Annotated in this window: 46 protein-coding genes (1 of these 46 running past the window's edge); 22 read left to right on the top strand and 24 right to left on the bottom strand. The window is 63.5% G+C overall.

Going from position 1 to position 57,671, the window contains the following annotated elements:
• Window positions 1-2,027: the 3' portion of an HET-C-related protein gene (locus ABE528_RS23550; RefSeq protein ID WP_346654199.1), read on the top strand. 70 nt of this gene lie to the left of the window's left edge; only the last 2,027 of its 2,097 coding nucleotides appear in the window; its start codon lies off the left edge, out of view; its stop codon occupies window positions 2,025-2,027.
• Between the two features lie 13 nt (window positions 2,028-2,040).
• Here ABE528_RS23550 and ABE528_RS23545 read toward each other — a convergent pair whose 3' ends face one another.
• Window positions 2,041-2,352, bottom strand: coding sequence for an NGG1p interacting factor NIF3 (locus ABE528_RS23545; RefSeq protein WP_346654198.1), 312 nt, complete (start codon window positions 2,350-2,352; stop codon window positions 2,041-2,043).
• Between the two features lie 3 nt (window positions 2,353-2,355).
• A complete protein-coding gene (gene purL / locus ABE528_RS23540; protein WP_152958338.1) occupies window positions 2,356-6,252 on the bottom strand; it encodes a phosphoribosylformylglycinamidine synthase in 3,897 nt (1,298 codons plus the stop codon).
• Window positions 6,253-6,541: 289 nt separating this feature from the next.
• Here purL and mltF point away from each other — a divergent pair, with 289 nt between their 5' ends.
• A complete protein-coding gene (gene mltF, locus ABE528_RS23535) occupies window positions 6,542-7,999 on the top strand; it encodes a membrane-bound lytic murein transglycosylase MltF (protein ID WP_152958340.1) in 1,458 nt (485 codons plus the stop codon).
• A 6-nt stretch (window positions 8,000-8,005) separates the two neighbouring features.
• On the opposite strand, the gene tadA is transcribed toward mltF, so the two are convergent.
• The 6 genes from tadA to ABE528_RS23505 all read right to left on the bottom strand — a co-directional run bounded on the left by tadA (window position 8,006) and on the right by ABE528_RS23505 (window position 14,602).
• A complete protein-coding gene (tadA, locus tag ABE528_RS23530) occupies window positions 8,006-8,485 on the bottom strand; it encodes a tRNA adenosine(34) deaminase TadA (protein ID WP_346654197.1) in 480 nt (159 codons plus the stop codon).
• Window positions 8,485-9,867 carry a multicopper oxidase family protein gene (locus ABE528_RS23525; RefSeq protein WP_346654196.1) on the bottom strand — a complete coding sequence of 461 codons (1,383 nt, stop codon included), beginning with the start codon at window positions 9,865-9,867 and terminating at the stop codon, window positions 8,485-8,487. Before ABE528_RS23525 ends, tadA begins: the two co-directional genes overlap by 1 nt.
• A gap of 164 nt (window positions 9,868-10,031) precedes the next feature.
• Window positions 10,032-11,609 carry a glutamine-hydrolyzing GMP synthase gene (gene guaA, locus ABE528_RS23520; RefSeq protein ID WP_110637348.1) on the bottom strand — a complete coding sequence of 526 codons (1,578 nt, stop codon included), beginning with the start codon at window positions 11,607-11,609 and terminating at the stop codon, window positions 10,032-10,034.
• A 77-nt stretch (window positions 11,610-11,686) separates the two neighbouring features.
• A complete protein-coding gene (guaB, locus tag ABE528_RS23515) occupies window positions 11,687-13,156 on the bottom strand; it encodes an IMP dehydrogenase (protein ID WP_152958346.1) in 1,470 nt (489 codons plus the stop codon).
• A gap of 86 nt (window positions 13,157-13,242) precedes the next feature.
• Window positions 13,243-13,800 carry a sugar ABC transporter ATPase gene (locus ABE528_RS23510; RefSeq protein ID WP_152958348.1) on the bottom strand — a complete coding sequence of 186 codons (558 nt, stop codon included), beginning with the start codon at window positions 13,798-13,800 and terminating at the stop codon, window positions 13,243-13,245.
• A 46-nt stretch (window positions 13,801-13,846) separates the two neighbouring features.
• The gene (locus ABE528_RS23505) at window positions 13,847-14,602 is read right to left on the bottom strand and encodes a sulfite exporter TauE/SafE family protein (protein WP_346654195.1); all 756 of its coding nucleotides are present in this window, start codon (window positions 14,600-14,602) and stop codon (window positions 13,847-13,849) included.
• Between the two features lie 97 nt (window positions 14,603-14,699).
• On the opposite strand from ABE528_RS23505, the gene ABE528_RS23500 reads away from it, so the two are divergent.
• The 3 genes from ABE528_RS23500 to ABE528_RS23490 all read left to right on the top strand — a co-directional run bounded on the left by ABE528_RS23500 (window position 14,700) and on the right by ABE528_RS23490 (window position 17,897).
• Entirely contained in the window at window positions 14,700-15,578 is an 879-nt protein-coding gene (locus ABE528_RS23500) for a LysR substrate-binding domain-containing protein (RefSeq protein WP_346654194.1), read from the top strand.
• Window positions 15,579-15,686: 108 nt separating this feature from the next.
• Window positions 15,687-17,066: an exodeoxyribonuclease VII large subunit gene (gene xseA, locus ABE528_RS23495; RefSeq protein WP_346654193.1), complete on the top strand. Its 1,380-nt coding sequence runs from the start codon at window positions 15,687-15,689 to the stop codon at window positions 17,064-17,066.
• 3 nt (window positions 17,067-17,069) lie between these two features.
• Window positions 17,070-17,897: a peptidoglycan DD-metalloendopeptidase family protein gene (locus ABE528_RS23490; protein ID WP_346654192.1), complete on the top strand. Its 828-nt coding sequence runs from the start codon at window positions 17,070-17,072 to the stop codon at window positions 17,895-17,897.
• 49 nt (window positions 17,898-17,946) lie between these two features.
• Here the strand turns inward: ABE528_RS23490 and ABE528_RS23485 are convergent, their stop codons facing one another.
• Window positions 17,947-18,102 (bottom strand): hypothetical protein, encoded by a 156-nt coding sequence (locus tag ABE528_RS23485; RefSeq protein ID WP_152958355.1) that lies wholly within the window; start codon window positions 18,100-18,102, stop codon window positions 17,947-17,949.
• A 115-nt stretch (window positions 18,103-18,217) separates the two neighbouring features.
• Here ABE528_RS23485 and leuA point away from each other — a divergent pair, with 115 nt between their 5' ends.
• The gene (leuA, locus tag ABE528_RS23480) at window positions 18,218-19,891 is read left to right on the top strand and encodes a 2-isopropylmalate synthase (protein WP_152958357.1); all 1,674 of its coding nucleotides are present in this window, start codon (window positions 18,218-18,220) and stop codon (window positions 19,889-19,891) included.
• 136 nt (window positions 19,892-20,027) lie between these two features.
• On the opposite strand, the gene ABE528_RS23475 is transcribed toward leuA, so the two are convergent.
• Genes ABE528_RS23475 through zwf form a run of 3 tightly spaced genes read right to left on the bottom strand, consistent with a single transcriptional unit; the run spans window position 20,028 to window position 22,895 of the window.
• Window positions 20,028-20,708, bottom strand: coding sequence for a bifunctional 4-hydroxy-2-oxoglutarate aldolase/2-dehydro-3-deoxy-phosphogluconate aldolase (locus tag ABE528_RS23475; RefSeq protein WP_152958693.1), 681 nt, complete (start codon window positions 20,706-20,708; stop codon window positions 20,028-20,030).
• Between the two features lie 17 nt (window positions 20,709-20,725).
• Complete coding sequence (pgl, locus tag ABE528_RS23470; protein WP_346654191.1) at window positions 20,726-21,439, bottom strand: 6-phosphogluconolactonase; 714 nt, start codon at window positions 21,437-21,439, stop codon at window positions 20,726-20,728.
• Window positions 21,426-22,895, bottom strand: a complete 1,470-nt coding sequence (gene zwf, locus ABE528_RS23465; RefSeq protein WP_152958696.1) for a glucose-6-phosphate dehydrogenase — start codon at window positions 22,893-22,895, stop codon at window positions 21,426-21,428. Before zwf ends, pgl begins: the two co-directional genes overlap by 14 nt.
• A gap of 211 nt (window positions 22,896-23,106) precedes the next feature.
• On the opposite strand from zwf, the gene hexR reads away from it, so the two are divergent.
• Window positions 23,107-23,970 carry a DNA-binding transcriptional regulator HexR gene (hexR, locus tag ABE528_RS23460; RefSeq protein ID WP_177326722.1) on the top strand — a complete coding sequence of 288 codons (864 nt, stop codon included), beginning with the start codon at window positions 23,107-23,109 and terminating at the stop codon, window positions 23,968-23,970.
• Here the strand turns inward: hexR and ABE528_RS23455 are convergent.
• The 11 genes from ABE528_RS23455 to edd all read right to left on the bottom strand — a co-directional run bounded on the left by ABE528_RS23455 (window position 23,963) and on the right by edd (window position 37,062).
• Window positions 23,963-24,817, bottom strand: coding sequence for a D-hexose-6-phosphate mutarotase (locus ABE528_RS23455; protein WP_346654190.1), 855 nt, complete (start codon window positions 24,815-24,817; stop codon window positions 23,963-23,965). The genes hexR and ABE528_RS23455 overlap by 8 nt on opposite strands.
• A gap of 117 nt (window positions 24,818-24,934) precedes the next feature.
• Window positions 24,935-26,278 (bottom strand): carbohydrate porin, encoded by a 1,344-nt coding sequence (locus tag ABE528_RS23450; protein WP_346654189.1) that lies wholly within the window; start codon window positions 26,276-26,278, stop codon window positions 24,935-24,937.
• Window positions 26,279-26,319: 41 nt separating this feature from the next.
• Window positions 26,320-27,471, bottom strand: coding sequence for a sn-glycerol-3-phosphate ABC transporter ATP-binding protein UgpC (gene ugpC / locus ABE528_RS23445; protein ID WP_346654188.1), 1,152 nt, complete (start codon window positions 27,469-27,471; stop codon window positions 26,320-26,322).
• A 3-nt stretch (window positions 27,472-27,474) separates the two neighbouring features.
• Window positions 27,475-28,320 carry a carbohydrate ABC transporter permease gene (locus ABE528_RS23440; RefSeq protein ID WP_152958701.1) on the bottom strand — a complete coding sequence of 282 codons (846 nt, stop codon included), beginning with the start codon at window positions 28,318-28,320 and terminating at the stop codon, window positions 27,475-27,477.
• Window positions 28,313-29,221 (bottom strand): sugar ABC transporter permease, encoded by a 909-nt coding sequence (locus ABE528_RS23435; protein WP_152958703.1) that lies wholly within the window; start codon window positions 29,219-29,221, stop codon window positions 28,313-28,315. Before ABE528_RS23435 ends, ABE528_RS23440 begins: the two co-directional genes overlap by 8 nt.
• Window positions 29,222-29,308: 87 nt before the next feature.
• Complete coding sequence (locus ABE528_RS23430; RefSeq protein ID WP_346654187.1) at window positions 29,309-30,595, bottom strand: ABC transporter substrate-binding protein; 1,287 nt, start codon at window positions 30,593-30,595, stop codon at window positions 29,309-29,311.
• A gap of 104 nt (window positions 30,596-30,699) precedes the next feature.
• Complete coding sequence (locus ABE528_RS23425) at window positions 30,700-31,950, bottom strand: AGE family epimerase/isomerase (protein ID WP_346654186.1); 1,251 nt, start codon at window positions 31,948-31,950, stop codon at window positions 30,700-30,702.
• Between the two features lie 100 nt (window positions 31,951-32,050).
• Complete coding sequence (locus ABE528_RS23420; protein ID WP_346654185.1) at window positions 32,051-33,505, bottom strand: ATP-binding protein; 1,455 nt, start codon at window positions 33,503-33,505, stop codon at window positions 32,051-32,053.
• The gene (gene gltR / locus ABE528_RS23415) at window positions 33,486-34,211 is read right to left on the bottom strand and encodes a two-component system response regulator GltR (protein WP_152958709.1); all 726 of its coding nucleotides are present in this window, start codon (window positions 34,209-34,211) and stop codon (window positions 33,486-33,488) included. Before gltR ends, ABE528_RS23420 begins: the two co-directional genes overlap by 20 nt.
• Window positions 34,212-34,279: 68 nt before the next feature.
• Window positions 34,280-35,239 (bottom strand): glucokinase, encoded by a 960-nt coding sequence (locus tag ABE528_RS23410; RefSeq protein WP_346654184.1) that lies wholly within the window; start codon window positions 35,237-35,239, stop codon window positions 34,280-34,282.
• Window positions 35,236-37,062 (bottom strand): phosphogluconate dehydratase, encoded by a 1,827-nt coding sequence (gene edd / locus ABE528_RS23405; RefSeq protein WP_346654183.1) that lies wholly within the window; start codon window positions 37,060-37,062, stop codon window positions 35,236-35,238. Before edd ends, ABE528_RS23410 begins: the two co-directional genes overlap by 4 nt.
• Window positions 37,063-37,327: 265 nt before the next feature.
• Between edd and gap the strand changes: the two genes are divergently transcribed.
• From gap to ABE528_RS23375, 6 genes are all read left to right on the top strand, one after another.
• Window positions 37,328-38,329: a type I glyceraldehyde-3-phosphate dehydrogenase gene (gene gap, locus ABE528_RS23400; RefSeq protein WP_152958712.1), complete on the top strand. Its 1,002-nt coding sequence runs from the start codon at window positions 37,328-37,330 to the stop codon at window positions 38,327-38,329.
• Between the two features lie 187 nt (window positions 38,330-38,516).
• Window positions 38,517-39,029: an RNA polymerase sigma factor gene (locus tag ABE528_RS23395; protein WP_346654182.1), complete on the top strand. Its 513-nt coding sequence runs from the start codon at window positions 38,517-38,519 to the stop codon at window positions 39,027-39,029.
• Between the two features lie 78 nt (window positions 39,030-39,107).
• Window positions 39,108-40,070 carry a FecR domain-containing protein gene (locus ABE528_RS23390; RefSeq protein ID WP_346654181.1) on the top strand — a complete coding sequence of 321 codons (963 nt, stop codon included), beginning with the start codon at window positions 39,108-39,110 and terminating at the stop codon, window positions 40,068-40,070.
• A gap of 123 nt (window positions 40,071-40,193) precedes the next feature.
• On the top strand, window positions 40,194-42,779 hold the full coding sequence (locus ABE528_RS23385) for a TonB-dependent receptor (protein WP_346654180.1): 2,586 nt from the start codon (window positions 40,194-40,196) through the stop codon (window positions 42,777-42,779).
• 163 nt (window positions 42,780-42,942) lie between these two features.
• Window positions 42,943-43,536, top strand: a complete 594-nt coding sequence (locus ABE528_RS23380; protein ID WP_346654179.1) for a biliverdin-producing heme oxygenase — start codon at window positions 42,943-42,945, stop codon at window positions 43,534-43,536.
• Between the two features lie 53 nt (window positions 43,537-43,589).
• A complete protein-coding gene (locus tag ABE528_RS23375; protein WP_152958716.1) occupies window positions 43,590-44,003 on the top strand; it encodes a YbaN family protein in 414 nt (137 codons plus the stop codon).
• On the opposite strand, the gene arcD (ABE528_RS23370) is transcribed toward ABE528_RS23375, so the two are convergent.
• Window positions 43,983-45,410, bottom strand: a complete 1,428-nt coding sequence (gene arcD, locus ABE528_RS23370) for an arginine-ornithine antiporter (RefSeq protein WP_152958717.1) — start codon at window positions 45,408-45,410, stop codon at window positions 43,983-43,985. The two genes, ABE528_RS23375 and arcD (ABE528_RS23370), sit on opposite strands and share 21 nt — an antisense overlap.
• A 433-nt stretch (window positions 45,411-45,843) precedes the next feature.
• On the opposite strand from arcD (ABE528_RS23370), the gene arcD (ABE528_RS23365) reads away from it, so the two are divergent.
• From arcD (ABE528_RS23365) to gcvP, 9 genes are all read left to right on the top strand, one after another.
• Window positions 45,844-47,271 carry an arginine-ornithine antiporter gene (gene arcD / locus ABE528_RS23365; RefSeq protein ID WP_152958718.1) on the top strand — a complete coding sequence of 476 codons (1,428 nt, stop codon included), beginning with the start codon at window positions 45,844-45,846 and terminating at the stop codon, window positions 47,269-47,271.
• A gap of 33 nt (window positions 47,272-47,304) precedes the next feature.
• Window positions 47,305-48,564: an arginine deiminase gene (arcA, locus tag ABE528_RS23360; protein WP_152958719.1), complete on the top strand. Its 1,260-nt coding sequence runs from the start codon at window positions 47,305-47,307 to the stop codon at window positions 48,562-48,564.
• Window positions 48,565-48,633: 69 nt separating this feature from the next.
• On the top strand, window positions 48,634-49,644 hold the full coding sequence (locus ABE528_RS23355) for an ornithine carbamoyltransferase (RefSeq protein WP_346654178.1): 1,011 nt from the start codon (window positions 48,634-48,636) through the stop codon (window positions 49,642-49,644).
• 63 nt (window positions 49,645-49,707) lie between these two features.
• Window positions 49,708-50,637, top strand: a complete 930-nt coding sequence (arcC, locus tag ABE528_RS23350) for a carbamate kinase (protein WP_152958720.1) — start codon at window positions 49,708-49,710, stop codon at window positions 50,635-50,637.
• 55 nt (window positions 50,638-50,692) lie between these two features.
• Window positions 50,693-51,061, top strand: coding sequence for a DUF5064 family protein (locus ABE528_RS23345; protein WP_152958721.1), 369 nt, complete (start codon window positions 50,693-50,695; stop codon window positions 51,059-51,061).
• A 145-nt stretch (window positions 51,062-51,206) separates the two neighbouring features.
• Window positions 51,207-52,715 carry a sigma-54-dependent transcriptional regulator gene (locus tag ABE528_RS23340; protein WP_152958722.1) on the top strand — a complete coding sequence of 503 codons (1,509 nt, stop codon included), beginning with the start codon at window positions 51,207-51,209 and terminating at the stop codon, window positions 52,713-52,715.
• A 110-nt stretch (window positions 52,716-52,825) separates the two neighbouring features.
• Window positions 52,826-54,031, top strand: coding sequence for a sodium/glutamate symporter (gene gltS, locus ABE528_RS23335; RefSeq protein WP_346654177.1), 1,206 nt, complete (start codon window positions 52,826-52,828; stop codon window positions 54,029-54,031).
• Window positions 54,032-54,308: 277 nt separating this feature from the next.
• The gene (gene gcvH, locus ABE528_RS23330) at window positions 54,309-54,692 is read left to right on the top strand and encodes a glycine cleavage system protein GcvH (RefSeq protein WP_152958724.1); all 384 of its coding nucleotides are present in this window, start codon (window positions 54,309-54,311) and stop codon (window positions 54,690-54,692) included.
• An 11-nt stretch (window positions 54,693-54,703) separates the two neighbouring features.
• Window positions 54,704-57,559: an aminomethyl-transferring glycine dehydrogenase gene (gcvP, locus tag ABE528_RS23325; protein WP_346654176.1), complete on the top strand. Its 2,856-nt coding sequence runs from the start codon at window positions 54,704-54,706 to the stop codon at window positions 57,557-57,559.
• Window positions 57,560-57,671 lie beyond the last annotated feature (112 nt).

Here is a 57,671-nt window from a genome sequence, read left to right as displayed (position 1 = left end):
CCTCGAGTATCGACCTTCAGCTTTTTACTCACCTGTTCAGGCCGGTATTCGGCAGCCGTCTGCCACCTGCCCTGTTCATCCACCTGCAGCGGCAACTGCTTGCCAAGACCTTCAACAACCCCAGTTACCAGATCAGCAGCAACATCACCGAACCTTGCACCTACCAGCGAGAATCGCGCCTGATACTCGTGCAACGCGAGAGCATCACACAAGCCATGCAGCATCCTGCGCAGACCGCCAGGCTCATGCTGGCGCTACTGCAATCATTTGCCCTGCACATTCATAACCTGCTGCTTCAGGGTGCTGCGGCAGAAGACGCGTCCGACCTTGCGCCCGCCATGCCCACAGAGGTCTCCAAGGCATTCGTGCAGACCCTGCTTTTCTATAACGAACCCATCGCCGTCGGCAGCGCCTTTGCAACATTCAATGAGGCAGGAACCGAACACAGCCTGATTCTCGGCCCCCCGGAACGCCCCTTGCACCGCCAGAAACGCTTTGCTTCGGGACGAGGTCATGGCCATACATCCTTCGGCCATGAGTCCATCGAAGACGCTTTGGAGATCGTCGGTTTCAATGAAGACCAACGCAAAGCCATCTACTTTGGCAACTGGCTTCGTGATTACTCGCAAATGATTGACCCCGCAATCGTCCATCCCGAGCAAGATGCCGCCATCGATGTCGCAGAGATCCTCCAGGCCATTGCCTCACGGCAGATCCCGCGCGTATCCCGGGTAAAGTTGACAGCCATCGTCGACCTGTTTGCCCTCAAGGAATTCCATAGCCTGCAGCAGACGCCTGAAGATCGTGACCGCTATCGGGTGACGCCGAAGCTGCTGGGGGTGTACCGCGCCCACGAACACATCGACAACCCGACCAAACTCGACAGGCAGGCGATCGACCCACGGAGAATCGACCCCGACTTCGCCGCGCCGGTGTTCCCCGAAGACAAACTCAACGGGGTGCTACCCAAACGCTCGATGAAGCGTTACATGCGCCGGTCAATTGCCTACATGATCAAACAGCTGGAGGCTGCAAAGAAGGAAGGCATGACGGCCAAGGGCATGCGGCTGTTTGGCGAAGCCCTGCATGTGCTGGAGGACTATTACGCCCACTCCAACTTTGTGGAACTCAGCTTGAAAAGACTGGGATATGACGAGGTGCTGCCCTGGACCACCCGTGTCGAGTCAAGAGCTGTCAGCCGCCATGAGTGGCCCGTCATCACAGGCATGTTCGGCACACTGGATATCGTCGGCAGTGTCAGCGACCCACTGGCCAACCTGCTCTTTGGCAACGACGCTTCGCCCGCACAGCAACCCGGCGATCGCAGCGACTTTGATAACGTGATGCTGATACTGCTGAAAGATGAAGACCCTTTGCTGGTCAAGGCCTACGAACGGTATCTGACTGCGCGGGATAACCTCAGGAGCAACGAGCTGTACCAGTGGTTGAACCATGTCACAGGTGCCGTTGAATTACCGCTGAAGGCCATCGATTACGCCTGCAACCTGATCAGGAAACCGTTACTGAAATGGGCAGGCGACCATATCGCTACCTTGCAGATTCATCTGGATGGAGACCCGAACAACGACGCCGATGTTATGGCAACCCATTCGCATTTGGCCAAGGACCACGACACACACCCGTTTCATTCCCTGGCAGTGCGCCTGGCTGCACTGGCGGTCAAGGACGTTGGCCAGGCCATGTTCAATCACTGGATGGGCCTGGGTACGGAGCAAGGCGACCCGAGGATCCTGGCCGAACGCTTCATCGTCCACCCCAATGACACCGATTGGTTCATGGAGGCTGTCGCCGATTGGGCGCGCGGGAATCCCGACAAGATCGAACAGGGGAAATCGATCGAGACACTGAGGCAGCTGCAGCGTAAGGAACTGGACGATGCCCTGAAAGACATCCAGGAAGCCCTGGATTCAGCGATCAATCACGTCAAGGAAATAGAGGAACTGACCGACACGAGCTTCTGGAGCATCGTCAACCTGCCAGATGCAGGGCCAGCGCCCTGGCAATGAAAGGTTTGCGAATTCAGTAGTCCAGCAAACGCCAGACCTCATAGGCTGGCGTCTGGTACGGGTGGCTCTGCTTGAGGGCAGCGACGACCTGAGCAATCAGGTCGTCGGCCACCACCAGCTCCACCTTCCACTCCTCGACCACCTCGACCTGGCCCGTTTGCCCGAGGAACGGCTGGCTGCCGTGCAACGGGCGAAACTGACCCTGGCCGAGGGTTTGCCAGGCGCAGTGGTCGTAGTCGCCGATACGCCCGCCACCGGCGGCGAATACAGCGGCCTTGACCACGTCAACGTGGCTGGCCGGGACGAAGAAGGCGAGCTTGTACACGCCTTAGTTCACCCACACCCGCGCATTGCGGAACATACGCATCAGCGCGGCGTCTTCCTGCCACTCATCCGGGCGCCAGGAGTTCTGCACGGCGCGGAACATACGCTCCGGGTGCGGCATCATGATGGTCACGCGGCCGTCACGGTTGGTCAGGCCGGTGATACCACGCGGCGAGCCGTTCGGGTTGGCCGGGTAGGCTTCGGTGACCTTGCCGTGGTTGTCGACGTAGCGCAGGGCTACGCAACCGGACAGGTCGGCTGCCAGCAGTGCCTCTTCGCTGGCGAACTCGGCATGGCCTTCACCGTGGGCGATGGCGATCGGCATGCGCGAACCGGCCATCCCCTGCAGGAAGATCGAGTTGGACTTCTGCACCTCGACCATGGCCACGCGCGCCTCGAACTGCTCCGAGCGGTTGCGCACGAAGTGCGGCCAGTGCTCGGTGCCCGGGATCAGCTCGTGCAGGTTGGACATCATCTGGCAACCGTTGCACACGCCCAGGGCGAAGCTGTCGCTACGCTCGAAGAAGGCCTGGAAGGCATCGCGGGCGCGGCTGTTGAACAGCGCCGACTTGGCCCAGCCTTCACCGGCGCCGAGCACGTCACCGTAGGAGAAGCCACCACAGGCGACCAAGCCCTTGAAGGCTTCGAAGTCGACGCGGCCAGCAAGGATGTCGCTCATGTGCACGTCGATGGCGGCAAAGCCTGCACGGTCGAAGGCGGCTGCCATCTCGACCTGGCCGTTGACGCCCTGCTCACGCAGGATTGCCACTTGCGGACGCACGCCCTTCTTGATGTACGGCGCGGCGATGTCGTCGTTGACGTCGTAGCCCAGCTTGACCGACAACCCCGGGTTTTCTTCCTCGAGCAGCAGGTCGAACTCCTGATCGGCGCAGTCGGCGTTGTCGCGCAGGCGCTGGATCTGGTAGCTGGTTTCGGCCCACTGGCGCTGCAACATGCGACGGTCGTCGTCGAACAGCACTTCGCCATTGAGGCTGATGGAGACTTCGCCGTTGTTGATCGGCTTGCCGATCACGGCGACGCAGTCGTCCAGGCCCGCGACGCTGAACTGTGCCAGTACATCCGGGGTGGCGTCCTGGCGAACCTGGATGACCGCGCCCAGCTCTTCGTTGAAGAGGATGGCGGCCACGTCGGCCTTGCTGTCGGTCAGCGGGTCGAGCTGCAGGTCGAGGCCGCAGTGGCCGGCGAAGGCCATTTCCAGCACGGTGGTCAGCAGGCCGCCGTCGGAACGGTCGTGGTAGGCCAGCAGGTGGCCGTCGGCGTTCAGGCCCTGGATCACGGCGAAGAACGCCTTGAGGTCTTCGGCGTCGTCGACGTCCGGTGCCTGGGCTGCGATCTTGCCGTAGGTCTGGGCCAGGATCGAGGCGCCCATGCGGTTCTTGCCGCGGCCCAGGTCGATCAGGATCAGGTCGGTCTCGCCCTTGTCCATGCGCAGTTGCGGGGTCAGGGTCTGGCGAATGTCGGTGACCGGGGCGAAGCCGGTGATGATCAGCGACATCGGCGAAGTGACGCTCTTCTCGACGCCCTCTTCGCTCCACTTGGTCTTCATCGACATCGAGTCTTTGCCGACCGGAATGGTGATGCCCAGTTCCGGGCACAGCTCCATGCCGACAGCCTTGACGGTGTCGTACAGACGCGCGTCTTCACCCGGGTGGCCAGCGGCGGACATCCAGTTGGCCGACAGTTTGATGTCGGACAGTTTCTCGATGCGCGAGGCAGCCAGGTTGGTGATGGTCTCGCCGATCGCCATGCGCCCGGACGCCGGGGCGTCCAGCAGGGCCAGCGGGGTACGCTCGCCCATGGCCATGGCTTCGCCGGTGTAGACGTCGAAGCTGGTGGCGGTGACGGCGCAGTCGGCTACCGGGACCTGCCACGGGCCGACCATCTGGTCGCGGGCAACCAGGCCGGTGATGGTACGGTCGCCGATGGTGATCAGGAAGCTCTTGCTGGCCACGGCCGGGTGGTTCAGCACGCGCTGGACGGCGTTGTCCAGGTCCAGCTCGCTCGGGTCGAAATCATCGCCCAGCTCGGCTTCACGGGTGACCGAACGGTGCATGCGCGGCGGCTTGCCCAGCAGCACGTCGAGCGGCATGTCCACCGGGGTGTTGCCGAAGTGGCTGTCGCTGACGGTCAGGTGCGGCTCTTCAGTGGCCTCACCGACCACGGCAAACGGGCAACGCTCACGCTCGCAGATGGCCTGGAAGCGCTCGAAATCGACCGCGCTGACGGCCAGCACGTAACGCTCTTGCGATTCGTTGCTCCAGATTTCGTGCGGGGCCATGCCCGGCTCGTCGTTGGGCACGTTGCGCAGTTCGAAGCGGCCACCACGGCCACCGTCGTTGACCAGCTCCGGGAAGGCGTTGGAAATACCACCGGCACCCACATCGTGGATGAAGGCGATCGGGTTCTTGTCGCCCAGCTGCCAGCAGCGGTCGATGACCTCCTGGCAACGGCGCTCCATTTCAGGGTTTTCGCGCTGTACCGAGGCAAAGTCCAGGTCTGCCGAGCTGGCACCGGTGGCCACCGACGAGGCGGCGCCGCCGCCCAGGCCGATCAGCATGGCCGGGCCACCGAGCACGATCAGCTTGGCGCCGACGGTGATCTCGCCCTTCTGCACGTGGTCTTCACGGATGTTGCCCATGCCGCCGGCGAGCATGATCGGCTTGTGGTAGCCGCGCACTTCTTCACCGTGCGGGGTGTCGATGGCTTGCTCGAAGGTACGGAAGTAGCCGGTCAGGGCCGGGCGACCGAACTCGTTGTTGAACGCGGCGCCGCCCAGCGGGCCTTCGATCATGATGTCGAGGGCGTCGACGATACGCTCAGGCTTGCCGTAGGCCTGCTCCCATGGCTGCTCGAAGCCCGGGATGCGCAGGTTGGATACGGTGAAGCCGGTCAGGCCGGCTTTTGGCTTGGCGCCACGGCCGGTCGCACCTTCGTCGCGGATTTCGCCGCCGGAGCCGGTGGAGGCGCCGGAGAACGGGGCGATGGCGGTCGGGTGGTTGTGCGTCTCGACCTTCATCAGGATATGCACCGGCTCCTGCACCGCGCCGTACTGGCGGGTTTCAGGGTTCGGGAAGAAGCGGCCGGCAACACTGCCGACGATCACCGAGGCGTTGTCCTTGTAAGCCGACAGCACGCCTTCGTTGTGCATCTGGTAGGTGTTCTTGATCATGCCGAACAGGCTCTTTTCCTGAGCCTGGCCGTCGATGTCCCAACTGGCGTTGAAGATCTTGTGGCGGCAGTGCTCGGAGTTGGCCTGGGCGAACATCATCAGTTCGATGTCGTTCGGGTTGCGCTTGAGGCCCTGGAAGGCGTTGACCAGGTAGTCGATCTCGTCTTCGGCCAGGGCCAGGCCCAGGTCGATGTTGGCCTGGGCCAGGGCGGCGCGGCCACCTTTGAGGATGTCGACCGAGGTCATCGGCTTGGGCTGGGCGTGGCTGAACAGGTCGGCTGCCTGCTCCAGCTTGGCCAGCACACGCTGGGTCATGCGGTCGTGCAGTTCAGCGGCGATCAGCTCGGCGTCGGCGTCGCTCAGGTTGCCAGCCACGTAGTAGGCGATGCCGCGCTCCAGGCGCTGGATCGACTGCAGGCCGCAGTTGTGAGCGATGTCGCTGGCCTTGCTGGCCCATGGCGAGATGGTGCCCAGGCGCGGCACGACCAGGAACAGGCGGCCGGTCGGCTCCTGTACCGGCACGCTCGGGCCGTATTTGAGCAGACGGCCCAGCACCTGCTGCTGGTCGGCGGTCAGCTCGCCGTCAACGTCGGCGAAGTGGGCAAATTCGGCATACAAACCAGTAACAGCGGGGACTTTCTGGCTCAGTTGCTCGAGTAATTTACCGTGGCGAAAGGCAGAAAGGGCAGGAGCGCCGCGCAGGATCAACATCGTCGGGACAGCCTCAGGAAGGGGTGTGCTTAGAGGCCGTGCATTCTAGCCTAATTCGATGGCTTTCGGCACCCGCTCTACGCCATGGCTGCCGGGCGGCGGAACCGGACTTCGGGGTCAAAAAAAAGCAGCAAGCCGTAAGCTGCAAGCCACAAGAAAAAGCATGCCTTGTGCGGGCTGCTTTTTCTTGTGGCTTGCAGCTTATGGCTTGCAGCATAGAAACCGCTACCAGACAAGCTATCTGTTGTCGAGATATGGCTGTGCCGGTCCTTTGCGTATACTGCAACCTATGTTCGCCCACACTGCTTTGCGCCAACGTTGCGCCAGATGGCTAATCGCAACCGGACTCTTTCTACTGCTCGGTGCCTGCGTTGAAAAACCCAGCACCCTCGAGCGCGTGAAGGAGGACGGCGTGCTGCGCGTAATCACCCGCAACAGCCCGGCCACCTACTTCCAGGACCGCAACGGCGAAACCGGCTTCGAGTACGAGCTGGTCCAGCATTTCGCCGACGATCTCGGCGTCAAGCTGCAGATCGAGACCGCCGACAACCTCGACGAACTGTACGATTCGCTCGGCAAACCTTCCGGCCCGGTGCTGGCGGCGGCCGGCCTGGTCAGTAGCGACCGGCGCAAGGCCCAGGTCAGGTACTCGCACCCTTACCTGGAGGTGACCCCGCAGGTCATCTACCGCAATGGCCGCCCGCGCCCCACCGATGCCAAGGGCCTGGTCGGCAAGAAGATCATGGTGCTCAAGGGCAGCAGCCACGCCGACCAGCTGGCCGAACTGAAAAAGCAGTATCCGGGCCTGGAATACGAAGAATCCGACGCCGTCGAAGTGGTCGACCTGCTGCGCATGGTCGACGAAGGGCAGATCGACCTGACCCTGGTCGACTCCAATGAACTGGCGATGAACCAGGTGTACTTCCCCAACGTGCGGGTCGCCTTCGACCTGGGCGACACCCGCGACCAGCGCTGGGCGGTGGCGGCCGGTGACGACAACAGCCTGCTCAACGAGATCAACGCATTCCTCGACAAGGCACAGAAGAACGGCACCCTGCAGCGCCTGAAGGACCGCTACTACGGCCATGTTGACGTCCTCGGCTACGTCGGCGCCTACACCTTCGCCCAGCACCTGCAGCAGCGCCTGCCCAAGTACGAGAAGCACTTCAAGAGCTACGCCAAGGTCGAACAGGTCGATTGGCGCCTGCTGGCCGCGATCGGCTACCAGGAATCGATGTGGCAGCCCGAAGTCACCTCCAAGACCGGCGTGCGCGGCCTGATGATGCTGACCCAGCGCACGGCCCAGGCCATGGGCGTGTCCAACCGCCTGGACCCCAAGCAGAGCATCCAGGGCGGTGCCAAATACTTCATGAAGATCAAGGAAGAGCTCGACGACAGTATCCAGGAACCAGACCGCACCTGGTTCGCCCTGGCCGCCTACAACGTCGGCACCGGCCACCTGGAAGACGCCCGCACCCTGGCCAAGCGTGAAAAGCTCAACCCGAACAAGTGGCTGGACGTGAAGAAGATGCTGCCGCGCCTGGCGCAGAAGCAATGGTACCGGCAGACCAAGTATGGCTATGCCCGGGGTGGCGAGCCGGTGCACTTCGTGGCCAACATCCGCCGTTACTACGACATCCTCACCTGGGTGACCCAGCCGCAGCTTGAAGGCCAGGTGGCCGAAGGCAACCTGCATGTACCTGGGGTGAACAAGGACAAGCCGGCGGATCAGTCGCCGCCGATGTAAGCCTGTTCAGCCCTTGGCCCGGCGGGCCTTGAAGAAGTCACTCAGGATCTGCCCGCACTCCTCCGCCAGCACCCCGCCCTCCACCATCACCCGATGGTTGAGAAAACCCTGCCCGAAGAACTGCCCCTGGCTCTGCACAATGCCCGCCTTGGGCTCCAGTGCGCCATACACCACCCGCATCACCCGCGAATGCACGATCAGCCCGGCACACATGCTGCACGGCTCCAGGGTCACATACAGCGTGCTGCCCGGCAGACGGTAGTTGCTGGCTGCCTTGGCGGCTGCGCGAATGGCGACCATTTCGGCATGGGCACTGGGGTCGCTGTCGACGATCGGCCGGTTGAAGCCCTGGCCGATCACCTGGCCATGCTGCACCAGCACCGCACCCACCGGCACCTCGCCCATGGCCGCACCCTCGGCAGCCAGGGCCAGGGCCAGGCGCATGAATTCCTGATCGCGGCTGCGATCGATGATCTGCGGACGCATCAGACCACCGCGATCGCGGCCATCAGGCCGGTTTCCATGTGGTCGATGACATGGCAGTGGAACATCCAGGTGCCTGGGTTATCCGCCACCAGTGCCACCTGGGCACGCTCGTTCTTGCCCAGCAGGTAGGTGTCGGTGAAGTAAGGCTCGGGGATTTGCCGGCGATTGGAGCCGATTACCTTGAAACTCATGCCGTGCAGGTGCACCGGGTGCTTGTACTGGGTCATGTTCTTCAGCTCGAAGATGTAGCTTTTGCCCTTTTTCAGCGTGGCGATCGGCCGGTCGGCGCAGGTCTTGTCGGTGATATCCCAGGCCTGGCCGTTGATCTGCCACATGCTCGACGGCTTGTCCGGGTTGCTGTCGACCGAGACGCTCGCCGCCCATTCGAAATTGAAGTTGAGCTTCTCGGCATTCTCCAGGTCCGGCTCGGCGATCGGGTTCGCCGGCAGGGCCTTGGGCCACTCGCCCGGGGCCTCGTTGCTGGCTACTGACCGCAAGGTGCCCAGGCGCACGAAGCCGTCACGCAGGGAGACTTCCTCGCCCGCCTCTGGGATGCGGATGGCCAGGCAGATGCGCATGCCCGGGCCGAGCCAGTATTCGTCATCCAAAGGCCGCGGGGTGATCGGGTTGCCGTCGAGGGCGTAGATTTTCGCCTCGCAGTTGCCCTTGAGGTTGAGGCGGTAGGTCCAGGTGTTGTCCAGATTCAGCAGGCGCACGCGCACCACCTGCCCGGCCGGCAGCTCAGTGACCGAGTCGGCCTGGCCATTGATGGTGATCAGCCGCCCGGCAGTGCCGTTACGCGCGGCCTCGCGAGGGATGCTGAAAGGCAGCCAGGCGCCCTGCTCGTCAACGTGCCAGTTCTTCAGGCTGAGGGTGCGCTCGTGCTTGAACCCGGTCGGCTCACGTTCCTCGACGATCAGCGGGCCGACCAAGCCACGGCCAAGCTCTTCGGAGCTGCTGACATGAGGGTGGTACCAGTAGCTGCCAGCATCCGGCACACGGAACTTGTAGTCGAAGTATTCGCCCGGCTTGACCGGCAACTGCGAAACGTAGGGCACGCCGTCCATCTCCAGCGGCAGGCGGATGCCGTGCCAGTGGATGGTGGTTTCTACCGGCAGGTGGTTGATGAAGCGCACCCGCAGCCAGGTGCCCTGGCGCACGCGCAATTCGGTACCCGGCGCCGACGGGCCGAAGGCCCAGGCCTCGGTCTTGAAACCCGGCACCAGTTCGACGTCCAGCGGTGCGGCGATCAGCTCATAGTCATGCCCGGCGTTGTCGTCCTCGACCTTGCCCAGCCAGTAACGGGCCGCGCCACCGGCGCCCAAGCCAACCACAACCAGGCCGGTGAGGCCTTTGAGCATTTGTCGACGGGTGAAGGACATCGGTGCGGGTACCTCGTGATCGGCGCAATCAAGCTGCCAGCATGGCTGGCGATGAAGGGCGAATACGATACACCTGCAATTGAGAAATATTAAGTGAAGTCTTGTTTCGCCTGCGCTGGCGGCAGATACAACAAGGGCGCCTTGCGGCGCCCCTGTGGCTCAACTCATTCCCACTCGATAGTGGCCGGCGGCTTGCTCGACACGTCGTAAGTAACGCGCGAGATACCGTCGATTTCGTTGATGATACGGCCGCTGACGGTTTCCAGCAGCTCGTACGGCAGGTGTGCCCAGCGCGCGGTCATGAAGTCCACGGTCTCGACGGCACGCAGGGCCACGACCCAGGCGTAGCGACGGCCGTCGCCAACGACGCCGACCGACTTGACCGGCTGGAACACCACGAATGCCTGGCTGGTCTTGTGGTACCAGTCGGCCTTGCGCAGTTCTTCGATGAAGATGTGGTCGGCGCGACGCAGGATGTCGGCGTATTCCTTCTTCACTTCACCGAGGATGCGCACGCCCAGGCCCGGGCCCGGGAACGGGTGGCGGTAGACCATGTCGTACGGCAGGCCCAGCTCCAGGCCGATCTTGCGCACTTCGTCCTTGAACAGTTCACGCAGCGGCTCGACCAGCTTGAGGTTCATTTCCTCCGGCAGGCCACCGACGTTGTGGTGCGACTTGATCACGTGGGCCTTGCCGCTCTTGGCGCCAGCCGACTCGATCACGTCCGGGTAGATGGTGCCCTGGGCGAGGAACTGGATGTTGTCCAGCTTGCTGGCTTCGGCATCGAACACGTCGATGAAGGTGCGGCCGATGATCTTGCGCTTCTTCTCCGGGTCGGCTTCGCCTTCCAGGTTGTCGAGGAACTGCTTTTCAGCGTCGGCGCGAATCACCTTGACGCCCATGTTCTCCTTGAACATGGCCATCACCTGGTCGCCCTCGTGCAGGCGCAGCAGGCCGTTGTCGACGAAGACGCAGGTCAGTTGGTCGCCGATGGCACGGTGCAGCAGCGCGGCAACCACCGAGCTGTCAACGCCGCCGGACAGGCCCAGCAGGACGTTGGCCGAGCCGACTTGCTCACGCACCTGGGCGATGGCGTCTTCAACGATGTTGGACGGGGTCCACAGGGCTTCACAGCCGCAGATGTCCTGCACGAAGCGGGACAGGATGCGACCGCCCTGCTTGGTGTGGGTCACTTCCGGGTGGAACTGCACGCCGTAGTAGCCACGGCTGTCGTCGAACATGCCGGCGATCGGGCAGCTCGGGGTGCTGGCCAGCACGTGGAAGTTGCCCGGCATCTGGGTGACCTTGTCGCCGTGGCTCATCCACACGTCCAGGCCCAGCACGCCGTCATCGTCGACGTGGTCTTCGATGCCGTCGAGCAGGCGGCTCTTGCCGACCACGTCGACGCGGGCATAACCGAACTCGCGCAGGTCGGAACCTTCGACCTTACCGCCCATCTGCTCGGCCATGGTCTGCATGCCGTAGCAGATGCCCAGCACCGGCACGTTCAGGTCGAACACCGCCTGCGGGGCGCGTGGGCTGTTGGCTTCGTGGACCGACTCGGGGCCGCCGGCGAGGATGATGCCGCGCGGGTTGAATTCGCGGATCGCTTCATCGTCCATGTCGAACGGGTGCAGCTCGCAGTACACGCCGATTTCGCGCACGCGGCGGGCGATCAGCTGGGTGTACTGGGAACCGAAATCGAGGATGAGGATACGGTGAGCGTGAATGTCGAGGGCCATGACTCAATCTCGTCAGTGGAAATCGGAAACGACGCGGGGCTGTTCGTGACAGCCCCGTTCGGTTATTGCTTGAAGCCTCAGCCTACGCGGTAGTTAGGGGCTTCTTTGGTAATCTGTACGTCATGCACGTGGGACTCGGCCATGCCGGCACCGGTGATGCGCACGAATTCCGGCTTGGTGCGCATCTCTTCGATGGTTGCGCTGCCGGTGTAGCCCATGGACGAACGCAGGCCGCCCATCAGTTGGTGGATGATCGCGGCCAGGGCGCCCTTGTAAGGAACACGGCCTTCGATGCCTTCCGGTACCAGCTTCTCGGCACCGGCCGAGGAGTCCTGGAAGTAACGGTCGGACGAGCCTTGCGCCTGTGCCATGGCACCCAGCGAGCCCATGCCGCGGTAGGCCTTGTAGGAACGGCCCTGGAACAGCTCGACTTCGCCCGGTGCTTCTTCGGTACCGGCGAACATCGAACCCATCATCACGCAGGAAGCGCCGGCAACGATGGCCTTGGACAGGTCACCCGAGAAACGGATGCCGCCGTCGGCGATCAGTGGCACGCCAGTGCCTTCCAGTGCAGCGGCGACGTTGGCGATGGCGCTGATCTGCGGCACGCCGACACCGGCAACGATACGGGTGGTGCAGATCGAGCCTGGGCCGATACCGACCTTGACGGCGTCGGCGCCGGCTTCAGCCAGGGCCTTGGCCGCGGCGCCGGTGGCGATGTTGCCGCCGATCACCTGCACTTGCGGGTAGGTTTCCTTCACCCAGCGAACGCGGTCGATAACGCCTTTGGAGTGGCCGTGGGCGGTGTCGACAACCACCACGTCAACGCCGGCAGCTACCAGGGCGGCAACGCGCTCGCCGGTGTCCTTGCCGGTGCCGACCGCAGCGCCGACGCGCAGGCGACCCTGGTCGTCCTTGCTGGCCAGCGGGTAGGCCTTGGCCTTTTCGATGTCCTTGACGGTCATCATGCCCTTGAGGTTGAACTTGTCGTCAACGATCAGGACTTTTTCCAGGCGGTGCTTGTGCAGCAGCTCGCGGACTTCGTTCTTGTTGGCGCCTTCGCGGACAGTGACCAGACGCTCTTTCGGCGTCATCACGTCGCGGACCTTGGCGTCCAGACGGTTTTCGAAGCGTACGTCACGGGAGGTGACGATGCCGACCAGGTCGCCGTTCGCCAGCACCGGCACGCCGGAGATGTTGTTCAGGCGGGTCAGGTCGAACAGGTCGCGCACGGTGGCGTCGGCGTCGATGGTGATCGGGTCCTTGACCACGCCAGCCTCGAACTTCTTGACCTTGCGCACTTCGCCGGCCTGCTGTTCGATGGTCATGTTCTTGTGGATGATGCCGATGCCGCCTTCCTGGGCCATGGCAATGGCCAGGCGCGCTTCGGTGACGGTATCCATGGCAGCGGAAACCAGCGGAATGTTCAGCTCGATGCCACGAGTCAAACGGGTCTTGAGACTGACTTCATTGGGCAGTACCTCGGAGTAGCCAGGTACAAGGAGGATATCGTCGAAGGTCAGGGCTTCTTGGCTGATACGCAGCATCGCGGGGGCTCCCGGGCGGGAAAAATGGAAGCGCGCCATTATACTCATCCACGGCGCGCCGCTCAATGCAAAATAAGGGCCTTCGGTCAGCGTGATGGCAGTTTTACCTGCACCACCGCCACCGGCTGGTCGAGCCAGTCGGCGAAGCTGTCGAGAAAGGCCTGGGTGAACCCGGCCTCGCCCCAGTTGTTGAAGATGAACCCAAGGTTGGAAAAGGCACATGGCTGCAGGTAAATGAAGCCATTGATGTCGTCTTCATGGCCGCACAGCGGGCAGGTGAAGTTGTCGCTCACTGCCGGCATCCACTCTTCCAGGCTCTCGAACAGCGGCTCGCCGACCTCGCGCCGGCACTCCGGGCAACCGGCTTCTTCAAGAAAACCCTCGGTCGGTGTATAGATGCAGCGCTTGAGCATCACTTCCAGGCCATTGACCTGTTCGCCGAACGGCAGCTTTTCAGGGTGCAGGGCAACCTTGCGCGCGCCTTCGGCCAAGGCATGGCCCATGCGGTTGCCAGTGCGCCCGCAGGTGGTCAGGTGTTCTTCAACGATCTTCTCGCGCACCAGCCAGCGCAGGATGGCCCGCGAACGGGCTTCATGCGAGGGTACGGTGGACAGCTTGGGGACGATGATGCTTTGGGTGTTCATGAACGAAGCGGGCCTGCGGACTGCGGTAATCCTGCAATTCTACAGCTCAGCCGCTCAGGTAGCGACCGATCAGCGCCAGGCCGCTGGCCAGCACCAGCCAGGTGACCAGGCGCACGAAGGCTTCGCGGGACAGCTTCAGGGTCAGCCGGCGGCCAGCCCAGAGGCCGATGAACATCACCGGCAGCAGGCAGGCGGCGAGCAGCAGCAGGCTGGTGTCGGCGTACACGCCGGCAATCAGGAACAGTGACAGGCGCACGAGGGTGCTGCAGCTGATCAGGGCGCTCTGGGTCGCGCGCACCTGCTCTTTTATCTCCAGCCGGGCGCTCAGGTAGATCGCATAAAGGAAACCGCCACTGCCGAACAACGCGCCGAACAGCCCGCCAACCGTGCCCATGGGGACCGCCCAGAGGCCCGACAACTTGGCCGGACGCACCTTCACCGCCAGGCCGTAGACCGCATAAGCGGTGACGAACAGGCCCATCAGCAACAGCAGCAGGTCGGACTTCAGGTGTAGCAGGAACGCTACGCCCAGGGTGCAGCCCACGGCCATGCAGGGCAACAGGCGCAGCAACTCGCCGCGCACTACGTCGCGGCGTGACGGCAGCAGGTTGCCGAAGGCAGCGACGAAGTCCAGCAGCACCAGCAGCGGGATGATCCGCGACAGGGGCATGAAATGGATCAGTACCGGGCCGGCTACCAGTGCAGTGCCGAAGCCGGCGATGCCGAAAACGATGTAGGCAGCGCCGACACCGAGCAGGATGGGCAGCCAGTCAAGGCCGGAAAACGACAGCTGGGCGAGCATGGCAGCAGTTCCTCAGAAGACAGGCAAAGGTTAGCCAGCCATGAGCCATGCCGACTAATATGCCTTTAACGCCATACCCATCTCGAAAAGGCATGACATGACGTCGATCCGCCAGTTACGTTACTTCGTGGAAATCGCCGAATGCGGCAGCTTCAGCGGTGCCGCCGAAAGACTGTACATCGCCCAGTCGGCGCTGAGCCGACAGATCAAGGACCTAGAGCAGCAACTGGGCACACCCCTGTTCGAGCGTACCGCGCGCCTGCCGCGCCTGACGCTGGCCGGCCAGGCCTTCCTGGAGCGTGCGCGGCGTTTGCTGGCCGACCTGGCGCAGGCTGAACGGGTAACCCGCGACATTGGTGAAGGGCTGCAAGGCAGTCTGCGCCTGAACCACTCCAGCACGGTACCACTGACCGGCCCGCTGCTGGCTCGCCTGGGCGGGTACCTGCGGGGCAACGCGGGGATCGCGCTGGAGATCGCCCAGCAGTCGTCGGAGGCGCAACTGGAAGATATCGCCGCCGGGCGGCTGGATATCGGCCTGTTGCGCCTGCCGTTGCTGCGCCAGCATGAAGCCGTGGTGCTGCATGAATTGTTCAGCGAGCCATTGATGCTGGCGATTGCCGCTGGGCATCCACTGGCTGACGCTGCACAGGTGAAGCTTGAGCAGTTGCGTGAAGAGCGTTTTATTTCCATTCCGCACCGGGACCGTGGCGGGCTGAGTTACCTGTCGGCCTCGTTGTGCATGGAGGCCGGCTTTTTCCCTCGGGCGGCGCAGGTGCTGTCGCGCAAGACCACGCAGTTGCAGTTGATCCAGGCCGGGTTTGGAGTGGCGCTGTTGCCAGCGTGCATGCGTGAAATTGCCCCGGCGTCGGTCAGCTTCGTCGCGTTGGAGGGCGGATGCGAGAGTACCGTGGCGCTGGCCTGCCGGCGCGATGCGGGGCAGATGTTGCAGCAGTTCGTGACGGCGATGCAGGGTTGATGGCACCGACCAAGCGTGGATGCGCGCCCTCTGTTGGAGCGGCTGCGATATGCCTGAGAACAGGGGCAAGACAGACAACCGGGGCCGATGTCCTTTATGATGCCCACCATGATCAGAGACCCTTTCGAACGACTCGGCCTGGACCGCGAGGTCCTCACCGTCAGCCAGCTCAACGGCCGCGCCCGGGTGCTGCTGGAAGACGTGTTCCGCAGCGTCTGGGTGGAAGGCGAGATTTCCAACCTCGCCCGCCCGGCCTCCGGCCACATGTACTTCACCCTCAAGGACAGCGGCGCCCAGGTGCGTTGCGCGCTGTTCCGGCAGAACGCCACCCGCGTGCGCCAGGCCCTGCGCGACGGCCTGGCGGTGCGGGTGCGCGGCAAGGTTTCGCTGTTCGAGGGGCGTGGCGACTACCAACTGATTCTCGACACCGTCGAGCCGGCCGGCGATGGCGCCCTGCGCCTGGCCTTCGAGGCACTGAAGGAGAAGCTCGGCGCTGAAGGGCTATTCAGTGCCGAGCGCAAGAAGCCGCTGCCGGCCCATCCGCAACGCATCGGCATCATCACCTCGCCCACTGGCGCGGTGATCCGCGACATCATCAGCGTGTTCGGCCGCCGTGCGCCGCAGGTCGAGCTGAACCTGATTCCCACCGCCGTGCAGGGCCGCGAGGCGATCAACCAGATCGTCCGCGCCCTGCAGCAGGCTGACCGGCAGGGCTTCGACGCGCTGATCCTGGCCCGTGGTGGCGGCTCGCTGGAAGACCTCTGGTGCTTCAACGAAGAAGCCGTGGCGCGTGCCGTGGCCGCTTGCGTCACGCCCATCGTCAGTGCCGTCGGCCACGAGACCGATGTGTCGATCAGCGACTTTGTCGCCGACGTGCGTGCACCTACGCCTTCGGCCGCCGCCGAGCTGCTGGCGCCCGACAACAGCGGCCTGCAGCAGCGCCTCGACGGCCTGCAGCGACGCCTGCTACTGCGCATGCAGAACCGCCTGACCCACGACCGCCTGCGCCTGGAGTCGCTGACCCGCCGGCTGCGCCATCCCGGCGAACGCCTGCGCCAGCAAGCGCAACGCCTGGATGACCTGGACATGCGCCTGCGCCGCGCCTTCACGCTCAACCTCAACCAGCGCCGCGAGCGCCTCGCGCGCCTCGATACGCGCCTGGCCGCGCAGCACCCGGGGCGCACCCTCAAATTGCTGGAGCAGCGCCTGGACAGCCTCGCCGTACGCCTGCCACGGGCCATGCGCGAGGTACTCAAAGACCGCCGCCAGCGCTTCCAGGCACAATTGCAGACGCTGCAGGTGGTCAGCCCGCTGGCGACCCTGGCGCGCGGCTACAGCATCCTTCTCGACGAGCATGGGCAGGCCATCCGCAGCGCCGAGCAGACCCGCAATGGCCAGCGCCTGACCGCCCGCCTGAATGAAGGCGAGCTGCAGGTCCGCGTCGAAGACAATCACCTGACCCCGGTCACCCTCTCGCTTCTGGACTGACATATGCCCCGCCTGTTCGCGCCCCTGCTCGCCCTCTCCCTCATGCTGCTGGCCGCAGGCGCCCAGGCCAGCTACATCACCCGCACCCTGAACAAGCCCGTGCCGGGTGGCGTGGCGGTGGTCGACCTCGGCCCGGCTGCCACGGCGCCGAGCGCGCGCTTCGACGGCAAGCCGGTGCTGGTGGTCAAGGAGCAGGACAGCTGGCTCGCCATCGTCGGCATCCCGCTGACCCAGAAGCCCGGCACCGCCATGCTGACCCAGGGCGGGCGCAGCCTGCCCTTCAGTGTCGGCAGCAAGAAGTACCCTGAGCAGCACATCACCCTGAAGAACACCCGCCAGGTCAACCCGAACCCGGACGACCTCAAGCGCATCGACCGTGAACTGACCGAGCAGACCAAGGCGTACCGCAGTTTCAGCCCGGTGCTGCCGAGCAACCTGGTCCTCGACAAACCCGTCAGCGGGCCGCTGTCGAGCAAGTTCGGCGTGCGCCGCTTCTTCAATGGCGAAGAGCGCAACCCGCATGCCGGGCTGGACTTTGCGGTGCCGGCCGGAACGCCGATCAAGACACCGGCCAACGGCAAGGTAATCCTGGTGGGTGACTACTTCTTCAATGGCCGCACGGTGTTCGTCGACCATGGCCAAGGGTTCATCAGCATGTTCTGCCACATGTCGAAGATCGATGTGCAGGTTGGCCAGCAGCTGCGCCGCGGCGAGGTGGTCGGGCGCGTGGGCTCGACCGGGCGGGCCACCGGGCCGCACATGCACTGGAACGTCAGCCTGAACGATGCGCGGGTGGATCCGGCGATCTTCATTGGTGCATTCCAGCCCTGAGGTCGGCGGTGTCCATATGTTGCGCAGTCGAAATATACTGCGCAACATTTCAAAGGCCCGCAAAAAATATCAGCGATAAAATCTCGCAATTTTGCTTTTTTTGAGCATTCCTATCAATTTTTTTCCAGTGCTTGCCATCCCCCACCCCACTGGTTAAGTTGAGGGCATGAAAACCTTCAGCACCCTCATCCTGCTCCGACAACATCGCAGCCTTTGCCTGGTCAGCGCCCGACTACCAGGTTGATTCGCGTCGCCTCGCCTCTTCATCTCGTTATCGCTCGGCAGGCCCGATCTCGGCCGCACACAAAAGGATTGCTTCCATGACCATGCTCAAAGACCCATCGAAGAAATACCGCGCTTTCCCGACCATCGACCTGCCTGACCGTACCTGGCCGTCGAAGACCATCACCGAAGCGCCGATCTGGTGCAGCTCCGACCTGCGTGATGGCAACCAGTCGCTGATCGAGCCGATGGACTCGGAGAAGAAGCTGCGCTTCTGGAAAACCTTGGTGCAGGTGGGTGTGAAGGAAATCGAAGCCTCGTTCCCGTCGGCCTCGCAAACCGACTTCGACTTCGTGCGCACCCTGATCGAAGACGGCCACATCCCGGACGACACCACCATCCAGGTGCTGACCCAGGCCCGTGAAGACCTGATCGCCCGCACCTTCGAGTCGCTGCGCGGGGCGAAGAAGGCCATCGTCCACCTGTACAACGCCACCAGCCCGTCGTTCCGCCGCATCGTCTTCAACCAGGACAAGCAAGGCGTGAAGGACATCGCGGTGAACGCGGCCAAGCTGTTCGTCAAATATGCCGCCCAGCAGCCGGAAACCCAGTGGACCTTCCAGTACTCGCCAGAAACCTTCAGCGCCACCGAAATGGAGTTCGCCAAGGAAGTCTGTGACGCGGTCATCGAAGTGTGGAACCCGACCCCCGAGCACAAGATCATCCTCAACCTGCCGGCTACTGTGGAAGTGTCCACGCCGAACATCTACGCCGACCAGATCGAGTGGTTCTGCCGCAACGTCAGCCGTCGCGACAGCGTGATCATCAGCCTGCACTGCCACAACGACCGTGGCACTGGCATCGCCGCTACCGAGCTGGGCCTGATGGCCGGCGCCGACCGCGCCGAAGGCTGCCTGTTCGGCAACGGCGAGCGTACCGGTAACGTCGACCTGGTGACCCTGGCACTGAACCTCTACACCCAGGGCATCGACCCGCTGCTGGACTTCTCCGACATCGACGGCGTGCGCAAGGTGGTCGAAGAGTGCAACCAGCTGCCGGTGCACCCCCGCCACCCGTACGTCGGCGACCTGGTTCACACCGCGTTCTCCGGTTCGCACCAGGACGCCATCCGCAAGGGCTTCGCCAAGCAGCAGGAAGGCGAACTGTGGGAAGTGCCGTACCTGCCGATCGACCCGGCCGACATCGGCCGCAGCTACGAGGCGGTGATCCGCGTCAACAGCCAGTCGGGCAAAGGCGGCATCACCTACCTGCTCGAGCAGGAATACGGCATCAGCCTGCCGCGCCGCATGCAGATCGAGTTCAGCCAGGTGGTGCAGGGTGAAACCGACCGCCTGGGCCTGGAAATGACCGCCCAGCAGATCTACAGCCTGCTGCACAAGGAATACCTCCAGGCCAACGCCCCGTATGCGCTGGTCAGCCACCGCCTGCAGGAAGAAAACGGCAACAGTGCCGTGGAAGTGGAAGTTGCCGGCGAAGGCGAAACCACCCTGCACTGGCGCGGCAAGGGCAACGGCGCCCTGGAAGCCCTGGTCGCCGGCCTGCCGGTATCGGTGGAGATCATGGACTACAACGAGCACGCCATCGGTGCCGGTACCAATGCCAAGGCAGCAGCCTACATCGAGTTGCGCGTGGCTGGCGGTCGTCCAGTGCACGGCGTAGGTATCGATGAGAACATCACCACGGCCAGCTTCAAGGCCCTGTTCAGCGCACTGAACCGCTCGCTGAGCCAACAGGAAGCCAAAGCGGCCTGAGCGTTACCGTAATAGACGAAAGCCCGCATCTTTTGATGCGGGCTTTTTTGTTGGCCTGTCCAGGCCACACAAAAGCATCAGGCAAAAAAAGGGGCGCCGACCAAGCGCCCCATAAGCCGTAAAGCACACAACAGTTTCAGTTGGCGTCCAGCAGTGCCATCGCCTCGGCGCTGCACGCCTCGATCCGCGCCCAGTCGCCGTTCTTGATCCAGCTGCTGTCGAGCATCCAGGTGCCACCTACGCACATCACGTTCGGCAGCGCCATGTAATTGCGCACGTTGGCCGGGTTAACGCCGCCAGTCGGGCAGAAGCGGATATCGCCAAACGGGCCGGCAAAGGCCTTGATCGCCGCCACACCACCGCTGATTTCCGCCGGGAACAGTTTGAAGCGACGGTAGCCCAAGGCATAACCCATCATGATTTCGGACGGCGTGCTGATGCCTGGCAACAGCGGGATCTCACTGTCCACACCGGCTTCGAGAATGTCCTGGGTGATGCCCGGCGTGACGACGAACTGCGCGCCAGCGGCCTCCACCGCCGCGAACATGCTGCGATCGAGCACAGTACCGGCGCCAACGCACAGCTCCGGGCGCTGCTCGCGCAGCACCTGAATAGCCTTCAGGCCATGCTGCGAACGCAAGGTCACTTCCAGGGTGCGGATACCGCCAGCAGCCAGGGCGTCGGCCAATGGCAGAATGTCTTCCTCACGGGCGATGGTGATTACCGGCAGGATGCGCGCCTGTTCGCAGATGGCATCGATCCGCGTGGCTTTATCCGCCATCGAAAGCTTGGGCTGTGGGCGTTCAAGGGTGGTCATGACAGTGGATCCTTGGCTCATGGGCACCAGTAGATGCTCAGGGGGTCGTGAAGAAAGGCGCGAATCGGCATTTCGGAAAGGTCTTTGCCCGCCAGCGCGGCGCGCAGGGTAGCGAGTTTGCCCGGGCCTTGCACGGCCAGCGCGATGAATGCCGCGCTGGCCAGCAGCGAGCGCGTCATCGACAGACGCTGGCGCGGCACGCTCGGGGCCAGCATCGGCAGGCAACGGCGCGTGTTTTCAGGGTCCAGGCCTTCGGCAAGGTGGGGGCTACCGGGGAACAGCGAGGCGGTATGGCCATCGTCCCCCATGCCCAACACCAGCACATCGATCGGCGGCAGCTCTGCCAGGGCCTGGTCGGCGCTGGCTGCGGCCGCGTCGAGGTTCCCGGCCTGCTGGTAGAGCCCGACGAAACGAGCCTTGGCGGCAGCGCCCTTGAGCAAGTGGCGGGCCAGCAAGCCGGCATTGCTGTCGGCGTGCTCCACCGGCACCCAGCGCTCGTCGGCCAGGCTGACGGTAATCTTGGCCCAGTCCAGCGGTTCGCCAGCCAGCTTCTCGAGGAACGGCACCGGGCTACGACCACCGGACAGCACCACACAGGCCTGGCCCTTGGCGGCAATGGCTGCACGCAGGCGCTCCGCCACCTCATGGGCCAGGGTTGCGGCCAGTGCCCTGGCATCCGCCAACTCGTGCAGCTGCACGGCCTCTGGCAGTTTCAGTTCAGATATCGCCATACCACGCCCTCCCATCACGCGTGATCAATGCAATCGAGCTCATCGGCCCCCAGGAGCCGGCCGCGTAAGGCTTGGGCGCATCGCCCGCGTTACGCCAGCCAGCGATCAACTGGTCACACCACTTCCAGGCGTACTCGATCTCGTCCTTGCGCACGAACAGGTTCTGGTTGCCGCGCATCACTTCGAGCAACAAGCGCTCGTAGGCATCCGGAATCCGCGCACTGCGCCAGGTGTCGGAAAAATTCAGCTGCAACGGGCCACTGCGCAGTTGCATGCCCTTGTCCAGGCCCTGCTCCTTGGTCATCACCCGCAAGGATATGCCTTCGTCCGGTTGCAGGCGGATGATCAGCTTGTTACCGATCTGCAAACGCTGTTCCGGGGCGAAGATGTAGTGCGGCGTTTCCTTGAAGTGGATGACGATCTGCGACAGCTTTTGCGGCATGCGCTTGCCGGTGCGCAGGTAGAACGGCACACCCGACCAGCGCCAGTTGCGGATGTCGGCGCGCAGGGCGACGAAGGTTTCGGTGTCGCTCTGGGCGTTGGAATTGTCTTCTTCCAGGTAGCCAGGTACCGGCTTGCCATCGCTGTAGCCGGCGATGTACTGGCCGCGCACCACGCGAGTGCTCAAACCTTCGCCGGTGATCGGTGCCAGTGCCTTGAGCACCTTGACCTTCTCATCACGAATACTGTCGGCCGACAGATCGCTGGGCGGGTCCATGGCGATCAGGCAGAGCAGCTGCAGCAAGTGGTTCTGGATCATGTCGCGCAGTTGGCCGGCCTTGTCGAAGTAGCCCCAGCGGCCCTCGATGCCGACCTTCTCCGCCACGGTGATCTCCACGTGGGAGATGGAATTCTGGTTCCACTGGGTTTCGAACAGGCTGTTGGCAAAACGCAGGGCGATCAGGTTTTGCACCGTCTCCTTGCCCAGGTAGTGGTCGATGCGATAGACCCGGCTTTCCGGGAAGAAACGCGCCACGGCATCGTTGACCCGCCGTGACGACTCCAGGTCATGGCCGATGGGCTTTTCCAGCACCACCCGGGTGCGCGCCACCAGGCCAGCCTTGTCGAGGTTCTCGCAGATGGCGCCGTAGACGGCCGCCGCGGTGGCGAAGTAAGCGATCAGCGGCTGTTCGCCGGTCAACTGTTCGGCCAGGGCCTGGTAACCCTCGGGCTGGAGGAAGTCGAGGTGCTGGTAGCGCAGGCGGCCAAGGAAACGCCCCAACGCGGCGGGCTCGATTTCAGCCTCGGCCACATGCCGGCGCAGGTGCGTTTCGATGGTGTTCAGGTGATCCTCGGCGCTGCCGGCCTCGCGCGCCAGCGCCAGCAGGCGGGTGTCCGCGTGCAGGAGGTTGGCACGGTCGAGCTGATAGAGCGCGGGAAACAGCTTGCGCAATGCCAGGTCGCCAAGGGCGCCAAACAGGGCAAAGGTGCAAGGTTCGACACTGATCGCAGCCATGATGTTGGTTCTTTCCTAAAGTTGGTCTAGGAATACCGCTTTCACACACGGTTTTCAAGGGATAATGTAGTAAAAACCACAACATTACACACAAGCATTACAGACAAGTGGTACGTCAACCGCACCGACAGTACGATAGACGACCGTGCAAAAAGCCTGCTGCTCCCACAGCCGGCTGTCTTCCCGACCCAAGGACACACCCATGGACCGCGTGCGAAACCTCCTGGAACAGATCCAGGGACGCCTCGACGAGCTGAACAAGGCCGAACGCAAAGTCGCCGAAGTCATCCTGCTCAACCCGCAACAAGCCACCCGCTTCAGCATCGCTGCGCTGGCCCAGGCAGCCAAGGTCAGCGAACCGACCGTCAACCGCTTCTGCCGTTCGTTCGGTGTCAGCGGCTACCCGGAGCTCAAGCTGCAACTGGCGCAGAGCCTGGCCAGCGGCGCAGCTTATGTGAGCCGCGCGGTGGAAGCCGACGACGACCCGGCAGCCTACACCCAGAAGATTTTCGGCAGCGCCATCGCCTCGCTCGACAGCGCCTGCCAGCAACTGGACCCGCAACAGGTCAGCCGCGCCGTGGACATGATGATCCAGGCCAGGCAGATCCACTTCTTCGGCCTCGGCGCCTCGGCGCCGGTGGCCCTCGATGCCCAGCACAAGTTCTTCCGCTTCAACCTCGCGGTATCGGCCCATGCCGATGTGCTGATGCAACGCATGCTGGCCTCGGTGGCACACACCGGCGACCTGTTCGTGATCATCTCCTACACCGGGCGCACCCGCGAACTGGTCGAAGTGGCACGCCTGGCCCGGGAAAACGGCGCCTCGGTGCTCGGCCTGACGGCTGCCGGCTCGCCGTTGGCCCAGGCCTGCAGCCTGAGCCTGCACATTCCGCTGCCGGAGGACACCGACATCTACATGCCGATGACCTCGCGGATCATCCAGCTGACTGTGCTCGACGTGCTGGCCACCGGCATGACCCTGCGCCGCGGCGTGGACTTCCAGCCGCACCTGCGCAAGATCAAGGAAAGCCTCAACGCCAGCCGCTACCCCATCGAGGACGACGAACTCAACTGAGCCGGTGCGCCTGCAACCGCAAGTGCGCGCGCTGCCCCGGCGCCAGGCTCAGGCCCTCGCCACTGCCACTGGCCGCCTCGACACAGACGAAGCCCTGGCACTCACGGCCACTGACGCCCATCAGCGGCCGATTGCCGGGGTGCCAGACCACGGTGTCATCGCTGTCACCGGTGTCGATGCACAGCTCCCGCTCCCAGGCCGGGTCCTGCAACTGCACCCGTGGCGTGCCCGGGTAGACCTTCTGGCAGCCGCCCTTGAGCTTGAGCGCGCCGTCTTCACGGCAGGCCTGGCGGCTCAGGCGGTCATAGCCTTCAATATCCTCAAGCCCAGACAGCGCTATCTCGGACACGTCACTGATACGCCAGTAGGCCAGCAGCGCATGGCTCAGCTGGCAAGGTTCGCTGTCCTGGTGCTCGGTGCTCAGGCTCAGTTCCATACGGCTGCCAAGCCTGGCGTGCAGGTCTACCTGCCAGTCGCACAGGTCCAGCCGCCACTTCAGGCTGACGCCCTCCTCGTCTTCGCGACTGTCCACCAGCTTCCAGTCCAGCAAGCGCGCCCAGCCATGGGCCGGCCACAGGTCTTCGCTGGGGTGGCGGCCATACCAGGGCCAGCACACCGGCACACCACCGCGTATGGCGCCCACTTGCGGCCATTGCTCGGCGCACCACAGCCACGGCCGCTCACCGGCCGGCTGGAAGTGCAGCAGTTGCGCGCCCTGGCGGCTGAACACCGCCTGGCAACGGGGATGGTCGATGATCAGCACATCGCGCTGCTGGTAACGCTCCCACTCGAATATCGGCCGGGGCCGCTGCGAGGAAAAGAAGCGATGTAGCGGATGTTCGGGCATGGTTCCAAGCTCTTGTTGTTTGAGATAGCGCTGTCTCGGCCTATCCCCGACAACCACTGCAAGCCAGTGGGTGCCGGGAGCCGAAGTTGGATTGGCGTAAATTTACAACAAGTAGGCTTAGAAAGACGACTGAATCTTCAAACCTGCGACCAGCGCGTTATCCACTTCGTCAACACCGCCTGGGCTCTTGATGTACTGCAGGTTGGGCCGCACGGTCAGCCAGTTGGTGACGTGGAAGCCGTAATAGAGCTCGGCGTTGTATTCGGTGCGCTGCAGCGGCACGAAACCTGGGTTGTCGTAGTCGTCGATCCCGCTCTGGGCATTGAGCAGTTCGGCGCGCTTCTTCACGTCATCGTTTACGTGGATGCGCGCTACGCCAAAGCCGATGTCGTCCTTGGGCCGGGCGTCGAAGGCACCTTTGTAGACCAGGCCGACCTGCTGGTAGTTGTCGACCACGTTGGTGGCCTTGTCGTGCACGGTGAAGTTGGCGAACAGGCTCAGGCCGCGATTGATGTCGCCAGCATGCGCAGTAACCTGCTGCTGCGCTACCACCCACCAGCCGTGTTTGCTCGAATGCGACTTGAAGGCTTCGCCGGTGACCGCCTGCGGGTTGCCGTTGACGTCTTCGAACACATCATCGGCCTTGGCCGTGCTGTAGTAGTAACCCAGGCGGTATTCACCTGGCAGGTCATTGACCTTGGGCGACCAGACCATCTCGACCGGCAGGATCGCGCCTTTTGTGCCGCTGCCACTGAGCTTGAAGCCGTTGCCGGTCTCCAGGTTCGACGGGTTCTGCTCGTAGGCTCCGACTTGTACGAAGAATTCCGGGGTGATGTTGTACTTGACCCGCAGTGCCCACTGGCTGACCGGCCAGTTGTACCAGATGCCGCCGACCCAGTTGCCCACCTGCGAGCCGCAGAAGGCCAGGTTCTGGAAGTCGCAGGGGAAGCTGTTGAAGTCCTCGCCCTCACCAAAGCGGCCGACTTTCACGTCCAGTGCGCCATCGAAGTACTTCTGCTTCACCCACATCTGCGTCAGGCGCCAGGTCTGCCCGCGGCCCCACACTTCCTGCACCGAACTGAACTGCCCGGCGCGCGGGTCGCTGATGCGGTCGTTGGACAGGTTGCGGCCACTGCGCTCGGTGATCGCCAGCTTGAACTCGGCATCGTGCCAACCGAGGATCTTCTGCAGGTCCAGGTGCGCGCCAAGGGCAAACTGGTCGCTGTAGCGTGCGGTCTTGTCGTCGTTGTAGCCGCCGTGCAGGTTGCCGGCCACCTCGCCAACATAGTCGAGGGTGAAGTCGTAGCCCTTGTCCAGCAGCTCGGTGCGGGTGCCACCCCAGTCGCCGGTCATCCATTTCGACTCGCTGGAAAAGGCCTCGGCAGCCTGCACGCCACTGCTGCCGACCACGGCGAGCAGGGCCAGTGAACCCAAGGTCCTGATGCGATTGCGCTGTTCCATCCCTTTGCGTCCTCTTTTTTCTTATTGATGGTGTAGACGAGTTAGCGGCCCTTGAAGTGAGCCACGTTGTCCTTTACGGCATTGCTGCTGGCCAGGTGCAAACGTTCGCCGCTGTCGGCGTCGAACAGCAGTACCCTTGCCGGGTCGAACTGCAGGTTCAGGCTGTCGCCTACCCGACAGGCGATGTCCGGCGCCAGGCGGCAACACACCTTGGTCTGGTTGAGGGTGACGAAGACCAGCAAGTCCGGCCCGGTGGGCTCGGTCACCTGCACTTCAGCGCGGATACCCGGCAGGCCGTTGCCCTCGCCTGCGCCCAGGGCGATTTGCTCCGGGCGGATGCCGAGGATGATCTCGCGACCTTCGAGGTCATCACTGGCCGGCCCCAACGGCAGTTCGCAACGTGCCTGGCCGCTGTCGAGCAGCGCCAACAGGCGCCCGTCCTGCTTGGCCAGGCGTACTGGAATGAAGTTCATCGGTGGCGAACCGATGAAGCTGGCGACGAACTGGTTGGCCGGGTCGTTGTAGATCTGCTGCGGCGTGCCGAACTGCTGGATGATGCCGTCCTTCATCACCGCCACCTTGTCGCCCAGGGTCATGGCCTCGATCTGGTCGTGGGTGACATACACCGTGGTGGTCTTCAGGCGCTGGTGCATCAGTTTCATTTCAGTGCGCATCTCGACCCGCAACTTGGCATCGAGGTTGGACAGCGGTTCGTCGAACAGGTAGATCTTTGGCCGCCGCGCCAATGCCCGGCCCATGGCCACACGCTGTTGCTGGCCACCGGACAGCTGCGCCGGCTTGCGTGCGAGCAGGTGCTCGATCTGCAGCAGCTTGGCCACCCGCGCCACCTCCTCGTCGATGGCCGCCTGCGGCATCTTGCGGATTTTCAGGCCGAATTCGATGTTCTCTCGCACGTTCATGGTCGGGTACAGCGCGTAGGACTGGAACACCATGGCAATGTCGCGGTCCTTGGGGCTCATGCCGCTGACGTCCTGGTCATCGATGAGGATCGCGCCGCCGGTAATGTTCTCCAGGCCCGCGATGCAGTTCATCAGGGTCGACTTGCCGCAGCCCGAGGGGCCGACCAGGATCAGGAACTCACCATCCTTGATCGACAGCTGGATGTCCTTGAGCGTGTCTGGCAGGCCGCTGCCGTAGGTCTTGTTCACATTGCGAAGTTCAAGCGTTGCCATGACTTACCCCTTGACCGCGCCGGCCGTGAGCCCGCGGACGAAATATTTGCCTGCCACCACGTAGACCAGCAGGGTTGGCAGGCCGGCAATCATCGCCGCCGCCATGTCGACGTTGTATTCCTTGGCCCCGGTGCTGGTGTTGACCAGGTTGTTCAGGGCCACTGTGATCGGTTGCGAGTCGCCGCTGGAGAACACCACGCCGAACAGGAAGTCGTTCCAGATCTGGGTGAACTGCCAGATCAGGCAGACCATGATGATCGGCGTCGACATCGGCAGGATGATGCGGCGGAAGATGGTGAAGAAGCCGGCACCGTCCAGGCGCGCGGCCTTGACCAAGGCATCGGGGATGCTCACGTAGAAGTTGCGAAAGAACAGCGTGGTGAAGGCCAGGCCGTAGACCACGTGCACCAGCACCAGGCCGGTCGTGGTGCTGGCCAGGCCCAGCTTGCCGAGGGTGAACGACGCTGGCAGCAGCACGGTCTGGAACGGCAGGAAGCAGCCGAACAGCAGCAGGCCGAAGAACAGCTGCGAGCCGCGAAAGCGCCACATCGACAGCACATAGCCATTCAGCGCACCGATGGTGGTAGAGATCAGCACCGCTGGCACGGTGATCATGATCGAGTTCCAGAAGTAACCACTGACCGTGCCCCAGGCCTTGACCCAGCCGATGCCGGTGATCACGGCGGGCCAGCTCAGCAGGTTGCCGGTACTGATGTCTTCCGGGGACTTGAAGCTGGTCAGCAGCATCACCACCAGCGGCACCAGGTAGAGCAGCACGGCGATCAGCAGCACGGCATGGATGGCGATGCGGCTCAGGCTCAGCGCTGGTTTATCCGAAGGACTATGCATGGCGCTTGCTCCGCAGTTCCGAGTACAGGTACGGCACGAGAATCGCCAGGATCGCCCCGAGCATCAGGATGGCGCTGGCCGAGCCCATGCCCATCTGGCCACGGCTGAAGGTGAAGGAGTACATGAACATCGCTGGCAGGTCGGAGGAGTAGCCCGGGCCACCGGCCGTCATGGCCGCCACCAGGTCGAAGCTCTTGATGGCGATGTGCGCGAGGATCATCAGCGAGCTGAAGAACACCGGGCGCAGGCTGGGCAGCACCACGGTCCAGTAGATCCGCGGCAGGCTGGCACCGTCGATCTGTGCGGCGCGGATGATCGACTGGTCGACCCCGCGCAGGCCGGCGAGGAACATCGCCATGATGAAGCCCGAGGCCTGCCACACGGCGGCGATCACCAGGCAGTACACCACCCGGTCAGGGTCGATCAGCCAGTCCAGGCGAAAGCCCTCCCAGCCCCAGTCACGCAGCAGCTTGTCCAGGCCCATGCCGGGGTTTAGCAGCCACTTCCAGGCGGTGCCGGTGACGATCATCGACAGCGCCATGGGGTACAGGTAAATGGTCCGGATGAAGCCTTCGCGGCGGATGCGCTGGTCCAGCAGCACGGCCAGCAGCACGCCGATGGCCAGGCTGATGGCGATGAACAGGCCACCGAACAGCATCAGGTTCTTGCTCGCCACCCACCAGCGGTCGTTGTCGAACAGCCGGGCGTATTGCGCCAGGCCCGCCCACTTGTAGGTCGGCAGGAAGGTCGAGGTGGTGAAGGAGAGGACGAAAGTCCACAGGATGTAGCCATAGAAGCCCACCAGGACGATGAACATGCTTGGCGCCAGCACCAGTTTCGGTAGCCAGCGCTGCAGCGCGTCCACGGGGGAGGCCCGCAGTTGGGCGGTTGCTATTGTCATGATTGCACACCTGCATGAGGGTCAACACATCGCCTATGGGAGCGGGTTTACCCGCTCCCATAGGGATCTCGCCAGTCTCGGGAGGGGTTACTTAGCGGCCTTTACCGCAGCGCTAAGCTTCTTCGCCGCATCGGCCGGGTCGGCCTTCGGGTCGTTGATGTAGTTGGTCACCACATCGAAGAATGCGCCCTGCACGGCCAGCGTGGTGGCCATGTTGTGCGCCATGCTCGGCTGCAGGCCGCCGGTCTTGGCGTCGGCGAGGAAGTCCTTGGCGGAGGTTTGGGCGCAGGCGTCAAAGCCGTACTTGCCCATGTCGGCCAGCATGTCGTTGCGCACCGGGATCGAGCCCTTGTTGATGCTGAAGACCTTCTGGAAGTCCTCGCCTAGGACCTTGCGGGCAATGTCCTGCTGGCCGGCAGCAGTGCCCTTGTCCTTCTGCTTGAACACCACCAGCGAGTCGATGTTGTAGAGGAAGGCTTTGTCAGTGCCGGGGAACGGCACACACTGGTAATCCTTGCCGGCGGTCTTGTTCGCCAGGGTCCACTCGCTCTTGGCCCAGTCACCCATGATCTGCATGCCGGCCTTGCCATTGATGACCTTGGCAGCCTCCAGATTCCAGTCCTGCCCCTTGCCGTCAGCATCCATGTAGGTGGCGACCTTCTTCAGCTCGGTGAGCGCCTTGACCATCTCGGGGCCGGTCAGCACTTTTTCGTCCAGGTCGACCATGGCTTTCTTGTAACCTTCAGGCCCCATCACAGCCAGCACCACACTCTCGAACACGGTGCTGTCCTGCCAGGGCTGGCCGCCATGGGCGAGCGGGATGAAGCCTGCAGCCTTGAGCTTGTCGGCAGCAGCGTAGAATTCGTCGAGGGTGGTCGGCGCCTTGTCGATGCCGGCCTTCTTGAACACTTCAGGGTTGATCCACAGCCAGTTGATGCGGTGGATGTTGACCGGTACCGCGACATAGTCACCGTCGTACTTCACGGTGTCGGAGATCTTCTTGTCGAGCAGCGCGTCCCACTTCTCTTCCTTGGCAACGTCCTTGAGCACCTCGGTATCAAGCAACCCGGTGGAAGCCCACTCCTGGATGTCCGGGCCCTTGATCTGCGCGACGCCTGGCGGGTTGCCCGCCACCGCACGGCTCTTGAGCACGGTCATGGCCGTGGCACCACCGCCACCTGCGACGGCGCCGTCCTTCCAGGTGAAGCCATCCTTCTCGACCTGGGCCTTGAGCACATCGACAGCGGCTTTTTCTCCCCCGGAGGTCCACCAGTGCACCACTTCGACGCTGCCTTTGGATTCGGCGGCGGAGGCACTGAGCGGCAGGAGCGAGGCGAGGGAGATCGCGGCGGCGAGGCGGAGAGTGGAATTCATCGGAGTACCTTTCTTGTTGTTATGCCGGGCAAGTCGATCGCTTGCATTGCATGGAGTCTAATCAGCGCGCCCGCCTCGTCAGGTAACGAAGCGATGCGCGAATGTCATCGTTTGGTTACATAACCTGCAACGGCAGTTGCCAGGCTTGGCGCCAACGGCAGCCCTGGTATCAAGGTTGCCTGATAGGCGTGGTAGAGATCTGGCTTGCCCGCCCATATCGTCGCGGCAGGGCGGTTATCCGGGTCGAGTTCGTGATGCCAGCTGCCAGCCACGCGGTCGATGAAATGGCCATCGATGAAGTCCCAGAAGCAGCGGTACCAGCGCTCATACTGCGCTTCGCCGGTACGCCGCAGCAGGGCCGCTGCGGCGGCGCAGGCCTCGGCATGTACCCAGTGCAGGCGCTCGCGCACGACCGGGCGATTGTCCCAGTCCAGGGTGTAGACGATGCCTCTGCCGCCATCGACGTTCCAGGCATCGCGGCAGGCGCTGCCGAACAGGCCACGGGCACACTCCAGCAGCCATTCCGGTGCGTGCAACCCGGCCAGCTCACGAGCAGCTTCCAGATGCAGCAGCAGCCGCGCCCACTCGAAGGCATGGCCAGGCGTGGTGCCAAACGGCCGGAAGTGGTCGGCCGGGTCATCACGGTTGTAATGCGGCAACGGCTGCCAGTGCGCGTCGAAATGCTCGACAACCCGATAGTCGTTGGCGGCAGCGTGGGTGTGGATGATGCGTTGGGCGATCCGCAGGGCGCGATCGAGCCACAGCGTATCGCCAGTGACATCGGCCAGGGCCAAGAATGCCTCGGTGGCGTGCATGTTGCTGTTGGCGCCGCGATAGGCCTGCGCCTGCTGCCAGTCGCTGGAGAACGCCTCTTGCAGGGCGCCCTGCTCCTCGCTCCAGAACCGCGCGTCGAGGGTATCGATGGCATCCTTCAGCAAGCCCTGAGCCCCCGCAGCGCCTGCGACCACTGCAGAGCTCGCGGCCAGCGCGACGAAGGCATGCAGGTAGGCGGCCTTGCTGCTATCGCCCTGCCCGTGCGGGTGGGCGAACCAGCCACCGTGGCGGGTGTCGTGCAAGGCACCGCGCAAGGCATTGAGACCATGCTCGACCAACGGCAAGCAGCCGGGCACGCCCTGCAGGTGAGCCAGGGCGAAGCTGTGGGTCATGCGCGTGGTCTGCAGGGTTTCGCTGCCAGCCGTGGGCGGCAGGCAGCCTTGGGCATCGAGGCAGCCGAAGCCATCAGGCAGCTGCGAAGCCCTGGCGAACGCCAGCAGGCGTTGCCCTTCTGCCTGCAGCCAAGCGGCATGTGCAGTTGAACCCAGCCAACTGCCGGGGGCCAGATCGCGAGTAATCATGGGTAACGCGTTCCTTGCTTGTGGTCGGTGAAGCCTAGCCAGCCGTCCTGGCCGGGATGTCACGAAGGCGGGCGACTGTGTCACCAACTTGTGACACAGCTCAATCCACGCCTCTTGGCAGATAGAGCGTCACCCGCAAGCCACCTTCGCGCAGGTTGAGCAGGCTCACCTCGCCGCCGTGGCTGTGGGCGATGTTGCGAGCGATGCCCAGGCCCAGGCCGTAGCCCTGCTGCTTGCCGGCCAGGCGAAAGTGTGGCTCGAACACCTGTTCCATCTGCTGCTGCGGCACACCAGGGCCCTGGTCATCCACCTGCAAAACAAAGCCCTCGGCGCTGTCGATGATGCGCAGGTGTGCCCGCTCGCCATACTTGATGGCATTGTCGATCAGGTTGCCGATACAGCGGCGCAGGGCCAGCGGTTTGCCCGGGTACGGCGACATGGCTTGCCCTTCGACAGTGATACGACCGTTACCCAGGTACGGTTCGGCGAGAATGTCCAGCACCTGATTGAGGTCGATCGGCTCGATGTTCTCGTGGATGTCGGTGTCTTTCACACATTGCAGCGCGCCTTTGACCAGCAGCTCCAGCTCGTCGAGGTCCTGGCTGAACTTGGCCTGCAGGCGCTCGTCCTCAAGCAGTTCGACACGCAGGCGCAAACGCGTGATCGGTGTGCGCAGGTCGTGGGAAATGGCACTGAACAACTGGGAACGCTCGGTCAGGTAACGGCTGATGCGCTCGCGCATGCTGTTGAACGCACGCCCCACCTCGACCACCTCGCTGCCGCCGCCCTCGGCTACCGGCGCCACATCGGCGCCCAATGACAACTCACGTGCAGCACGCGCCAGGCGCTTGAGCGGCCAGCTCTGCCAGTGCACCAGCAAACCGATGAACAGCAGCAGCAAGGCGGTGGTCAGGACGATGAAGCCGATCTGCTGACGCGGCAGGCGTTCGCTTTCGAGGCTGGTATAGGGCTCGGGCAGCAAGGAGGCGATGTACAGCCATTCGCCCTGGCCCAGGCGGATCTGGGTCACCAGCACTGGCGGGTTGAGCGGCTCCAGGGTCAGCGAGTAATGCGCCCACGAGCGCGGCAATTCATCGAGCTTCAGGCCGCTGTTGAAGATGCGCAGGTCATCGGGGGCGACGAACTCGACGGAGATTTCCATCTGCTCGCCGAGGCGTTCGTGCAGCACCTGCTGGAACACGTCGATCACCGCCTGCTTGCGTGGGGTGATGGGCAATACCGGCATGTCCAGCGGCTTATCGTTGAGCGACACGAAAAAGCGCGTGCCACCCATGCTGCGCAATTGATCGAGCACCATCGGCCGATAGGCCACCGGCAGCGAGCGGAAGTAGCTGACGCTGGCGCTCATGGAATGGGCCAGGCTGCCGGCACTGGCGCGCAGGCCCTGCAACTGGCTGGCACGCAGCTGGGCAACCCAGATCAGGCTCGACAGGCCCTGGGCCAACAGCACCACGAGCAAGGTCAGCAGCAGCATGCGCCCCAGCAGCGAGCGCGGCAGCAGGCGCCAGCGCCGCTCAGGAAGCGCAGCAGACATGGGCAGCCAGCAGGTAACCACTGCCACGTACGGTGCGGATCAGCCGCGGTGGCTTGTCGGTGTCGCGCAGGCGCTGGCGCAGGCGGCTGACGGCCATGTCGACGATGCGGTCCAGCGGCATCGGCTCGCGGCCTCGGGTGGCGTTGCCAATGGTGTCGCGGTCGAGGATCTGCTGCGGGTGATCGAGAAACAGCTTGAGCAGGGCGAAGTCGGCACCGGACAGAATCACTTCTTCACCATCACGGTGGAACAAGCGGTGGCTGACGGTATCCAGACGCCAGTCATCGAAGGCCAGCACGGCACTGGCTGGCGCGGCCTGGCCGAACTCGCTGCGGCGCAACAGAGCCTTGATGCGCGCCTGCAGTTCACGGGGGCTGAACGGCTTGCCCAGGTAGTCATCGGCGCCCAGTTCCAGGCCGATGACGCGGTCGGCTTCATCGGAGCTGGCGGTCAGCATGATGATCGGTACCCGCGACTGGCGCGGGTGTTGACGCACCCAGCGGCACAGGCTGAAGCCGTCTTCGTCGGGCAGCATGACGTCGAGGATCACCAGGTCGCAGGGGGTGCTTTCCAAGGCGCGACGAAAGCCCTGGCCATCGCCTTCGGCGTGGACCTGGAAGCCGGCGCGGCTCAGGTAGGTTTGCAGCAGTTCGCGAATTTCCTGATCGTCGTCGACCATCAGGATCGATTTTCCGGCAGTGCTCAAGGTATCCCGCCCTCATTGTTGTCGCAGGTCTTTTCGCCTGCTGTCGCGGTGCAGCATGATCGAGAGTATCAGTGATCCAGTGTTTGCTGCAGTGCCACCCCCGCACCGAGCAAGCCAGAGAACTCAGCGGTTACCAGCCACACCGGCACACCCGCGAAGTAACCACTCATGCAGCCCTTGTCGGCAAAGCTGGCGGCAAACCCGCTGTGCAGGAACAGCTCGGCAAAGCGTGGGATCACGCCGCCGACAATATAAACCCCACCACGCGCGCCCAGGGTCAGCACATTGTTACCGGCCACGCGCCCGAGGAATCGGCAGAACTGCTCGATCACCGCCAGCGCCCGTGGCTCGCCGCCCAGGGCGGCATCGGTAATCTGCGCCGGGGATGTGTGTCGAGGCGTGTCGCCGTCCAGCGCGCACATGGCCTGATACAAGCGCACCAGGCCACCGCCACTGAGTACGGTCTCGGCACTGACATGGCCGATCTGACTGTGAATCTGCTGATGGATCGCCGCTTCGCGGGCATTGCCCACCGGCAGGTCGACATGCCCGCCTTCACCCGGCAGCGCCTGCCAGTGCTGCTCGCCCAGGCGTAACAGGCTGCCGACGCCCAGGCCAGTGCCCGGGCCGATCACCAGCGCGGGCCGCGCCGGGTCTGCCTGGCCTGCGCAGACCTCACGGTACTCACCCGGTTGCAGGCGGGTCATGCCCAGGGCCTGGGCAGAAAAGTCGTTGATCAGCAGCAACCGCTCGACCTGCAAGGTCTGGCAGAACGCCTTGTGGCTGAGCCGCCAGTGGTTGTTGGTGAAGCGGAATTCATCGCCATCGACCGGCCCGGCCACCGCCAGGCACACCGCCGCCAGGCCGCCACGGGCAATGCCGTGGCCCTGCAGGTAGGCCTCGATGGCCTGCTCCGGGCTGGTGTAGTCGGCCGTGGCGAAGACCTTCACCTGGCACAGCTGGTTGTCACGCCACAACGCAAAACGGGCATTGGTGCCACCGATGTCGCCAACCAGCAGGTCCTTCATTTAAGGTTCTCCAGGGCCGAGGTGAAGGCGCTCGCGCCCTGCTCTGCCGGGCTGAACGCCATGCGCATGAAGCCGAACAGCTCACGGCCGCAGCCCAGGTCGTTGCCCTGGGGCGCGGGCGGCAGGTCACGGCTGGCCAGTTCTTCTGCCGACACCATCACCCGCAGCGTGCCTGCGACGCCATCGACCCGCACGATATCACCCTCGCGCACACGTGCCAGCGGGCCACCATCGAACGCTTCGGGGCAGACGTGGATCGCCGCCGGGATCTTGCCCGAAGCCCCCGACATGCGCCCGTCGGTCACCAGCGCGACCTTGTAGCCCCGGTCTTGCAGCACGCCGAGGAACGGCGTCAGTTTGTGCAGCTCGGGCATGCCGTTGCAGCGCGGGCCCTGGAAGCGCACCACGGCAACGAAATCGCACTCCAGCTCGCCGGCCTTGAAGGCATCGGCCAACGACTGCTGGTCATGGAACACTTTGGCCGGCGCTTCGACCACCTGATGCTCAGGCGCTACTGCGGAAACCTTCATCACGCCACGACCGAGGTTACCTTCCATCACCCGCAGGCCACCTTCGGCCGAGAACGGCCGCGCCACCGGGCGCAGGATGCTCTCATCCAGGCTCTGCTGCGGCCCTTCACGCCATACCAGCTTGCCGTTGTCGAGGAACGGCTCCTGGGTATAGCGGCGCAGGCCGTGGCCGGCCACGGTGTTGACGTCTTCGTGCAGCAGGCCGGCATCGAGCAGTTCGCGGATCAGGAAGGCCATGCCGCCAGCGGCCTGGAAGTGGTTGATGTCGGCCTTGCCGTTGGGGTAGACGTGGGACAGGGTCGGCACCACCTCGGACAGGTCGGCCATGTCCTGCCAGGTCAGCTGGATGCCGGCCGCCTGGGCGATTGCCGGGATGTGCAGGGTGTGGTTGGTCGAGCCACCGGTGGCGTGCAGGGCCACGATGGAGTTGACCAGTGCCTTCTCGTCGACGATCTCGCCCAGTGGCATGAAGCTGCCGCTGGCCTTGGTCATGCGCGTGACCTGTTGCGCCGCCTCGGCGGTCAGGGCATCGCGCAGCGGGGTGTACGGGTTGACGAACGAGGCGCCTGGCAGGTGCAGGCCCATGACCTCCATCACCAGCTGGTTGGTGTTGGCGGTGCCGTAGAAGGTGCAGGTGCCGGGGCTGTGGTAGGACTTCATTTCCGACTCCAGCAGCTCCTCGCGGCTGGCCTTGCCTTCGGCATAGCGCTGGCGCACGTCGGCCTTCTGCTTGTTGGAAATACCGGAAACCATCGGCCCGCCCGGGACGAAGATGGTCGGCAGGTGGCCGAAGCGCAGCGCCCCCATCATCAGGCCGGGGACGATCTTGTCGCAGATGCCAAGCATCAGCGCCGCGTCGAACATGTTGTGCGACAGCGCTACCGCCGTGGACATGGCGATCACTTCGCGGCTGGCGATTGCCAGTTCCATGCCCGGCTCGCCCTGGGTCACGCCATCGCACATGGCTGGCACACCACCGGCGAACTGGCCGACCGAGCCGACCTCGCGCAGGGCCTGCTTGATCTGGTCAGGGAAATGCAGATACGGCTGGTGCGCCGAGAGCATGTCGTTGTAGGACGAGACGATGGCGACGTTGGCCGCGTTCATCATGCGCAGGGTCTGCTTGTCCTCGGCACCGCAACCGGCCACGCCATGGGCGAAGTTGGCGCACTGCAGGCTGGCACGCATGGGCCCGTCACTGGCCGCGCCACGAATCAGCTGCAGGTAGCGTTCGCGGGTGGCACGGCTGCGTTCGATCAGCCGCTGGGTGACCTCAAGGATGCGCGGATGCATGTACTGGACTCCAGGCTAATTGTAAGGGCGGTTTACCGGGCATTTCCCCTCCAAACGATTGCGGCCTAGGCTCAAGGTAGAGGGGCTCGCGACATCGGGGGAGGCACTGCGCCCAACCACTCGTTGTATGTTTAAACAAAATACTGCCATCAAAAAGGCTTGTTTTCTATCGCTCAGTGAATAATCTTGTAATTCCAACAACAAAACCGTTTCAGTGAAGCTCCTTTTTGCCACAGGTTTCACTCGGACCGCCAGAGGTACTGCCATGACCCTACGTATCGCCATCAATGGATTCGGCCGCATCGGGCGCAATGTCCTGCGCGCACTGTATACCCAAGGCTACCGCCAGGACCTGCAGGTCGTCGCCATCAACGACCTGGGTGACAGCGCGATGAACGCCCACCTGCTCAAATATGACAGCGTGCACGGCACATTCGATGCGCAGATCGAGGCCGACCATGAAAGCCTGACGGTCAATGGTGACCGTATCGCGGTCAGCGCCATCCGCAACCCGGCCGAACTGCCCTGGAAGGCCGAAGCGATCGACGTGGTGTTCGAATGCACCGGGCTGTTCACCGACCGCGCCAAGGCCGCCGCACACCTGGCTGCGGGCGCCGGCAAGGTGATCGTCTCGGCGCCGGGCAAGGGTGTCGATGCCACCGTGGTGTACGGGGTCAACCACGATATCCTGCGGGCTTCGCACCAGATCATCTCCAACGCCTCGTGCACCACCAACTGCCTGGCGCCGATCGCCCAGGTGCTGCACCGCGAGTTCGGCATCGAACAGGGGCTGATGACCACCATCCACGCCTATACCAACGACCAGGTGCTGACTGACGTCTACCACAGCGACCCGTACCGTGCCCGCTCGGCCACCCAGTCGATGATCCCGAGCAAGACCGGCGCCGCCGAAGCCGTGGGCCTGGTGCTGCCGGAACTGGCCGGCAAGCTCACCGGCATGGCCGTGCGGGTGCCGGTGATCAACGTGTCGCTGGTCGACCTGACCGTCAACCTCAAGCGCGAGGCTACCGCCGAGCAGGTCAACCAGCTGTTCCTCGAAGCCAGCCGGCACTCCAAGGTCCTCGGCTACAACGCACTGCCACTGGTGTCGTGCGACTTCAACCACAACCCGCTGTCGTCGATCTTCGATGCCAACCACACCCGCGCCAACGGGCGGATGCTCAAGGTGCTGGCCTGGTATGACAACGAGTGGGGGTTCTCCAACCGCATGCTGGACAACTGTTTGGCGTTGGCCAGCGCGCGCTGAGGGGCTCCTGGCTTTGGCGCCTGTGAGATCGAGCGCCGCCCGCGCGGCGCTCGATCTCACCGGCGCTGAAAATGCCGAGGCATGCACCCGGCCCTCACGATCTTTACCTTTTCCTAACAAATCCAGGCTTGACCTGACCGGGAGATGATAAGCATTATCATTAACCTTTCGTCGGCCAGGTCCCCCCGTGAGTCAGTCCCGGTTCAACTCCGTCTTCCTCGTCCAGCGCCTTTCCCTGCTGCGCACCCTGCAGCGCATGGTGGGCAACCCCAGCACCGCCGAGGACCTGCTGCAGGAAACCTACCTGCGGGTGTCCCGCGCCTTGGGCGAGCGGCCCATCGAACACCTCGAACCCTTCGTGTTCCAGACCGCCCGCAACCTCGCCCTGGACCACCTGCGTTCAAGGCGTGCGCAGGCGCGCATGCTGGTCGACGATGTGCCCGACGAGGTGCTGCACAATGTCGCGTCGCCGCTCGGCAGCAGCGAGGACGCTGCGCACGCCGAACAACTGCTCAAGCACCTGAGCGTCAGCCTCAACCAGCTGACCGAGCGCCAGCAGCGCATCTTCATCCTCAGCCGCCTGCATGGCGCCAGCTACATGGAAATTGCCGAGCAACTGCAAGTCTCTGCCAGCACGGTTCAGAAGGAACTGAAACTGATCATGGCGATCTGCATGGGCGTGGCCGACCGCCTCAAATGAGCCGACCGATGCGGCGTATCCCTTGCCATGCTTCGCCCAAGCCTTGATCATTCGCAAAAATACCTGCAAGGACCCACCGTGACCGACAGCCCCGTCACTCGCCCGTCAGCTACCGGGCCCGACGCCCGCGCCCGTGCGCTGGACGAGGCGCTGGACTGGCTCGTGCGCCTGCAGTGCGCCAGCGAAGCCGACACCCTGGCTTTCGAACAATGGCTCAGCGCAGCCCCGGAAAACGCCGAAGCCTACGTCGAGGCCGAAGCCTTGTGGAACGGCACCCCGCTGCGCCAGGCCGCCCTGCACCTGCACCAGCACCAGCGCCGCTCGCTGCGTGGCCGCTTGCGTGCGCACTGGAAGCCACTGGCGACCGCCGCCATGCTGCTGGTCGGGCTGTTCACCTTCGGCAACCTGCCGGTGCGCCTGCAGGCGGACCACCTGACCGTGGTCGGTGAACGCCAGCGCCTGGAGCTGGATGACGGCGCCAAGGTCCTGCTCAACACCAATTCCGCCTTCGCCAGCGACCAGCAGGGCGGCCGCCAGGTCGCACGCCTGCTGCAAGGCGAGGCGTACTTCCAGGTGCCCGGTGGCGCCCAGCTGCCGCTGGAAGTGCAGGCAGGGCCAGTGCGCGCGCAGGTGCGCGACACCGATTTTGCCGTGCGCTACCTCGATGGCGAGGCTCAGGTTCGCGTGCAGCGCGGAGACATCGACCTGCAGGCCGCCAGCGACCAGCGCATCCGCCTCAGTGCCGGCGACAGCATCAGTGTCGGCCCGCATGGCTTCGGCCAGCGCCAGCGCCCGGACATGCACAAGGACCTTGCCTGGGTCGACGGCCGCCTGGTGTTCGAGAACTGCCCGTTGAGCCAGGTGCTGGCGGAAGTGCGGCGCTATTACCCCGGCTGGATCATCAACCGCAACGACCACCTCGACGACATGGCGGTGACCGGCAACTACCGCCTCGACCAGCCGCTGGAAACCCTGCGCGCCCTGGCCCACATCACCTCGGCACAGCTTCACGAATGGCCCGCCGTGGTGATCATCAACTGACCTGAAATTTTTTTACGCGATCGCGCAACCCCGCCCGTCTCGTTATAGCCAATGCAACTGATTCTTGTTTGAGACAAGAACGGTCATCACTTATAACAGTTCGCGCGTCAGGGAGCGCTTTCGATGCCCACAGGTCCATCTCGCCCGTCCACCCTTCCCCGCCGTACCGGCCAGCTGTCGCTGCTGACGCTGGCGCTGCTCGCCAGCGGTGCCTGCAGCCTGCCGGCGCTGGCCGCCGAACCGGCCCAGGCCAGCAGCCCGCGCATGGGCGACTACCGCTTCAGCATCGCCCAACAGCCTCTGGTTGAAGCAATCAATGCCTTCAGCAAGGCCACCGGTTGGCAGGTTGGTTTCAGCGCCGAGCTGGCCGACGGCGTGGCATCGCCGGGCGTGCAAGGTTCGCTGCCAGCGGAAGCCGCACTCAAGCGTCTGCTCCAGGGCACGGGGCTGAGCTTCCGTACAATCAGCAACGGTAACGTGGTGCTCGAACGCCAGTCGGCGGGCAACGCCATCGCCTTGCAGCAAATGACCGTCAGCGCCACCCGTAACGCCCAGGATGTGAGCCAGGTGCCGAGCACCGTGAGCGTGCAGACCCGCGAGCAACTGGACCGGCAGAACGTCAACAACATCCAGGAACTGGTGCGTTACGAACCGGGTGTGTCGGTGGGCGGCACCGGCCAGCGCAGTGGCCTGAACGGCTACAACATCCGCGGCATCGACGGCGAGCGTGTGCTCACCCAGGTCGATGGCGTGTCGATCCCCGACAGCTTCTTCTACGGCCCCTACGCCCAGACCCAGCGCAATTACGTCGACCCCGAGATCGTCAAGCGCGTGGAAATCCTCCGCGGCCCGGCTTCAGTGCTGTACGGCAGCAACGCCATCGGCGGGGCGGTGAGCTACTTCACCCTCGACCCGGACGACATCATCAAGCCCGGCAAGGACGTTGGCGCACGTCTGAAGACCGGCTACAACTCGGCCGATGAGAGCTGGCTGACCTCAGCTACCGTGGCTGGCCGCACGGGTGATTTCGACGGCCTGCTGCACCTGAGCCAGCGCAACGGTCACGAGACCGATTCCTACGGTAGCCACGGCGGCACCGGCCTGTCGCGGACCGAGGCCAACCCGGAAGACGTGCGCACCACCAACGTGCTGGCCAAGCTGGGCTGGAACTACGCCGACGATGCCCGCCTGGGGCTGACCTACGAGCGTTACAAGGATGACCGCGACCAGAACATCCTCAGCGCCGTCGGTGGCCCGTTCACCAACGGCAGCGGCCTGGGCATGTACCGCAGCCGCACCGGCAACGACACCGTGACCCGCGAGCGCTTCGGCATCAACCATGAATTCGGCCTGGATTCGCTGGTTGCCGACCACCTCAAATGGAGCCTGAACTACCAGGTGGCCAAGACCGACCAGAGTACCGAGGAAGTCTACTTCCCGTTCAGCCGCACCGTGCTGCGCACCCGCGACACCACCTACAAGGACCGCCAGTGGGTGTTCGACGCCCAGCTGGACAAGGCCTTCAGCGTCGGCGCCACCGACCACCTGCTGACCTATGGCACCACCCTCAAGCACGAGAAGGTCACCGGCTCGCGCAGCGGCACCGGCACCTGCCTGGCAGTCGGTGGTGCCTGCCGCGCCATCGGCCAGGTCAGCACCAGCGACGCCCAGGCACTGGTCAGCGACTTCCCCGACCCGACCGTGAACACCTACAGCCTGTTCGTGCAGGATGAAATTCGCTGGAACAACTGGACCTTCATGCCCGGCGCACGCTACGACTACACGCGCATGGAGCCGAAGTTCACCGAGGCGTTCCTGCGGGGCATCCAGGGTTCGGGCGCCGCTCCCGGCAGCGTCGACGACTCGGACAAGAAGTGGCACCGCGTTTCACCCAAGTTCGGCCTGACCTACGCCTTCAACGACAACTACACCTGGTACGGCCAGTACGCCGAAGGCTTCCGCACCCCGACGGCCAAGTCGATGTACGGGCGCTTTGAAAACCCGACCCTGGGTTACCGCGTGCAGGGCAACCCCGGGCTCGAACCGGAAAAGAGCAAGAGCTACGAAACCGGCCTGCGCGGCAACTTCGACGCCGGCAACTTCGACGTGGCAGTGTTCTACAACAAGTACCGCGACTTCATCGACGAAGACGCCGTGCAGTCGGCCAACCTGGAAACCACGTTCCAGGCCAACAATATCAAGCACGCCACCATCAAGGGCGCCGAGATCAAGGGCCGCCTGAACCTCGACCACTTCGGTGCGCCGCAGGGCCTGTACACCCAGGGCTCGATCGCCTATGCCCATGGCCGCAACGATGACAACGGCCAGCCGCTGAACAGCGTCAACCCGCTGACCGGCGTGTTCGGCCTGGGTTACGAGCAGCCGAACTATGGCGGCCTGCTGAGCTGGACCCTGGTCAAGCGCAAGACCCGTGTCGACGACACCACGTTCTTTGCGCCGGACGGGCAGAGTTCGCAGTTCCGTACCCCGGGTTATGGGGTGCTGGACCTGAGCGGCTTCTACAAGGTGACCGACGACGTCAGCGTCAACGCCGGGCTGTACAACCTGACCGACAAGAAGTACTGGCAGTGGGATTCGGTGCGTGGCTACGACGGCCAGGGTGAAGCGGGTGTGACCCAGCCGGCCAACCTCGACCGCCTGACCATGCCGGGGCGCAACTTCGCCATCAATGTGGTGTGGGATATCTGACGGTACGGCTTGAGTATTAACTGCGCCTGTGAGACCGAGCGCCGCCCGCGCGGCGCTCGATCTCACAGACGCTGCAAAAATCACCACAAACCCATTTTTTTACTGTCCCTGCCACGCTGTTTCGTCTTGTCACTAGACGCCCTCATTTACCAAGGACACGCCCATGACCGACCGCCCAGCCCTGCGCTCGCAACGCCTGAACCAGGCCACCCACGCTCCGCACAGCGAGCTCGACGCCCTGGTCAAATCCCACGCGCCATTCGACAGCCGTGAAAGCTTCGCCCGCTTCGTCGTCGCCCAGTACCTGTTCCAGGCCGAACTGCAAGCGCTGTACAACGACCCGCAACTGATCGCCATCGTCCCCGACTTGGCCCAGCGCTGCCGCGCCGAGCAGGCCCGCCTGGACCTGGCTGACCTGAATACCGAAATCCCGGCCGCCGTGCCCGGCGCCCTGCACAATCCGACCCTGGGTGAAGCCCTGGGCTGGATCTTCGTCTCGGAAGGCTCCAAACTTGGCGCTGCGTTTCTGATCAAGCGTGCCGCGGCCCTGGAGTTGTCCGACAATTTCGGTGCCCGCCACCTCGGCGAGCCTGCCGGTGGCCGTGCCGAAGGCTGGAAGCAGTTCACCCGCATCCTTGATGGCCTGGAATTGTCACCCGAACAAGACGCCGCCGCCGAGCGCGCTGCAGTTGCCGCCTTCGAGCGCTTCACCGAACTGCTCAAGCATGCCTACGCCGCCGACGCCGCGCTGGCCTGAGACGCATCAACCGGCCACCTCTCCGGTGGCCGGACGTTTTTTGCAGTGAGACCATGACCCGACCCGCCCGCTCGAAACTGTCCCGCCTGCTGTATGGCATCCTGGCTTACGTAAGCTTGGGGATAGGCCTGGTCGCCATCGTCATTCCCGGCCTGCCGACCACCGAGTTCATCCTGCTGGCCGCCTGGGCCGCCACGCGCAGTTCGCCACGCCTGTCCGCCTGGCTGGAGAACCATCGCCTGTTCGGGCCGATCCTGTACAACTGGCGCAACGGCAAGGTGATCCAGCGCCGTGCCAAGGTCAGTGCCACCGTCAGCATGCTGCTGTGCGCAGGCCTGATGCTGGTGTTCCTCGAACACCACTGGCCGGTGTTTCTGGCGATTGCCGGCATGACCCTGGGCAACCTGTGGATCTGGTCGCGCCCGGAACACCCGTGCGCCGCTCCCTCACAAGCTCAACAGCCCTGAATACAGCAGGTAGGCAGCCAGTGCCGCCCCCGCCAGCACGGCCGCAAAAATCAGCTTTTCCCAAGTGGTGAACAACGTCTGCCCTTGCTCGTGCTTGGCCCGGGCAAACAGGATGACCCCTGGGGCGTAGAGCAGTGCCGACAGCAGCAGGTACTTGAGGCCGCCCGCGTACAACAGCCACACCGCATACAGCAGCGCCAGCGCCGCCACCAGCAGGTCCTTGCGCCGCAGCCCCGCCTGCCCTCGGTAACTCTCGCCGCGCCAGGCCAGCAGCACCGCATAAGCCGCCGACCACAGGTATGGCACCAGAATCATCGACGATGCCAGGTAGATCAGGCTGGTATAGGTACCTTCCGAGACCAGCGTGATCAGCAGGAAGCCCTGGATCATGCAGTTGGTCAGCCACAGGGCATTGGCTGGCACGTGGTTGGCGTTTTCCTTGGCCAGGAAGCGCGGCATGGTCTTGTCGCGCGCCGTGGCATAAAGAATTTCTGCGCACAGCAGTGCCCACGACAGCAAGGCCCCCAGCAACGAAATCGCCAGGCCGATGCTGATCAACAGGCCACCCCAGGGCCCGACGATATGCTCCAGCACCGAGGCCAAGGACGGGTTCTGCAACCCGGCCAGTTCCGGCTGGGTCATCACCCCCAGCGACAGCACGTTGACCAGCACCAGCAGCGCCAGCACCCCGAGAAAGCCGATCACCGTGGCCTTGCCGACATCGGAACGGCGCTGCGCCCGCCCGGAATATACGCTGGCACCCTCGATACCGATGAACACGAACACCGTGACCAGCATCATGTTGCGCACCTGGTCCAGCACATTGCCGAACTGCGGGTTGCTCATGCCCCAGATATCGCGGGTGAAGATATCGGCGCGGAAGGCAAAGGCGGCGATGACGACGAAGATCAGCAAGGGCACCACCTTGGCCACGGTGGTCACCTGATTGATGAACGCCGCTTCCTTGATGCCACGCAGCACCAGAAAGTGCACGGCCCACAGCAGCAACGAGGCGCAGCCGATGGCAATCGGCGTGTTGCCTTCGCCAAACACCGGGAAGTAGAAGCCCAGGGTGCTGAACAGCAGCACGAAATAGCCGACGTTGCCCAGCCAGGCGCTGATCCAGTAGCCCCAGGCTGACGAAAAGCCCATGTAATCGCCGAACCCGGCTTTCGCATAGGCGTATACCCCTGAATCCAGCTCAGGCTTGCGGTTGGCCAGGGTCTGGAACACGAAGGCCAGCGCCAGCATGCCCACTGCGGTGATCGCCCAGCCGATCAGCACGGCGCCGACGTCGGCACGTGCTGCCATGTTCTGCGGTAACGAGAAGATCCCGCCACCAATCATCGAACCGACCACCAGCGCGATCAGTGCCCCCAGACGCAGCTTTTGTCCCGGCTCGCTCATGGGCCTCCCTTTTTTTGGTGCTGTCATGCGTTTGAAACAGCCATGGGCGCCATATAAATGCTGTCACTTATATAGCCTAAACCATTAAACCTATAGCAGTAATAACCACAATGTCTATCGCCGTACCTCTGTAAAAACTAGCAGGTGCCCAGCAACTAGAAAAGCATTCGTTAAAACTCGAAATTCTCGTGAAAAATTTGCGAAAGCGACAAAAGCGGCTAGCTTCAGACATCGCAGGCCAAACGGAGCGTTTGCTCTAGAAGGACATGGAGATGCCAGCGCAGAAGGCCTGCAGCTGAGCAGTCGGCACGCTCCAGGAGTCGCGTGTAGGAAATTTCCTACCCTCGCGTTGCCATGAACTGATCCATGTCAGGTCATGGACCAGGCGTCAGATTTATTCTGTCGTCAACTTTCTCCTGGCAGGAGTTGTTAAATGTCTGATTCATCCGGAAAACTAAAACTCGGCGCGTTAGTTGCACTTGTGGTCGGTTCGATGATTGGCGGCGGGATCTTCTCGCTGCCGCAAAACATGGCCGCCAGTGCAGGGGTTGGTGCGGTACTGATTGGCTGGGCGATCACCGCGGTGGGCATGCTGACGCTGGCCTTCGTGTTCCAGACCCTGGCCAACCGCAAGCCTGACCTGGATGGCGGTGTTTACGCCTATGCCAAGGCTGGCTTCGGCGACTACATGGGCTTTTCATCAGCCTGGGGCTACTGGATCAGTGCCTGGCTGGGCAACGTCGGCTACTTCGTGTTGCTGTTCAGCACCCTCGGTTACTTCTTCCCGATCTTCGGCGAAGGCAACACCCCGGCGGCGATCATCGGTGCCTCGGTGCTGCTCTGGGCCGTGCACTTCCTGGTACTGCGTGGCATCAAGGAAGCGGCATTCATCAACCTGGTCACCACCGTGGCCAAGGTCGTGCCGCTGGGGCTGTTCGCCCTGATCTGCCTGTTCGCCTTCAAACTCGACATCTTCACCGCCGACATCTGGGCCGTGGGCACGCCTGACCTGGGCAGTGTGATGAACCAGGTGCGTAACATGATGCTGGTCACCGTCTGGGTGTTCATCGGTATCGAAGGCGCGAGCATCTTCTCGGCACGGGCGGAAAAACGCTCCGACGTCGGCAAGGCCACGGTCATCGGTTTCGTCACCGTGCTGCTGTTCCTGGTGCTGGTCAACGTGCTGTCGCTGGGCATCATGACCCAGCCAGAGCTGGCCAAGCTGCAGAACCCATCGATGGCTGCGGTACTTGAGCATGTGGTCGGCCACTGGGGCGCGGTGCTGATCAGCGTCGGCCTGGTGATCTCGTTGCTGGGGGCCTTGCTGTCGTGGGTGCTGCTGTGCGCCGAGATCATGTTCGCCGCCGCCAAGGACCACACCATGCCGGAGTTCCTGCGCCGCGAGAACGCCAACCAGGTGCCGGCCAACGCCCTGTGGCTGACCAACGCCATGGTGCAGATCTTCCTGGTCATCACCCTGTTCTCCAGCAGTACCTACCTGTCGCTGATCTACCTCGCCACCTCGATGATCCTGGTGCCTTACCTGTGGTCGGCGGCTTATGCCTTCCTGCTGGCACTGCGCAGCGAAACCTACGAGCAGGCCCTTGCCGAGCGGCAGAAGGACCTGATCATCGGCGGCATCGCGCTGATATACGCCATCTGGCTGCTGTATGCCGGCGGCGTGAAATACCTGCTGCTCTCGGCCCTGCTCTATGCCCCTGGCGCGATCCTGTTCGCCAAGGCCAAGCGTGAGGTGGGCCAACCGATCTTCACCAACGTGGAAAAACTGATCTTCGCAGCCGTGGTCATCGGCGCCCTGGTGGCAGCCTTCGGCCTGTATGACGGCTTCCTGACCCTTTGACCCACGTCTTCGTTCAATTGGAGGAATGAAACCATGTCCGCTGAAAAACAGAAGTACGGTGTCCACTCCGAAGCCGGCAAACTGCGCAAGGTAATGGTTTGCGCACCGGGCCTGGCGCACAAGCGGCTGACGCCAAGCAACTGTGACGAGCTGCTGTTCGACGACGTGATCTGGGTCGACCAGGCCAAGCGTGACCACTTCGACTTCGTCACCAAGATGCGTGAGCGCGGCGTCGATGTGCTGGAAATGCACAACCTGCTGACCGACATCGTCCAGCAGCCCGAAGCCCTGAAGTGGATTCTCGACCGCAAGATCACCGATGACACCGTTGGTGTGGGCCTGAACAACGAAGTGCGCAGCTGGCTCGAAAGCCTTGAGCCACGTCACCTGGCCGAGTTCCTGATCGGTGGCGTGGCCGGCCAGGACCTGCCGCAGAGCGAAGGCGCCGATGTGGTCAAGATGTACAACGACTACCTGGGCCACTCCAGCTTCATCCTGCCGCCGCTGCCCAACACCCAGTTCACCCGCGACACCACCTGCTGGATCTACGGCGGCGTGACGCTGAACCCGATGTACTGGCCGGCGCGTCGCCAGGAAACCCTGCTGACCACCGCCATCTACAAGTTCCACAAGGAGTTCACCGGTGCCGACTTCCAGGTCTGGTACGGCGACCCCGACAAGGATCACGGCCAGTCCACCCTCGAAGGCGGTGACGTGATGCCGATCGGCAACGGCATCGTGCTGATCGGCATGGGCGAGCGCACCTCGCGCCAGGCCATCGGCCAGCTGGCTCGCAACCTGTTCGCCAAGGGCGCAGTCAGGGAAGTCATCGTCGCCGGCCTGCCGAAGTCCCGCGCCGCCATGCACCTGGACACCGTGTTCAGCTTCTGCGACCGCGACCTGATCACGGTCTTCCCGGAAGTGGTGAAAGAGATCGTGCCGTTCATCATTCGGCCGGACGAAAGCAAGCCCTATGGCATGGACGTGCGCCGCATCAACAAGTCGTTCATCGAAGTGGTCGGCGAGGAGCTTGGGCTCAAGGATGGCCTGCGCGTCGTAGAGACCGGCGGCAACAGCTTCGCCGCCGAACGTGAACAGTGGGATGACGGCAACAACGTGGTGGCCATCGAACCCGGCGTGGTCATCGGCTACGACCGCAACACCTACACCAATACCCTGCTGCGCAAGGCCGGCATCGAAGTCATCACCATCAGCGCCGGCGAACTGGGCCGTGGCCGTGGCGGCGGCCACTGCATGACCTGCCCGATCGTCCGTGACCCAATCGATTACTAACGACCATTGCCCCCGGCCGCCCTCACGAAGCGGCGGCCGGTGTGTTCACCAAACCCAAGGAGAAAAGTCATGGCGTTCAATATTCACAACCGCAACCTGCTCAGCCTCGAACACCACAGCACCCGCGAACTGAAATACCTGCTGGACCTGTCCCGCGACCTCAAGCGCGCCAAATACACCGGCACCGAGCAGCAGCACCTGAAGGGCAACAACATCGCCCTGATCTTCGAGAAGACCTCGACCCGCACCCGCTGCGCCTTCGAAGTCGCCGCCTATGACCAGGGCGCCAACGTTACCTACATCGACCCCAACTCTTCGCAGATTGGCCACAAGGAAAGCATGAAGGACACCGCCCGCGTACTCGGGCGCATGTACGACGCCATCGAGTACCGCGGCTTCAAGCAGGAAATCGTCGAAGAACTGGCCAAGTTCGCCGGCGTCCCGGTGTTCAACGGCCTTACCGATGAATACCACCCGACCCAGATGATCGCCGACGTGCTGACCATGCGTGAGCACAGCGACAAGCCGCTGCACGACATCAGCTACGCCTACCTGGGAGACGCCCGCAACAACATGGGCAACTCGCTGCTGCTGATCGGCGCCAAGCTCGGCATGGACGTGCGCATCGCCGCACCCAAGGCGCTGTGGCCACATGATGACCTGGTCGAGCGTTGCCACAAGTACGCCGAAGAAAGCGGCGCACGCATCACCCTGACCGAAGACCCCAAGGCTGCGGTCAAGGGCGTCGACTTCATCCACACCGACGTCTGGGTCTCGATGGGCGAGCCGATCGAAGCCTGGGGCGAGCGCATCAAGCAGCTCAAGCCTTACCAGGTGAACAAGGAGCTGATGAAAGCCAGCGGCAACCCACGGACCAAGTTCATGCACTGCCTGCCGGCCTTCCACAACTCCGAGACCAAGGTCGGCAAGCAGATTGCCGAACAGTACCCGGACCTGGCCAACGGCATCGAAGTGACCGATGACGTGTTCGAGTCGCCGGCATGCATCGCCTTCGAGCAGGCGGAAAACCGCATGCACACCATCAAGGCGATCCTGGTTTCGACCCTGGCTGACCTGTAAGCCGGCCGCGCCGCCCCTACTCATGGGGCGGCGCCCTTCCCTCTTCGTTAAAGGACATTCCCCATGCGTATCGTTGTTGCATTGGGCGGCAACGCCCTGCTGCGCCGTGGCGAACCCATGACCGCTGACAACCAGCGCGCCAATATCCGCACGGCCACTGAACAGATCGCCAAGATTCACCCCGGCAACGAACTGGTCATCGCCCACGGCAACGGCCCGCAGGTTGGCCTGCTGGCCCTGCAAGGCCTGTCGTACAAGCCCGACGAGGCCTACCCGCTGGACGTGCTCGGCGCCGAGACCGAAGGCATGATCGGCTACATGATCGAACAGGAGCTGGGCAACCTGCTGGACTTCGAAGTGCCGTTCGCCACCCTGCTGACCCAAGTGGAAGTGGACGCCAACGACCCGGCCTTCAAGGACCCGAGCAAGTTCATCGGCCCGGTCTACAGCAAGGAAGACGCCGAGCGCCTGGCCAAGGAAAAAGGCTGGGTGGTCAAGCCCGACGGCGACAAGTACCGCCGCGTGGTCGCCAGCCCGAAACCCAAGCGCATCTTCGAAATCCGCCCGATCAAGTGGCTGCTGGAAAAAAGCAGCATCGTGATCTGCGCCGGTGGTGGTGGCATCCCCACAATGTACGATGAGCACAAGAAGCTCAAAGGCATCGAGGCGGTGATCGACAAGGACCTGTGCTCGGCGCTGCTGGCCGAACAGCTGGAAGCCGACCTTCTGGTAATCGCCACCGACGTCGATGGCGCCTACATTGACTGGGGCAAGCCGACGCAGAAAGCCATTGCCCAGGCCCACCCCGACGAGCTCGAACGCCTCGGCTTCGCGGCCGGTTCCATGGGGCCGAAGGTGCAGGCTGCCTGCGACTTTGCCCGGCACACCGGCAAAGTGGCGGTGATCAGCTCGCTGGAGAACATCGAGGGCATCGTCAAAGGCGTCGCCGGTACCCGCGTGAGCACCGAAAAGCCAGGCATCAGCTACCGTTGATTGCAGTGGGCGGGCTTACCGGGCCCGCCATTTTCACCTTCCGGAGGAGTTTGCCATGGCCCAGTTCCACCCCGGTCATGTACACATCGAGCGCACTGCGCTGACCAAGAACGACCACAGTTACGACCTCAACATCGAGTACGAAGCGTTTTCAGACCCCAAGGAAGGCAGAGGCATCCAGTTCCGCATGCATGGCATCATCGAGGGCAAGACCGTCGATGAGCAGTTCTTCCTGGCCAAGGACCAGGTGTTGCCGAGTTTTCTCAGCGTGGCTTCGCGTAAGGCCCAGTCCTACCTCGCGTCGCACCAGAAGTTCGAAACCCTGGGTTCGCCGCACAAGCTTTACGACGCCATGTTCGAAGACATCCGCCAGAAGCTGGATGTGAAATCGGGCGACCCGATAAAGCCTGAACACCTCGAGTAACTCCAAGGCCTGGGCTGCTTCGCAGCCCATCGCAGGCATGCGCAATACCTGTGGGAGCCGCGCTTGCCGGCGATGGGCCGCAAAGCGGCCCCGGCGATGTTAAGGCATACTACCGCCCTCCCAGGCCACCACTTTCACCGTCCCCATGCGCATCCACGTCAGCTTCATCGACCGCGTCGGCATCACCCAGGAAGTCCTCGCCCTGCTCGGTGCCCGCAACCTCAACCTGGACGCCGTGGAAATGATCCCGCCGAACGTCTACATCGACGCCCCCACGCTCAGCCCGGCAGTGCTCGAAGAGCTCCACGACGCGCTGTTCGAAGTCCGTGGCGTGCAGTCGGTGGACGTGGTCGATATCCTCCCCGGCCAGCGCCGCCACCTGCAACTCGACGCCCTGCTGGCAGCCATGAGCGACCCGGTGCTGGCGGTCGACAGTGCCGGCAAGGTGCTGCTGGCAAACCCGGCGCTGATCGCCCTGTGCGGCCGAGAGTCCGCAGGGCGCACGGTGGGCGAACTGTTCAACGACCCGGACCTGCTGCAGGCGCTGCTGGACAACAACTTCCACCTGCCGATGCGCGAGATGCAACTCAACGGCCAGAGCTTGCTGCTGGACGCCTCGCCGATCACCAACGCCGGCGGCCTGCTGACGTTGTATGCGCCCAACCGCATGGGCGAGCGCCTGTCGGCCCTGCACCACGACCATGCCGAAGGCTTCGATGCGCTGCTCGGCGAATCACCAGCAATCCGCACCCTCAAGGCCCGCGCCCTGCGCGTGGCGGCCCTCGACGCCCCCCTGCTGGTACACGGCGAAACCGGTACCGGCAAGGAACTGGTGGCCCGCGCCTGCCATGCCATCAGCAGCCGCCAGGCCGCACCGTTCCTCGCCCTCAACTGCGCTGCGCTTCCCGAGAGCCTGGCAGAGAGCGAGCTGTTCGGCTATGCCCCCGGCGCCTTCACCGGGGCCCAGCGCGGCGGCAAGCCGGGGCTGATGGAGCTGGCCAACCAGGGTACGGTGTTTCTCGACGAGATCGGCGAAATGTCGCCGTACTTGCAAGCCAAGCTGTTGCGTTTTCTCAGTGACGGCAGCTTCCGCCGGGTGGGCGGCGACCGCGAGGTGAAGGTGGATGTGCGCATCATCAGCGCCACCCACCGCGACCTGGAACGCATGGTCGCCGAAGGCACCTTCCGTGAAGACCTGTTCTACCGGCTGAATGTGCTCAACCTGCAGGTACCACCGCTGCGTGATCGTGGCCAGGACATCCTGATGCTGGCGCACTACTTCATGCAGCAGGCCTGCACGCAGATCCAGCGCCCGGCCTGCCGGCTGACGCCTGCCACCCATTCGGCACTGCTGGCCAACCCTTGGCCCGGCAACGTGCGCCAGCTACAGAACGTGATCTTCCGTGCAGCAGCGATCTGCGAAAGCAACCTGGTGGATATCGGTGACCTGGACATCGCCGGGACATCGGTGGCGCGTGGGCAGGACGGCGACGTGGCCAGCCTGGAGCAGGCAGTGGGGGACTTCGAGCGTGAACTGCTGCAACGGTTGTATGCCAGTTACCCTTCGACCCGGCAACTGGCGGGGCGACTGCAGACTTCGCACACGGCTATTGCACAACGCTTGCGCAAATACGGTATTCCAGCGAGAAACTAAAGCTTTATACCGTTTGGTTTCAGATTACTCCTACGGGTCAGACCAATACTTCAACAAGCACTGCTGCGAAAATGGCGCTCATCTTTGTTGATGGAGAGAGAGCGCCTCTCATGCTTGAACTCGACTTCTACGGCACATTGGTCGCCGCCTCACTGGTGCTGTTACTAGGCCACGGGCTGGTGACGCGTGTCGCTGTCCTGCGAACCTACAATATCCCCGAACCTGTTGCAGGCGGCCTGGTCGTTGCCCTGCTCCTGCTGGTGTTACGCAGCTTCGACCTGAAAGTGCAATTCGATACTTCATTGCAAGCACCGTTGATGCTGGCGTTCTTCGCCACCATCGGACTGAACGCAGACTTCGCCAGTTTGAAAAAAGGCGGGCGCGTGGTCGGCATCTTCCTGGTCGTGGTGACCGGCTTGCTGCTGGTGCAGAATGCCATGGGCATCGGCCTGGCCACGGCATTGGGGCTGGATCCGTTGATGGGCCTGCTGACCGGCTCCATCACGCTGTCCGGCGGCCACGGCACGGGCGCGGCCTGGAGCAGCACCTTCAGCGAAAAATATGGCCTGGCCTCCGCCTCGGAACTGGCCTTGGCCTCCGCCACCTTTGGCTTGGTGCTGGGTGGCCTGATCGGCGGCCCGGTTGCCCGCCTGCTGATCAAGCGCGTGCAGACGCCCGGCCAGGATCAGGCAGTAGCGCACTTGCCAAAAGGCTTTGAAGAGCCTGAAAAAGAACGCCTGATTACACCGTTCTCATTCATCGAGACGTTGGCACTCATATCGGTCAGCCTGCTTGGCGGCACCTTGCTCAATAGCCAACTGCATAGCACGGCATTCGAATTGCCGACATTCGTTTGCGTGTTGTTTGTTGGCGTCCTGTTACGCAACGGCCTATCTGCACTGGGTGTGTATCAGGTGTTCGAACGCGAAGTCTCAGTGCTGGGCAACGTCAGCCTGTCGCTGTTCCTGGCCATTGCACTGATGTCGCTCAAGTTGTGGGACCTGGCGGCCCTGGCCCTGCCCTTCCTGATTATCCTGGCCGCACAGACGTTGCTCATGGCGCTGTTCGCGATCTTCGTCACCTTCCGGGTCATGGGCAGCAATTACGATGCAGCGGTATTGGCAGCCGGGCATTGCGGATTCGGCCTGGGTGCCACGCCAACCGCCATCGCCAACATGCAAGCCGTAACCCACCGCTTCGGGCCTTCGCATCTGGCGTTTCTGGTGGTGCCGATGGTAGGAGCATTCTTCATCGATATCATCAATGTCATCGTCATCAAGCTGTACCTGGCATTGCCGTTTTTCGCTGCGGGCTAAGCCCAAACGCCTCATTGTATTGATTTCAATACAGCGTATTGAAATCAATACAAACCCCTTCCGATCCGTCTGTGCAAGGGTTTGATCCCCAAACTCTTTTTCCTTCGTTGCCAACTGTAGCGTTTTCATTCCAAAACAATTGCAGAATGATGACGATCAATATTCAACCTATTGTTTTATAAGACTTTTTTACGACTGGCCGCATTATTGCTAAGGGAATCCTAACCCAAGAGCGCGGACGCACCGCGCCCAACGCCCTGCTTCCCGAGGATTCCCCATGAGCGAGTTGCGTTTCACCGAAGATCACGAATGGCTGCGCGTCGAAGCCGACGGTAGCGTCACTGTGGGCATCACCGCCTACGCCCAGAACGCCCTTGGCGATGTGGTTTTCGTGCAACTGCCTGAACTGCAGCAGTATGAAAAAGGCAACGAAGCGTCCACCGTCGAATCGGTCAAGGCCGCCAGCGGCGTGTACATGCCCCTGACCGGTGAAGTGGTCGAGGTCAACGATGGCCTCAACGACAGCCCTGAACTGGTCAACGAAGACCCGCTGGGCGAAGGCTGGTTCTTCCGCTTCATCCCGGCCGACATGAGCGAAGTCACCGCCCTGCTCGACCAGGACGCCTACGACCGCCTGATCAAAGCCAACGACGACGCCTGAGGAATCCGACCATGACCATCAACCTCGGCACCGCCAACGAATTCATCGCCCGTCACATCGGCCCACGCGCCGCTGACGAGCAGGCCATGCTCGCCACCCTGGGCTTCGACTCGCTGGACGCCATGAGCGCCGCCGTCATCCCCGACAGCATCAAGGGCACCAGCGTGCTCGGCTCGGAAGACGGCCAGAGCGAGGCCGATGCCCTCGCTGCGCTGAAAGCCATCGCCGGCAAGAACGAACTGTTCAAGAGCTACATCGGCCAGGGCTACTACAACACCCACACCCCGGCACCGATCCTGCGCAACCTGCTGGAAAACCCGGCCTGGTACACCGCCTACACCCCGTACCAGCCTGAAATCTCCCAGGGCCGCCTGGAAGCGCTGCTGAACTTCCAGACCCTGATCAGCGACCTTACCGGCCTGCCGATCGCCAACGCATCCTTGCTCGACGAAGCCACCGCTGCTGCCGAAGCCATGACCTTCTGCAAGCGCCTGTCGAAGAACAAGGCCAGCCACGCGTTCTTCGCCTCCGTGCACTGCCACCCGCAGACCCTCGACGTGCTGCGCACCCGTGCCGAACCGCTGGGCATCGAGATCGTGGTTGGCGACGAGCGTGAACTGAACGATGTCAGCGCCTTCTTCGGCGCCCTGCTGCAATACCCGGCCAGCAATGGTGAAGTGTTCGACTACCGCGAAGTCGTCGAGCGTTTCCACGCCGCCAACGCCCTGGTTGCCGTTGCCGCCGACCTGCTGGCCCTGACCCTGCTGACCCCGCCGGGCGAGTTCGACGCCGACGTGGCCATCGGCAGCGCCCAGCGCTTCGGCGTGCCACTGGGCTTCGGTGGCCCGCACGCGGCCTACTTCGCCACGCGCGATGCCTTCAAGCGCGACATGCCAGGCCGCCTGGTCGGCGTGTCGATCGACCGCTTCGGCAAGACCGCCCTGCGCCTGGCCATGCAAACCCGCGAACAGCACATCCGCCGCGAGAAGGCCACCAGCAACATCTGCACCGCCCAGGTGCTGCTGGCCAACATCGCCAGCATGTTCGCCGTGTACCACGGCCCGGCCGGCCTCAAGCGCATTGCCGAACGCACTCACGCCCTGACTGCAATTCTGGCAGCCGGCCTGAAAGCCCTGGGCCTGGAAGTGGTTGGCGAAACCGCCTTCGACACCCTGACCCTGGCCACCGGCAGCGCCACCGCCAGCCTGCACGACAAGGCCCGCGCCCAGCGCATCAACCTGCGCCAGATCGACGCCACTCACCTGGGCCTGTCGCTCGACGAAACCAGCACCCAGGCCGACGTCGAGGCCCTCTGGCAACTGTTCGGCGCTGACCAGGCCCAGCCTGACTTCGCCGCCCTGGCCGCCAGCACCGGCTCGCGCCTGCCGGCCGCCCTGCTGCGCCAGTCGGCCATCCTCGAGCACCCGGTGTTCAACCGTTACCACAGCGAAACCGAGCTGATGCGCTACCTGCGCCGCCTGGCCGACAAGGACCTGGCGCTGGACCGCAGCATGATCCCGCTGGGCTCGTGCACCATGAAGCTCAACGCTGCCAGCGAAATGATCCCGGTGACCTGGGCCGAATTCGGCAACCTGCACCCGTTCGCCCCGGCCGCGCAGAGCCAGGGCTACCTGCAGATGACCACCGAGCTGGAAGCCATGCTCTGCGCCGCCACCGGCTACGACGCCGTGTCGCTGCAGCCCAACGCCGGCTCCCAGGGTGAGTACGCAGGCCTCTTGGCCATCCGTGCCTACCACCGCAGCCGTGGCGAAGGCCACCGCGACATCTGCCTGATCCCGTCTTCGGCCCACGGCACCAACCCGGCGACCGCCCACATGGCCGGTATGCGCGTGGTGGTCACCGCTTGTGACGCCCGTGGCAACGTCGATGTCGAGGACCTGCGGGCCAAGGCCATCGAACACCGCGAGCGCCTGGCCGCGATCATGATCACCTACCCGTCGACCCACGGCGTGTTCGAGGAAGCGATCGGCGAAATCTGCGCGATCATCCATGACAACGGCGGCCAGGTTTATATCGACGGTGCCAACATGAATGCCATGGTCGGCCTCTGCGCCCCGGGCAAGTTCGGCGGCGACGTGTCGCACCTGAACCTGCACAAGACCTTCTGCATTCCGCACGGTGGTGGCGGCCCAGGCGTCGGCCCGATTGGCGTCAAGTCGCACCTGGCGCCGTTCCTGCCAGGCCACGCTGCGCTGGCAAATACCGAGGGCGCGGTGTGCGCCGCGCCGTTCGGCAGCGCCAGCATCCTGCCGATCACCTGGATGTACATCCGCATGATGGGCGGTGCCGGCCTCAAGCGTGCTTCGCAGATGGCGATCCTCAACGCCAACTACATCGCCCGCCGCCTGGAAGAGCACTATCCTGTCCTGTACACCGGTGGCAATGGCCTGGTCGCCCACGAATGCATCCTCGACCTGCGCCCGCTCAAGGACACCAGCGGCATCAGCGTCGATGACGTGGCCAAGCGCCTGATCGACTTCGGTTTCCATGCACCGACCATGTCGTTCCCGGTGGCCGGCACGCTGATGATCGAACCGACCGAAAGCGAGTCCAAGGAAGAACTGGATCGTTTCTGCGACGCGATGATCCAGATCCGCGAAGAAATTCGCGCAGTGGAGAACGGCAGCCTGGACAAGGACGACAACCCGCTGAAGAACGCCCCGCACACCGCGGCCGAGCTGGTTGGCGAATGGGCCCATGGCTACAGCCGCGAGCAGGCGGTGTACCCGCTGCCGAGCCTGGTGGAAGGCAAGTACTGGCCGCCGGTCGGCCGGGTCGACAACGTGTTCGGCGACCGCAACCTGGTCTGCGCCTGCCCGTCGATCGAGAGCTATCAGGACGCCTGATAGCTCCCAGGTTTGCCACCTACCCTGTGGGAGCGGGGGGTTGGCCCGCGAGGTCACAAAAAAAAAACAAAAAAAATACGGGTTAACCCCCACCCCCCACCCACCCCCCCCC

Origin of the sequence: Pseudomonas sp. TWI628, assembly GCF_039673865.1 — a bacterium.
Taxonomy (GTDB): Bacteria; Pseudomonadota; Gammaproteobacteria; order Pseudomonadales; family Pseudomonadaceae; genus Aquipseudomonas.
This window is presented reverse-complemented; position numbering and strand designations above follow the sequence as displayed.

Excerpts from the sequence above, each read along its gene's own strand:
- purL (WP_152958338.1), bottom strand. The coding sequence starts at position 6,252 with ATGTTGATCCTGCGCGGCGCTCCTGCCCTTTCTGCCTTTCGCCACGGT.
- mltF (WP_152958340.1), top strand. The coding sequence starts at position 6,542 with ATGTTCGCCCACACTGCTTTGCGCCAACGTTGCGCCAGATGGCTAATC.
- tadA (WP_346654197.1), bottom strand. The coding sequence starts at position 8,485 with ATGCGTCCGCAGATCATCGATCGCAGCCGCGATCAGGAATTCATGCGC.
- ABE528_RS23525 (WP_346654196.1), bottom strand. The coding sequence starts at position 9,867 with ATGTCCTTCACCCGTCGACAAATGCTCAAAGGCCTCACCGGCCTGGTT.
- guaA (WP_110637348.1), bottom strand. The coding sequence starts at position 11,609 with ATGGCCCTCGACATTCACGCTCACCGTATCCTCATCCTCGATTTCGGT.
- guaB (WP_152958346.1), bottom strand. The coding sequence starts at position 13,156 with ATGCTGCGTATCAGCCAAGAAGCCCTGACCTTCGACGATATCCTCCTT.
- ABE528_RS23510 (WP_152958348.1), bottom strand. The coding sequence starts at position 13,800 with ATGAACACCCAAAGCATCATCGTCCCCAAGCTGTCCACCGTACCCTCG.
- ABE528_RS23505 (WP_346654195.1), bottom strand. The coding sequence starts at position 14,602 with ATGCTCGCCCAGCTGTCGTTTTCCGGCCTTGACTGGCTGCCCATCCTG.
- ABE528_RS23500 (WP_346654194.1), top strand. The coding sequence starts at position 14,700 with ATGACGTCGATCCGCCAGTTACGTTACTTCGTGGAAATCGCCGAATGC.
- xseA (WP_346654193.1), top strand. The coding sequence starts at position 15,687 with ATGATCAGAGACCCTTTCGAACGACTCGGCCTGGACCGCGAGGTCCTC.
- ABE528_RS23490 (WP_346654192.1), top strand. The coding sequence starts at position 17,070 with ATGCCCCGCCTGTTCGCGCCCCTGCTCGCCCTCTCCCTCATGCTGCTG.
- ABE528_RS23485 (WP_152958355.1), bottom strand. The coding sequence starts at position 18,102 with ATGTTGTCGGAGCAGGATGAGGGTGCTGAAGGTTTTCATGCCCTCAAC.
- leuA (WP_152958357.1), top strand. The coding sequence starts at position 18,218 with ATGACCATGCTCAAAGACCCATCGAAGAAATACCGCGCTTTCCCGACC.
- ABE528_RS23475 (WP_152958693.1), bottom strand. The coding sequence starts at position 20,708 with ATGACCACCCTTGAACGCCCACAGCCCAAGCTTTCGATGGCGGATAAA.
- pgl (WP_346654191.1), bottom strand. The coding sequence starts at position 21,439 with ATGGCGATATCTGAACTGAAACTGCCAGAGGCCGTGCAGCTGCACGAG.
- zwf (WP_152958696.1), bottom strand. The coding sequence starts at position 22,895 with ATGGCTGCGATCAGTGTCGAACCTTGCACCTTTGCCCTGTTTGGCGCC.
- ABE528_RS23455 (WP_346654190.1), bottom strand. The coding sequence starts at position 24,817 with ATGCCCGAACATCCGCTACATCGCTTCTTTTCCTCGCAGCGGCCCCGG.
- ABE528_RS23450 (WP_346654189.1), bottom strand. The coding sequence starts at position 26,278 with ATGGAACAGCGCAATCGCATCAGGACCTTGGGTTCACTGGCCCTGCTC.
- ugpC (WP_346654188.1), bottom strand. The coding sequence starts at position 27,471 with ATGGCAACGCTTGAACTTCGCAATGTGAACAAGACCTACGGCAGCGGC.
- ABE528_RS23440 (WP_152958701.1), bottom strand. The coding sequence starts at position 28,320 with ATGCATAGTCCTTCGGATAAACCAGCGCTGAGCCTGAGCCGCATCGCC.
- ABE528_RS23435 (WP_152958703.1), bottom strand. The coding sequence starts at position 29,221 with ATGACAATAGCAACCGCCCAACTGCGGGCCTCCCCCGTGGACGCGCTG.
- ABE528_RS23430 (WP_346654187.1), bottom strand. The coding sequence starts at position 30,595 with ATGAATTCCACTCTCCGCCTCGCCGCCGCGATCTCCCTCGCCTCGCTC.
- ABE528_RS23425 (WP_346654186.1), bottom strand. The coding sequence starts at position 31,950 with ATGATTACTCGCGATCTGGCCCCCGGCAGTTGGCTGGGTTCAACTGCA.
- ABE528_RS23420 (WP_346654185.1), bottom strand. The coding sequence starts at position 33,505 with ATGTCTGCTGCGCTTCCTGAGCGGCGCTGGCGCCTGCTGCCGCGCTCG.
- ABE528_RS23410 (WP_346654184.1), bottom strand. The coding sequence starts at position 35,239 with ATGAAGGACCTGCTGGTTGGCGACATCGGTGGCACCAATGCCCGTTTT.
- edd (WP_346654183.1), bottom strand. The coding sequence starts at position 37,062 with ATGCATCCGCGCATCCTTGAGGTCACCCAGCGGCTGATCGAACGCAGC.
- gap (WP_152958712.1), top strand. The coding sequence starts at position 37,328 with ATGACCCTACGTATCGCCATCAATGGATTCGGCCGCATCGGGCGCAAT.
- ABE528_RS23385 (WP_346654180.1), top strand. The coding sequence starts at position 40,194 with ATGCCCACAGGTCCATCTCGCCCGTCCACCCTTCCCCGCCGTACCGGC.
- ABE528_RS23380 (WP_346654179.1), top strand. The coding sequence starts at position 42,943 with ATGACCGACCGCCCAGCCCTGCGCTCGCAACGCCTGAACCAGGCCACC.
- ABE528_RS23375 (WP_152958716.1), top strand. The coding sequence starts at position 43,590 with ATGACCCGACCCGCCCGCTCGAAACTGTCCCGCCTGCTGTATGGCATC.
- arcD (WP_152958717.1), bottom strand. The coding sequence starts at position 45,410 with ATGAGCGAGCCGGGACAAAAGCTGCGTCTGGGGGCACTGATCGCGCTG.
- arcD (WP_152958718.1), top strand. The coding sequence starts at position 45,844 with ATGTCTGATTCATCCGGAAAACTAAAACTCGGCGCGTTAGTTGCACTT.
- arcA (WP_152958719.1), top strand. The coding sequence starts at position 47,305 with ATGTCCGCTGAAAAACAGAAGTACGGTGTCCACTCCGAAGCCGGCAAA.
- ABE528_RS23355 (WP_346654178.1), top strand. The coding sequence starts at position 48,634 with ATGGCGTTCAATATTCACAACCGCAACCTGCTCAGCCTCGAACACCAC.
- arcC (WP_152958720.1), top strand. The coding sequence starts at position 49,708 with ATGCGTATCGTTGTTGCATTGGGCGGCAACGCCCTGCTGCGCCGTGGC.
- ABE528_RS23345 (WP_152958721.1), top strand. The coding sequence starts at position 50,693 with ATGGCCCAGTTCCACCCCGGTCATGTACACATCGAGCGCACTGCGCTG.
- ABE528_RS23340 (WP_152958722.1), top strand. The coding sequence starts at position 51,207 with ATGCGCATCCACGTCAGCTTCATCGACCGCGTCGGCATCACCCAGGAA.
- gltS (WP_346654177.1), top strand. The coding sequence starts at position 52,826 with ATGCTTGAACTCGACTTCTACGGCACATTGGTCGCCGCCTCACTGGTG.
- gcvH (WP_152958724.1), top strand. The coding sequence starts at position 54,309 with ATGAGCGAGTTGCGTTTCACCGAAGATCACGAATGGCTGCGCGTCGAA.
- gcvP (WP_346654176.1), top strand. The coding sequence starts at position 54,704 with ATGACCATCAACCTCGGCACCGCCAACGAATTCATCGCCCGTCACATC.